The 57,376-nt window shown below is 60.2% G+C and carries 48 protein-coding genes and 2 pseudogenes (1 of these 50 cut by a window edge); 20 read left to right on the forward strand and 30 right to left on the reverse strand.

The genetic code is table 11. The features are described 5' to 3' along the window. Nucleotides 1-76: 76 nt before the first annotated feature. The 5 genes from AC07YV_RS16075 to AC07YV_RS16095 all read right to left on the reverse strand — a co-directional run bounded on the left by AC07YV_RS16075 (nucleotide 77) and on the right by AC07YV_RS16095 (nucleotide 4,842). The gene (locus AC07YV_RS16075; protein ID WP_102700213.1) at nucleotides 77-841 is read right to left on the reverse strand and encodes a hypothetical protein; all 765 of its coding nucleotides are present in this window, start codon (nucleotides 839-841) and stop codon (nucleotides 77-79) included. A 482-nt stretch (nucleotides 842-1,323) separates the two neighbouring features. Further along, complete coding sequence (gene tcyN, locus AC07YV_RS16080) at nucleotides 1,324-2,079, reverse strand: L-cystine ABC transporter ATP-binding protein TcyN (RefSeq protein ID WP_007972898.1); 756 nt, start codon at nucleotides 2,077-2,079, stop codon at nucleotides 1,324-1,326. A 4-nt stretch (nucleotides 2,080-2,083) separates the two neighbouring features. Further along, on the reverse strand, nucleotides 2,084-2,749 hold the full coding sequence (gene tcyL / locus AC07YV_RS16085) for a cystine ABC transporter permease (protein ID WP_007983131.1): 666 nt from the start codon (nucleotides 2,747-2,749) through the stop codon (nucleotides 2,084-2,086). Next, entirely contained in the window at nucleotides 2,749-3,549 is an 801-nt protein-coding gene (tcyJ, locus tag AC07YV_RS16090) for a cystine ABC transporter substrate-binding protein (RefSeq protein WP_102700214.1), read from the reverse strand. Before tcyJ ends, tcyL begins: the two co-directional genes overlap by 1 nt. Before the next feature lie 300 nt (nucleotides 3,550-3,849). Next, a complete protein-coding gene (locus AC07YV_RS16095) occupies nucleotides 3,850-4,842 on the reverse strand; it encodes a D-cysteine desulfhydrase (protein ID WP_102700215.1) in 993 nt (330 codons plus the stop codon). Between the two features lie 190 nt (nucleotides 4,843-5,032). Here AC07YV_RS16095 and epsC point away from each other — a divergent pair, with 190 nt between their 5' ends. Continuing rightward, nucleotides 5,033-5,959 (forward strand): serine O-acetyltransferase EpsC, encoded by a 927-nt coding sequence (epsC, locus tag AC07YV_RS16100; protein ID WP_007972891.1) that lies wholly within the window; start codon nucleotides 5,033-5,035, stop codon nucleotides 5,957-5,959. A gap of 403 nt (nucleotides 5,960-6,362) precedes the next feature. Further along, nucleotides 6,363-8,318 carry a choline transporter BetT gene (gene betT, locus AC07YV_RS16105; protein ID WP_162130348.1) on the forward strand — a complete coding sequence of 652 codons (1,956 nt, stop codon included), beginning with the start codon at nucleotides 6,363-6,365 and terminating at the stop codon, nucleotides 8,316-8,318. Nucleotides 8,319-8,342: 24 nt separating this feature from the next. On the opposite strand, the gene AC07YV_RS16110 is transcribed toward betT, so the two are convergent. Continuing rightward, nucleotides 8,343-8,603 (reverse strand): hypothetical protein, encoded by a 261-nt coding sequence (locus tag AC07YV_RS16110; RefSeq protein WP_041474972.1) that lies wholly within the window; start codon nucleotides 8,601-8,603, stop codon nucleotides 8,343-8,345. 237 nt (nucleotides 8,604-8,840) lie between these two features. Between AC07YV_RS16110 and mgrA the strand changes: the two genes are divergently transcribed. Next, nucleotides 8,841-9,878 (forward strand): L-glyceraldehyde 3-phosphate reductase, encoded by a 1,038-nt coding sequence (gene mgrA, locus AC07YV_RS16115; RefSeq protein ID WP_102700217.1) that lies wholly within the window; start codon nucleotides 8,841-8,843, stop codon nucleotides 9,876-9,878. Nucleotides 9,879-10,014: 136 nt separating this feature from the next. On the opposite strand, the gene tauD is transcribed toward mgrA, so the two are convergent. From tauD to AC07YV_RS16150, 7 genes are all read right to left on the reverse strand, one after another. Then, nucleotides 10,015-10,866 carry a taurine dioxygenase gene (gene tauD / locus AC07YV_RS16120; RefSeq protein ID WP_102700218.1) on the reverse strand — a complete coding sequence of 284 codons (852 nt, stop codon included), beginning with the start codon at nucleotides 10,864-10,866 and terminating at the stop codon, nucleotides 10,015-10,017. Between the two features lie 145 nt (nucleotides 10,867-11,011). Beyond that, nucleotides 11,012-11,845, reverse strand: coding sequence for a taurine ABC transporter permease TauC (gene tauC, locus AC07YV_RS16125; protein ID WP_102700219.1), 834 nt, complete (start codon nucleotides 11,843-11,845; stop codon nucleotides 11,012-11,014). Then, the gene (gene tauB / locus AC07YV_RS16130) at nucleotides 11,842-12,636 is read right to left on the reverse strand and encodes a taurine ABC transporter ATP-binding subunit (protein ID WP_102700220.1); all 795 of its coding nucleotides are present in this window, start codon (nucleotides 12,634-12,636) and stop codon (nucleotides 11,842-11,844) included. The genes tauC and tauB overlap by 4 nt, the downstream gene beginning before the upstream one ends. 16 nt (nucleotides 12,637-12,652) lie before the next feature. Beyond that, the gene (tauA, locus tag AC07YV_RS16135) at nucleotides 12,653-13,630 is read right to left on the reverse strand and encodes a taurine ABC transporter substrate-binding protein (RefSeq protein ID WP_102700221.1); all 978 of its coding nucleotides are present in this window, start codon (nucleotides 13,628-13,630) and stop codon (nucleotides 12,653-12,655) included. Between the two features lie 234 nt (nucleotides 13,631-13,864). Further along, the gene (gshA, locus tag AC07YV_RS16140) at nucleotides 13,865-15,448 is read right to left on the reverse strand and encodes a glutamate--cysteine ligase (RefSeq protein WP_102700222.1); all 1,584 of its coding nucleotides are present in this window, start codon (nucleotides 15,446-15,448) and stop codon (nucleotides 13,865-13,867) included. 287 nt (nucleotides 15,449-15,735) lie between these two features. Continuing rightward, nucleotides 15,736-16,119, reverse strand: a complete 384-nt coding sequence (locus AC07YV_RS16145; protein ID WP_007972875.1) for a PaaI family thioesterase — start codon at nucleotides 16,117-16,119, stop codon at nucleotides 15,736-15,738. After that, nucleotides 16,119-18,443, reverse strand: a complete 2,325-nt coding sequence (locus AC07YV_RS16150) for a Tex family protein (protein WP_102700223.1) — start codon at nucleotides 18,441-18,443, stop codon at nucleotides 16,119-16,121. Before AC07YV_RS16150 ends, AC07YV_RS16145 begins: the two co-directional genes overlap by 1 nt. A gap of 361 nt (nucleotides 18,444-18,804) precedes the next feature. Here AC07YV_RS16150 and ompR point away from each other — a divergent pair, with 361 nt between their 5' ends. Beyond that, nucleotides 18,805-19,545 carry an osmolarity response regulator transcription factor OmpR gene (gene ompR / locus AC07YV_RS16155; protein ID WP_007972873.1) on the forward strand — a complete coding sequence of 247 codons (741 nt, stop codon included), beginning with the start codon at nucleotides 18,805-18,807 and terminating at the stop codon, nucleotides 19,543-19,545. Between the two features lie 115 nt (nucleotides 19,546-19,660). Next, nucleotides 19,661-20,968, forward strand: a pseudogene (locus AC07YV_RS16160) (ATP-binding protein); the annotation flags it as partial. 10 nt (nucleotides 20,969-20,978) lie between these two features. On the opposite strand, the gene rimK reads toward AC07YV_RS16160, so the two are convergent. Both rimK and rimB read right to left on the reverse strand, forming a co-directional pair. Beyond that, nucleotides 20,979-21,884, reverse strand: coding sequence for a 30S ribosomal protein S6--L-glutamate ligase (gene rimK / locus AC07YV_RS16165; RefSeq protein ID WP_007972871.1), 906 nt, complete (start codon nucleotides 21,882-21,884; stop codon nucleotides 20,979-20,981). After that, complete coding sequence (gene rimB / locus AC07YV_RS16170; RefSeq protein WP_007972870.1) at nucleotides 21,881-22,360, reverse strand: retropepsin-like aspartic endopeptidase RimB; 480 nt, start codon at nucleotides 22,358-22,360, stop codon at nucleotides 21,881-21,883. The genes rimK and rimB overlap by 4 nt, the downstream gene beginning before the upstream one ends. 216 nt (nucleotides 22,361-22,576) lie before the next feature. On the opposite strand from rimB, the gene AC07YV_RS16175 reads away from it, so the two are divergent. The 4 genes from AC07YV_RS16175 (at nucleotide 22,577) to AC07YV_RS16190 (ending at nucleotide 27,524) form a co-directional block, all read left to right on the forward strand. Next, entirely contained in the window at nucleotides 22,577-22,984 is a 408-nt protein-coding gene (locus AC07YV_RS16175) for an RNA-binding S4 domain-containing protein (protein WP_102700225.1), read from the forward strand. Between the two features lie 368 nt (nucleotides 22,985-23,352). Then, nucleotides 23,353-24,255: an Hsp33 family molecular chaperone HslO gene (gene hslO, locus AC07YV_RS16180; RefSeq protein ID WP_102700226.1), complete on the forward strand. Its 903-nt coding sequence runs from the start codon at nucleotides 23,353-23,355 to the stop codon at nucleotides 24,253-24,255. Nucleotides 24,256-24,435: 180 nt separating this feature from the next. Continuing rightward, nucleotides 24,436-25,977, forward strand: coding sequence for a phosphoenolpyruvate carboxykinase (locus tag AC07YV_RS16185; protein ID WP_102700227.1), 1,542 nt, complete (start codon nucleotides 24,436-24,438; stop codon nucleotides 25,975-25,977). A gap of 257 nt (nucleotides 25,978-26,234) precedes the next feature. Continuing rightward, on the forward strand, nucleotides 26,235-27,524 hold the full coding sequence (locus tag AC07YV_RS16190; RefSeq protein ID WP_102700228.1) for a delta-60 repeat domain-containing protein: 1,290 nt from the start codon (nucleotides 26,235-26,237) through the stop codon (nucleotides 27,522-27,524). A 234-nt stretch (nucleotides 27,525-27,758) separates the two neighbouring features. Here the strand turns inward: AC07YV_RS16190 and AC07YV_RS16195 are convergent. The 5 genes and pseudogenes from AC07YV_RS16195 to AC07YV_RS16215 all read right to left on the reverse strand — a co-directional run. After that, a pseudogene (locus tag AC07YV_RS16195) lies at nucleotides 27,759-27,893 on the reverse strand (EamA family transporter); the annotation flags it as partial. Nucleotides 27,894-27,943: 50 nt separating this feature from the next. After that, entirely contained in the window at nucleotides 27,944-28,297 is a 354-nt protein-coding gene (locus AC07YV_RS16200; protein ID WP_102700279.1) for a DUF1493 family protein, read from the reverse strand. 293 nt (nucleotides 28,298-28,590) lie between these two features. Next, nucleotides 28,591-28,890 carry a hypothetical protein gene (locus AC07YV_RS16205; RefSeq protein ID WP_102700229.1) on the reverse strand — a complete coding sequence of 100 codons (300 nt, stop codon included), beginning with the start codon at nucleotides 28,888-28,890 and terminating at the stop codon, nucleotides 28,591-28,593. Between the two features lie 353 nt (nucleotides 28,891-29,243). Continuing rightward, nucleotides 29,244-29,582, reverse strand: a complete 339-nt coding sequence (locus AC07YV_RS16210; protein ID WP_015093028.1) for a hypothetical protein — start codon at nucleotides 29,580-29,582, stop codon at nucleotides 29,244-29,246. A gap of 395 nt (nucleotides 29,583-29,977) precedes the next feature. Further along, nucleotides 29,978-31,042 carry a S8 family peptidase gene (locus AC07YV_RS16215; RefSeq protein ID WP_102700230.1) on the reverse strand — a complete coding sequence of 355 codons (1,065 nt, stop codon included), beginning with the start codon at nucleotides 31,040-31,042 and terminating at the stop codon, nucleotides 29,978-29,980. 263 nt (nucleotides 31,043-31,305) lie between these two features. On the opposite strand from AC07YV_RS16215, the gene AC07YV_RS16220 reads away from it, so the two are divergent. From AC07YV_RS16220 to AC07YV_RS16230, 3 genes are all read left to right on the forward strand, one after another. Continuing rightward, a complete protein-coding gene (locus AC07YV_RS16220) occupies nucleotides 31,306-33,240 on the forward strand; it encodes a RecQ family ATP-dependent DNA helicase (protein ID WP_102700231.1) in 1,935 nt (644 codons plus the stop codon). Between the two features lie 244 nt (nucleotides 33,241-33,484). Next, complete coding sequence (locus AC07YV_RS16225) at nucleotides 33,485-34,711, forward strand: 3-hydroxyacyl-CoA dehydrogenase (protein ID WP_102700232.1); 1,227 nt, start codon at nucleotides 33,485-33,487, stop codon at nucleotides 34,709-34,711. Nucleotides 34,712-34,887: 176 nt separating this feature from the next. Beyond that, entirely contained in the window at nucleotides 34,888-35,310 is a 423-nt protein-coding gene (locus tag AC07YV_RS16230; protein WP_102700233.1) for an acyl-CoA thioesterase, read from the forward strand. A gap of 66 nt (nucleotides 35,311-35,376) precedes the next feature. On the opposite strand, the gene AC07YV_RS16235 is transcribed toward AC07YV_RS16230, so the two are convergent. From AC07YV_RS16235 to AC07YV_RS16250, 4 genes are all read right to left on the reverse strand, one after another. Next, complete coding sequence (locus AC07YV_RS16235; RefSeq protein ID WP_102700234.1) at nucleotides 35,377-35,868, reverse strand: glycine zipper domain-containing protein; 492 nt, start codon at nucleotides 35,866-35,868, stop codon at nucleotides 35,377-35,379. A 355-nt stretch (nucleotides 35,869-36,223) separates the two neighbouring features. Further along, the gene (locus AC07YV_RS16240) at nucleotides 36,224-38,572 is read right to left on the reverse strand and encodes an FdhF/YdeP family oxidoreductase (protein WP_494990324.1); all 2,349 of its coding nucleotides are present in this window, start codon (nucleotides 38,570-38,572) and stop codon (nucleotides 36,224-36,226) included. Next, nucleotides 38,569-39,408 carry a formate dehydrogenase accessory sulfurtransferase FdhD gene (gene fdhD, locus AC07YV_RS16245; protein WP_102700236.1) on the reverse strand — a complete coding sequence of 280 codons (840 nt, stop codon included), beginning with the start codon at nucleotides 39,406-39,408 and terminating at the stop codon, nucleotides 38,569-38,571. The genes AC07YV_RS16240 and fdhD overlap by 4 nt, the downstream gene beginning before the upstream one ends. A gap of 92 nt (nucleotides 39,409-39,500) precedes the next feature. After that, nucleotides 39,501-40,388, reverse strand: coding sequence for a LysR family transcriptional regulator (locus AC07YV_RS16250; protein WP_007972840.1), 888 nt, complete (start codon nucleotides 40,386-40,388; stop codon nucleotides 39,501-39,503). A 129-nt stretch (nucleotides 40,389-40,517) separates the two neighbouring features. Here AC07YV_RS16250 and lysM point away from each other — a divergent pair, with 129 nt between their 5' ends. Continuing rightward, nucleotides 40,518-40,958 (forward strand): peptidoglycan-binding protein LysM, encoded by a 441-nt coding sequence (gene lysM / locus AC07YV_RS16255; RefSeq protein ID WP_007972838.1) that lies wholly within the window; start codon nucleotides 40,518-40,520, stop codon nucleotides 40,956-40,958. A 129-nt stretch (nucleotides 40,959-41,087) separates the two neighbouring features. Here the strand turns inward: lysM and yrfG are convergent, their stop codons facing one another. Continuing rightward, nucleotides 41,088-41,750 (reverse strand): GMP/IMP nucleotidase, encoded by a 663-nt coding sequence (gene yrfG, locus AC07YV_RS16260; protein WP_015093038.1) that lies wholly within the window; start codon nucleotides 41,748-41,750, stop codon nucleotides 41,088-41,090. An 88-nt stretch (nucleotides 41,751-41,838) separates the two neighbouring features. On the opposite strand from yrfG, the gene nudE reads away from it, so the two are divergent. Beyond that, complete coding sequence (gene nudE, locus AC07YV_RS16265) at nucleotides 41,839-42,405, forward strand: ADP compounds hydrolase NudE (protein WP_007972833.1); 567 nt, start codon at nucleotides 41,839-41,841, stop codon at nucleotides 42,403-42,405. After that, nucleotides 42,402-43,229: a 3'(2'),5'-bisphosphate nucleotidase CysQ gene (gene cysQ, locus AC07YV_RS16270; RefSeq protein ID WP_102700237.1), complete on the forward strand. Its 828-nt coding sequence runs from the start codon at nucleotides 42,402-42,404 to the stop codon at nucleotides 43,227-43,229. The genes nudE and cysQ overlap by 4 nt, the downstream gene beginning before the upstream one ends. A 154-nt stretch (nucleotides 43,230-43,383) precedes the next feature. Here cysQ and AC07YV_RS16275 read toward each other — a convergent pair whose 3' ends face one another. The 4 genes from AC07YV_RS16275 to rfbC all read right to left on the reverse strand — a co-directional run bounded on the left by AC07YV_RS16275 (nucleotide 43,384) and on the right by rfbC (nucleotide 47,719). Further along, on the reverse strand, nucleotides 43,384-43,839 hold the full coding sequence (locus AC07YV_RS16275) for a YiiD C-terminal domain-containing protein (RefSeq protein ID WP_008003181.1): 456 nt from the start codon (nucleotides 43,837-43,839) through the stop codon (nucleotides 43,384-43,386). A 41-nt stretch (nucleotides 43,840-43,880) separates the two neighbouring features. After that, nucleotides 43,881-45,275: a sigma-54-dependent transcriptional regulator gene (locus AC07YV_RS16280; protein ID WP_102700238.1), complete on the reverse strand. Its 1,395-nt coding sequence runs from the start codon at nucleotides 45,273-45,275 to the stop codon at nucleotides 43,881-43,883. Then, the gene (locus tag AC07YV_RS16285; protein ID WP_102700280.1) at nucleotides 45,272-47,080 is read right to left on the reverse strand and encodes a sensor histidine kinase; all 1,809 of its coding nucleotides are present in this window, start codon (nucleotides 47,078-47,080) and stop codon (nucleotides 45,272-45,274) included. Before AC07YV_RS16285 ends, AC07YV_RS16280 begins: the two co-directional genes overlap by 4 nt. Nucleotides 47,081-47,173: 93 nt before the next feature. Further along, the gene (rfbC, locus tag AC07YV_RS16290; protein ID WP_102700239.1) at nucleotides 47,174-47,719 is read right to left on the reverse strand and encodes a dTDP-4-dehydrorhamnose 3,5-epimerase; all 546 of its coding nucleotides are present in this window, start codon (nucleotides 47,717-47,719) and stop codon (nucleotides 47,174-47,176) included. A gap of 258 nt (nucleotides 47,720-47,977) precedes the next feature. Here rfbC and AC07YV_RS16295 point away from each other — a divergent pair, with 258 nt between their 5' ends. The 3 genes from AC07YV_RS16295 to AC07YV_RS16305 all read left to right on the forward strand — a co-directional run bounded on the left by AC07YV_RS16295 (nucleotide 47,978) and on the right by AC07YV_RS16305 (nucleotide 52,730). Next, nucleotides 47,978-50,890, forward strand: a complete 2,913-nt coding sequence (locus AC07YV_RS16295; protein WP_102700240.1) for an aminotransferase — start codon at nucleotides 47,978-47,980, stop codon at nucleotides 50,888-50,890. A gap of 276 nt (nucleotides 50,891-51,166) precedes the next feature. Then, a complete protein-coding gene (gene aguA / locus AC07YV_RS16300) occupies nucleotides 51,167-52,273 on the forward strand; it encodes an agmatine deiminase (protein ID WP_102700241.1) in 1,107 nt (368 codons plus the stop codon). 244 nt (nucleotides 52,274-52,517) lie between these two features. Continuing rightward, entirely contained in the window at nucleotides 52,518-52,730 is a 213-nt protein-coding gene (locus AC07YV_RS16305; protein WP_007972820.1) for a hypothetical protein, read from the forward strand. 176 nt (nucleotides 52,731-52,906) lie between these two features. On the opposite strand, the gene AC07YV_RS16310 is transcribed toward AC07YV_RS16305, so the two are convergent. Further along, nucleotides 52,907-55,000, reverse strand: coding sequence for a TonB-dependent receptor (locus AC07YV_RS16310; RefSeq protein WP_102700242.1), 2,094 nt, complete (start codon nucleotides 54,998-55,000; stop codon nucleotides 52,907-52,909). Between the two features lie 263 nt (nucleotides 55,001-55,263). Here AC07YV_RS16310 and AC07YV_RS16315 point away from each other — a divergent pair, with 263 nt between their 5' ends. Continuing rightward, nucleotides 55,264-55,935, forward strand: coding sequence for a DsbA family protein (locus AC07YV_RS16315; RefSeq protein WP_102700243.1), 672 nt, complete (start codon nucleotides 55,264-55,266; stop codon nucleotides 55,933-55,935). 259 nt (nucleotides 55,936-56,194) lie between these two features. Continuing rightward, nucleotides 56,195-57,376, forward strand: the 5' portion of a protein-coding gene (locus AC07YV_RS16320; RefSeq protein WP_102700244.1) for an OprD family porin. The gene runs 105 nt beyond the window's last position; the window shows 1,182 of its 1,287 coding nt (coding positions 1-1,182); it begins with the start codon at nucleotides 56,195-56,197; the stop codon falls past the right edge of the window.

The raw sequence follows: 57,376 nt of genomic DNA on the forward strand, positions 1-57,376 counted from the left end.
CTCCTACAGGGTTTATGCCTTAACCCTGTAGGAGCTGCCGAAGGCTGCGATCTTTTGATTTTCTACAGTAACGACATCATCCTCTGTGAGTCTCGGCAGCCTTGAGGTGCTGTTTCTTCGGGACTTTCAGATAAGGATTGGCGCAACCGATCTTCAGCGTGCGGGCCGGTGCCCAGCGGGAGTTGTTGCCCACCCTGTCGAGAATGCAGTACGTCACTTCCAGCCGCAGATCTTCGCCCGCTTCGAGGATGATGGCCGGCGGTATCCAGACCTGGATCGGCTGGCCTACATCGGCGGACTTGAGCGGTGGGAGATCCAGGCGCACATCGCCCCAGCGCAGGGTGATTTCGTCGTCGACGGCCATGTTCAGGTACGGCTCGATGGTCAAGGGAACACCGCGTTTGACCTGGCTCGGATTGACCCCCTGACGGCAAATCGCCTCGGGAATGCTCACTGGTGCCAGGCACTGGTTTTCATCGCCGCACAGCGCCGAGGGTTGGCCGCCTGGACAGTCGAGTTTGATCTGCACGTTTTGACTGGCCGATACCGCCGGGCCCCGGCCAATCTGCATGACCCGGTAGTGAATGCGCGAGGTACCGTTGGCGACAAAACTCTCAGGCACCCGCAACTGCACCGGTCGGCCGACATCGCTGGCCGTCAGCACGCGGGAGGCCACGTAGCAGTTGTCCCAGAACAGTTCGATCAGGTCTCCTGCGTCCATGGCGGGGTAGGGCGCCACATCGATCAGCAGGTGCGCCGCGCAGGTGACGTTGATGCCGGCCTTGTTGGATTGCGCCAGGGTCGGGGCTGCAAGCCCGGATTTGTTCGAGGTGCTATTCATGAAGTCTCCTTGAAGTCTTGCAACGAAGTCCGTTTCTGGAATATCAAAAACCAATAATTGAACAGATAAACCATTCATTACTTTGAGCGGGAATGATGATTTAAGTGTGATGGGTGTCGTTGGTTTGAGACTAGATAAGAGTCAGGGAGATCAGGTGTCAATAAGAATTGTTAGTTATGGGTGGTGTGTGGTGCTATTCAGAAAGTTCCTACGGTTCCAAGTAAGTAAACCATGTCTGTGCGTCGAATTTTTCTGCTGAAAGCACGGAAATATGGGCGAATTGGTGCAGGTCGTGGGCGCCGTTTTACGACAGAGGATCTGGTTGAATTGGCATTGCTTAATTATCGTGACGCATATATTTGTACCGAGCATGCGTACAGGATATGCATGTTTAATAGATGAGTTTGGTTTGGTATTAATGAAGCGTATTTCGAGGGGTATCACTTCCATCCATGGAAGTTTACCGTTGTTGCGCAGGGTTGTTAGTTGTGAGCGTTATTCAGGAACTTGCTCAGGAACTGCCGGGTTCGCTCTTCTTTCGGATTGGCAAACAACGCCTTCGCTTCGCCTTGTTCGACGATCACACCCTTGTCGAAAAACACCACGCGGTTGGCCACGTCCCGGGCAAAACCCATTTCGTGGGTGACGATCACCATGGTGCGCTTCTCTTCGGCCAGGCCGCGGATGGTCGCCAGTACCTCGCCCACCAGTTCCGGGTCGAGGGCCGAGGTCGGCTCATCGAACAGGATCACTTCGGGCTCCATCGCCAGCGCCCGGGCAATCGCCACGCGCTGTTGCTGGCCACCGGAGAGGCGACGCGGGTAAGCGTCCTCCTTGCCTGCCAGACCGACCTTGGCCAAGAGTTTTTTACCCAGGGCTACGGCGTCGGCGTGCGGGGTCTTCTTGACCACGATCGGGCCTTCGATGACGTTTTCCAGGGCGGTGCGATGGGGGAACAGGTTGAAGTTCTGGAACACGAAGCCCACGTGCTGGCGCAAACGTCGCACCAGGCTCTGCTGCTGGTTCAGGGGACGGCTGGTATCGATCTCGATATCGCCGACCTTGATCCGGCCGCTGGTGGGTTCTTCCAGAAAATTCAGGCAGCGCAGAAAGGTGGTCTTGCCCGAACCGCTAGGGCCGATGATCGCGACCACCTCGCCTTCCTTGACCTCAAGATCGATGCCATTGAGCACGACTTGACCCTTGAACTGCTTTGTCAGTTTTTCCACGACAATCATGGGGTCAGGACTCCTGGTCGTGCCGATTGACCCGCGCTTCCAACTGGTTCTGCAGGTGCGACAGCACCGTGGCCAGGACCCAGTAGATCAGTGCGGCGGCAAGATACATGGTGAAGATTTCGAAGGTACGGGCGGTGATCAGCTGTGCCTGACGGAACAGCTCCGGCACCTGGATGGTAGCGGCCAGCGCCGTGTCCTTGACCAGCGAGATGAAGCTGTTGCCCAGCGGCGGCAAGGCGGTGCGCATGGCCTGCGGCAGGATGGCCCGGCGCAGGGTTTGTGCGCGGGTCATGCCGATACTGGCAGCGGCTTCCCACTGGCCACGCTCGATGGAGCTGATCGCGGCACGCAGGATTTCGCAGGCGTAGGCGGCCATGTTCAGCGAGAAGCCGATCAGGGCCGCCGGCAGCGGATCAAGTTCCAGACCCAATTGCGGCAAGCCGTAATAGATCACGAACAGTTGCACCAGCAACGGCGTGCCGCGAAAGAACGACACGTAGATGCGGGCGATCCAGCTCACCAGTTTGAAGCGCGACAGGCGCATCAGCGCCAGGCCGAACCCCATCACCAGGCCGAAGAACATCCCGCCCAGGCTGAGGATGACCGTGTAGTACGCGCCCTTGAGCAGAAAGGGCGCGGAGTCCAGTGCGAGTTGGAAAGCTTCTTCCATTATTGAGTGACGTCAGCGTTGAAGTATTTTTCCGAGAGCTTTTTCAGGGTGCCATCGGCGCGCAGCTTGTCGATTGCCTTGTTCACCGCGGCCAGCAGTTCAGGCTCGCCTTTGCGCAGGGCAATGCCGGCTTCCTGACGGGAGAACGCGTCACCGGCGGCGGTGGTGTCCTTGGCTTTCTTGGCGTATTCCAGCGCGGCCAGGCGGTCGATCAGAATGGCGTCGATACGGCCGACACGCAGGTCCTGGAACTTGGTCGGATCATCTTCGTAGGTGCGGACGTCAGCGGTCGGCACATTGGTTTTCACCCACTCTTCGTAGTTGGTGCCCAGGCCTACGCCGACTTTCTTGCCACCCAGGTCGGCAGCGGTCTTGATGTTCAGCTCGGGGGCCTTCTTGGTCAGCACCAGCGCCTGGATACCGGAAACGGTGTACGGCTCGGAGAAGTCATACTTCTTCTTGCGCTCTTCAGAGATGGTCACCTGGTTGATCACTGCGTCCAGGCGCTTGGACTCCAGGGCCGCGAGGATGCCGTCCCATTTGGTCGGTTGCAGTTTGACCTTGACGCCCAGCTCTTTGGCCAGGGCTTCGGAGAACTCGACTTCGAAGCCGGTCAGTTTGCCGTCGGCATCGACGAAACTGAATGGTGGGTAAGTGCCTTCCAGGCCAACGTTGATCACGCCGGCGTCTTTGATTTTTTGCAGTTGCTCACCGGCAACGGCTTGGCCAATCAGGCCTGCGCTCAGTGCCAGGCCCAGCGAGCCCACCAGCAGATTGCGACGTAGTGCGGAAAAATTCATGACAAGCCCCTGTGTTTTCTTATGGAAGACGCTTTAGGAAAGTTGGCAAATTCGGGAATTCAGCGACAGCGCTATCCTGCCTTAAAGCAGCGTATGCGTCTCTCGGGAAATTCGCCTGTAGCATGACTATATGATGGCGTTTTTAGATTGGAAAATAATAATTCTTCTTCTGGTTATTCCATTTTTGAATAGCTTGCGTTTTTACTGTAGGAGCGAGCTTGCTCGCGATGGTCGTCAACGATAACGCGGGCAACCTGACACCCCGCGGTGCCCTGTCGTCCATCGCGAGCAAGCTCGCTCCTACAGGAAATCCTTATAGGCAAACAACGCCGGCGCCCCGCCAGTGTGCAGGAAGATAATCGGACCTTCGTCGAAACGCTGACGCCCGATCCCGTCCAGCAGGCCTGCCATGGCCTTGCCAGTGTAGACCGGGTCCAGCAGCAAGCCTTCCTGACTCGCCAGCAGCTTCACCGCCGCCAGTGTTCCGGCATTCGGCTCGCCATAACGCGGGGCGAAGTATTCGTCCCACAACTCGACCTTGAAAGCGTCCGGCAGGTCCACGCCCAGCAGCTCGGCAGTGCGTTCGGCCAGGCCTTGTACCTTTGGCCGCTGGTCTTCATCGCTGCGCGAGACCGTCACGCCGATCACTGGCAGATCCGGCAGTGCTTCACTCAAGGCCAGTGCCAGGCCGCTGTGGGTACCGGCACTGCCCGAGGCCAGGACCACGGCGGCGAACGTCAGGCCGGTGTCCTTGATCTGTTCGGCCAGTTCCAGCCCGGCACGTACGTAGCCGAGTGCGCCCAGCGCGTTGGAGCCTCCGATCGGCACCAGGTACGGCTTCTTGCCGTTGTTGCGCAGTCTGTCGGCCAGGGCTTGCAGTTGTTCGTCGGCGTTGTCGAGGTTTTCCACCAGTTCGACCTTGGCATCGAACAGGTCGAGCAGCAGGCGGTTGCCGTTGCCGGTGTAATTGTTGTCATCGGTGCCGAGGGGGTTTTCCAGAAGGGCTACGCAGCCCAGACCCAGTTTCGCCGCAATGGCAGCCGTCTGGCGCACGTGGTTCGATTGCAGCGCGCCGGCGGTGATCAAGGTGTCGGCACCCTGGGCCAGCGCATCGGCGGCCAGGTATTCGAGTTTGCGCAGCTTGTTGCCGCCCATTGCCAGCGGCGTCAGGTCATCGCGTTTGACGTACAGGTCGCGACCCAGCCAGGTCGACAGACGTTCGAGTTTTTCCAGGGCGGTGGGTTGACCGAGCAGGTCGAGGCGGTTAAAGCGGGCGAGCTGTTGTTTGATCATGGGTCCGTACTGGCCGTGGAAGATCTCAGGACTATAGGCACGCGAAAAAGGCTGGGCAACCGTCAACTGCTTATAGCTAATCGTAATGAGCACAGCATTATTGGTTCTTAATTTGCCCCGCTGCCCTTGCCGTAAAGTAATCGCCGTCAGTGCGGCCAGACAGTCCGGTCGCCCGTGAGGAGTTTTTACCGTGAGTGAGCGTTCCAGCCATTGGCAATTGCAGACCATCGTCAGCCAGCTGCGCACCGCGCGTGAGCAGTGGCGAGCGCAAAATGGCCGGGCCAGTACCGAGCAGGGCGGTCGCGAGCTGCCCTCCCGAGCGGCCATGGCAGAGATTCTCGAAGCCTTGTGCGGTGCGCTGTTCCCGATGCGCCTGGGGCCGGTTGACCTGCGCGAAGAGAGTGAAGACTTCTACGTCGGCCACACGCTGGATGTGGCGTTGAATGCGCTGTTGGCCCAGGCGCGACTCGAATTGCGCTATGCCGCGCGCCACAGTGCCCAGGCCGATACCGAAGTCGAAGCCAAGACCATCCAGATCATCCAGGACTTCGCCCTCGCCCTGCCGGGGTTGCGCAGCCTGTTGGACACCGACGTACTGGCGGCCTATCACGGCGACCCGGCGGCACGCAGTGTCGATGAAGTGCTGTTGTGCTACCCGGGGATCCTGGCGGTGATTCACCATCGGTTGGCTCACCATTTGTACCGTGCCGGGCTGCCGTTGCTGGCGCGGATCAGCGCGGAAATCGCCCACTCGGCCACTGGCATCGACATTCACCCCGGCGCGCAGATCGGCCGCAGTTTCTTCATCGACCATGGTACCGGCGTGGTGATCGGCGAAACCGCGATCATCGGCGAGCGCGTGCGGATTTATCAGGCCGTGACCCTGGGCGCCAAGCGCTTCCCGGCGGACGAAGACGGTCAGTTGCAGAAGGGGCAGCCGCGGCATCCGATTGTCGAGGATGACGTGGTGATTTATGCCGGGGCGACGATCCTGGGGCGGATCACCATCGGCCAGGGTTCGACCATTGGCGGCAACGTCTGGCTGACCCGCAGCGTGCCGGCGGGCAGCAACCTGACCCAGGCGAATCTGCAGCATGAAGATGGGGCGCAGAAGTAGCCTCCTGAATCTTCTTTGACTAGTCTGGCCTCATCGCGAGCAAGCTCGCTCCCACAATGTTTTTCGTCGTTCACAACGCTTGCGTCCGGCGCAAATCAACTGTGGGAGCGAGCTTGCTCGCGATTGGATTTCAAGCCGAATCGAGCCAGTGGCCCTGATCCAATCCCGCGTCAACCTCTTGCTTGAGCTAGCGTACAACCACTACCGCCGAGCCCTGCGATTAGTCCTTAGCCCCCTATCCATGTTTAACTTGAACGTTCATTCAAGTTAAACCGGTGGTTCGCCGCCCGCTCACAACAGGAGGCTTGCCTTTGCTGAGTCCGATTTCTACAGCCACGTTTTACCCCTTCGAGGTGCACCGTACATGAGTGCATCGTCCATCCCTCCAAGCGGCCTGGTCCGCATGAATCCGCCGGTGTTCTGGTTCTCGGCGAGTTTCATTCTGTTGTTTGGTGTCGTTGTCATCGCCATGCCCGAGCAGGCCGGTGCCTGGTTGCTGGCGGCGCAAAACTGGGCGGCCAACACGGTCGGCTGGTATTACCTGCTGGCGATGACCCTGTATCTGGTCTTCGTGGTGGTCACCGCCTTGTCCGGCTACGGCAAGATCAAGCTCGGTGCCGACCACGACGAGCCCGAATTCAGCTATTTGTCATGGGCCGGCATGCTGTTCGCCGCGGGGATCAGCATCACCCTGTTTTTCTTCTGTGTGTCCGAACCGTTGACCCACATGCTGCAGCCGCCGCAAGGCGAGGCCGGCACGGCGGACGCGGCGCGTCAGGCGATGCAGATTCTGTTTTTGCACTGGGGTTTGCATGGCTGGGGCGTGTTCGCCTTTGTCGGTATGGCGCTGGCCTATTTCGCCTATCGCCACAACCTGCCGCTGGCCCTGCGCTCGGCGCTGTATCCGCTGATCGGCAAGCGCATCAATGGCCCCATCGGCTACGCAGTGGATGGCTTCGGCATCATCGCCACGGTGTTCGGCCTCGGCGCGGACATGGGCTTTGGTGTGTTGCACCTCAATTCGGGCCTGGATTACCTGTTCGGCATCGCCCACACCCAGTGGGTTCAGGTCGGCCTGATCACCCTGATGATGGGCGCGGCGATCATCGTTGCGGTGTCGGGCGTCGACAAGGGCGTGCGGGTCATGTCCGACATCAACATGCTGCTGGCCTGTGCGCTGTTGCTGTTCGTGTTGTTTGCCGGGCCCACGCAGCACTTGCTCAACACCCTGATCCAGAACCTCGGCGATTACCTCGGCGCCTTGCCGATGAAGAGTTTCGACCTCTATGCCTACGATAAACCCAGCGACTGGCTGGGCGGCTGGACGGTGTTCTATTGGGCCTGGTGGATCGCATGGTCGCCGTTCGTGGGCTTGTTCATCGCGCGGATTTCCCGTGGCCGCACCATCCGCGAATTTGTCTTCGGTGTGCTGCTGATTCCGCTCGGCTTCACCCTGGCGTGGATGTCGATCTTCGGCAACAGCGCCATCGATCAAGTGCTCAACCACGGCATGAGCGCGCTCGGCATGTCGGCTATCGACAATCCGTCGATGACGCTCTACCTGCTGCTGGAAACCTACCCGTGGAGCAAAACCGTCATCGCGGTGACGGTGTTCATCAGCTTTGTGTTCTTCGTCACCTCCGCCGACTCCGGCACCGTGGTGCTGTCGACGCTGTCCGCGAAAGGCGGCAATCCCGATGAAGACGGGCCGAAATGGCTGCGGGTGTTCTGGGGCGCAATGACCGCACTGGTGACCAGCGCGCTGCTGTTTTCCGGCAGCATCGATGCGTTGAAGTCGGCGGTGGTCCTGACTTCGTTGCCGTTCTCGCTGATCTTGCTGTTGATGATGTGGGGGCTGCACAAGGCGTTTTATCTGGAGTCGCAGAAGCAGATTGCGCAGATGCATTCGCTGGCGCCTGTGTCCGGGTCACGACGCGGCGGCTGGCGGCAACGCCTGAGTCAGGCCGTGCATTTCCCGTCGCGAGACGAGGTTTATCGCTTCCTCGATACGACGGTGCGACCGGCCATTGAGGAAGTGTCGGCGGTGTTCCGCGAAAAGGGGCTGCACGTGGTCATGCACCCGGACCCGGCCCATGACAGCGTCAGCCTGGAAATCGGCCACGGCGATCAGCACCCGTTTGTTTATCAGGTGCAGATGCGCGGCTATTTCACGCCTTCGTTTGCCCGTGGCGGCATGGGTTCCAAGCAACTCAACAATCGCCGTTACTACCGGGCCGAAGTGCATCTGAGCGAGGGCAGCCAGGATTACGACCTGGTGGGCTACACCAAGGAACAGATCATCAACGACATCCTCGACCAGTACGAGCGGCACATGCAGTTCCTGCATCTGGTGCGTTGATCGAGGGCAGGGCGCCGGGGCTTTTCAGCTCTCGGCGCTCAGCACCATGAACAACACCAGCGCCGCCACCGGAATGCTGAACACCATCGTGCCGATCCCCAGCTCCGTACTCAACGACTGGCCGGCCGTCACCACGCCGATGGCGCCGTTGATCACCGTCAGCGCCAGCCACAGGATCACGAAACTGTAAGTGAGTGTCTGGCGGCTGAAGCCGAGTTTCTCGCCGATGAACAGCATCATCGCAAGCAGGGCCAGGCCGAAGGTGATGATGATGGTGGTGTGCATGGCTTATTCCATCCTTGCGATCGTTATCGCTTCTTCGTTGCTTTGGCGACTGTGTTCCTGTGGACCCGGATCACGCAAGTCTGTCGCTGTTCTGTTCGATTGTGCGGGCAGAATGAATTTCTGTGAAACGTTTCAGCATTTAGTCGAATCCCGGGTTTTCTGGCGTTGATCCGGGCGTATGCTGGGCGCCTGGCGAAGCAGTCGATACCAGATTCAAGATAGACAAGAGAGGATTCGATGACCTACACCGCTGCCGAAAACCGCTACGACTCCATCCCATACCGCCGCGTGGGCCGCAGCGGGCTGGTGCTGCCTGCGCTGTCGTTGGGCCTGTGGCACAACTTCGGTGACAGCACGCCGATCGATACCCAGCGCGCTTTGCTGCGCACGGCGTTCGACCTGGGGATCAACCATTTCGACCTGGCCAACAACTACGGCCCGCCCTATGGCAGTGCCGAAATCAACTTCGGCCGATTGCTGCGTGAAGACTTCAAGCAGTACCGCGACGAACTGATCATTTCCAGCAAGGCCGGTTGGGACATGTGGCCGGGGCCTTACGGTCAGGGCGGCGGTTCGCGCAAGTACGTGCTGGCCAGCCTCGACCAGAGCCTGCAGCGCCTGGGTGTGGACTATGTCGACATCTTCTATTCCCACCGTTTCGACCCGGACACGCCACTGGAAGAAACTGCCAGTGCGCTGGCCACCGCGGTGCAGCAGGGCAAGGCGTTGTACATCGGCATCTCGTCTTATTCCGGGGTGAAAACCCGCGAAATGGCGGCGCTGCTCAAAGAGTGGAAAGTCCCGCTGCTGATCCACCAGCCGGCCTACAACCTGCTCAATCGCTGGGTGGAAAAAGACCTGCTGGACACCACTGACGAACTCGGCACGGGTGTGATTGCGTTCACGCCGCTGGCGCAGGGATTGCTGACCGACAAGTACCTCAACGGCGTGCCGGCGGATGCGCGGGTCAATCGCCCGGGTGGTGGTTCGTTGCAGGCATCGCACTTGTCCGAGGCCAACATCGCCCAGGTGCGCGCACTCAACGAAATCGCCAGGCGTCGTGGCCAGAGCCTGGCGCAACTGGCGCTGGCGTGGACCCTGCGCGATCCACGGGTTACTTCGGCATTGATTGGCGCGAGCCGGCCGGAGCAGATCATCGAGAACGTCGGGGCGTTGAAGAACCTGAGCTTCAGCGCAGAGGAACTGGCGGAGATTGACCGGTTTGCCCAGGAGGGCGGGATCAATCTTTGGGAGAAGCCTTCGATGGCTGAGTAAGAGTCAGGCGCCGGGTCTTCTGGTGCCTGTCCTGGCCTCATCGCGAGCAAGCTCGCTCCCACAGGTTGGTGGTCGACACAAATCCAATGTGGGAGCGAGCTTGCTCGCGATGAGGCCTGAACAGGCAATGAAAATGTCAGGGATTCACCGAAAAAAACGGCACATCCCCCAACACCGTTGCCCGCTGCATCACCCGCCGCGCGGGCCGGTAATCATCCACCGCGTAATGCTGGGTCACGCGGTTGTCCCAGAACGCAATGTCGTCCTGCTGCCAGCGCCAGCGGATGGTGAATTCAGGTCGCGTGGCGTGGGCAAACAGAAACTTCAGAATCGCCTCGCTTTCGGTTTCCGACAATTCGTTGATCTTCGAGGTGAAGCCTTCGTTGACGAACAGCGAGCGGCGACCGCTCACCGGGTGTGTGCGAATCACCGGGTGTGACAGCGGCGGATTCTTGCGCCGTGCTTCTTCCCACTGGGCCAGCGCTTCCGGCGTGTTGCCATAGCGCTCCAGCGGGAACGAACGGGTGAAATCGTGGGTGGCGGTCAGGCCTTCGAGCAAGGTTTTCACCGGTGCCGACAGCGCCTCATACGCGGCAATTCCGCTGGCCCACAGGGTGTCGCCGCCAAACTCCGGCAGCAGCTTGGCGCTGAGCACCGCGCCCATGGCCGGGGTCGGCAGGAAGGTCACGTCGGTGTGCCAGATCGCGTTATCGCGTACGTCGGTGACGGCGGTGTCGAGGATCAGCACTTCCGGTTGTTCCGGCACATTGGGGTAGATCGGGTGAATGTGCAGGTCGCCGAAATTCGCGGCGAATCGCGCCTGTTGCTGTGGCGTGATCGGCTGGTCGCGGAAGAACAGGACCTGATGCTTGAGCAGCGCCTGCTCGATGGCGTCGCGATGTTCCGCGCTCAGCGGCTGGCTGATGTCGACGCCGCTGATTTGTGCGCCGAGGGCAGAACTCAAAGGGACGATGGTCAACTGGCTCATGGTGGTTCTCATTGATCCGGGGTGTCGAGCTTTTGTGGGAGCGAGCTTGCTCGCGATAGCGGACTGTCAGGCGACACAAGTGTTGAACGTGCAACCGCCATCGCGAGCAAGCTCGCTCCCACAGGGGTACTCACAGGGCAATTATTCAGTGGGCCTGACCATGCCACGGCACCAGTTTGCGTTGCAGGGCGCGCAGGCCCATTTCCATCGCAAAGGCGATCAGTGCGATCACCAGAATCCCCAGCACCACCACATCGGTGACCAGGAACTGTGCGGCCGATTGCACCATGAAGCCCAAACCGCTGGTGGCGGCGATCAATTCGGCGGCGACCAGGGTCGACCAGCCGACACCAAGACCAATGCGTACCCCGGTCAGAATGTCCGGCAAGGCACTCGGCAAAATCACGTGACGAATCAACTGCGCGCGAGTGGCCCCCAACGACTGCGCGGCACGCAGTTTGGCCGGGTCGACCGTGCGCACGCCGGTGGCGGTGGCGATGGCAATCGGGGCGAAGATCGCCAGGTAGATCAGCAGCACTTTCGACAGTTCGCCGATGCCGCACCAGATCACGATCAGCGGCAGGTAGGCCAGTGGTGGAATGGGGCGGTAGAACTCGATCAGCGGGTCGAGCACGCCACGGGCGATACGGTTGGCGCCGATGGCGATGCCCACCGGCACGGCGGTGAGAATCGCAAAGCCGAGGCCCAGGCCGATGCGGCTCAGACTCGCGCCGAGGTGCTGCCACAGGGTTGAGTCCATGTAACCCGAGGTCGCCAGCAGCCAGCCTTTTTGCAGCACGGCGGAAGGTGGCGGCAGGAACAGCGGCTCGATCAAACCGGTCGCCGTCACGGCCCACCAAATGACAATGAGCGCGGCCAGTGTCAGCACGCTGATCCAGCGAGTGCTCAAGCGGCGTCGTGCCGCAGGCACAGGCGTGCCTGGCTTGATCGCGGCGACGGGAATTTCGTAACTGCTCATGCGCGCTCCTGCCGCTGGGCGGCGCTGCGTTGGGAGAACACTTTGGCGAGTACGTGTTCGCGGGTTTCGATAAAACGCGGATCGGATTTGATTGAGCGGGCCGACTCGCCAGCGGCATAACGCTGACCGAAATCGAGGCTCAGGCGCTCGACGATTTGCCCGGGGTTCGGCGCCAACAGAATCAGGTCGGTGGCGAGGAACACGGCTTCTTCGATGTCGTGGGTAATCAGGAACACCGGTTTGGCGGTGCGTTGCCAGACTTGCAGCAACAGCTCCTGCATCTGCTCGCGGGTGAAGGCATCCAGGGCGCCGAAAGGTTCGTCCATCAGCAACACGCGCGGGTCGGCAGCGAGCGCGCGGGCCAAGCCCACACGCTGCTTCTGGCCGCCCGAAAGCTGCCAGATGCGACGTTGTTCAAAACCAGAAAGGTCGACCAGGGCGAGCATTTCCCGGGCACGCGCTTCGCGTTTGTCCCGGGCAATACCGGCCAGCTCCAGGCCGAAGCCGACGTTGGCCAGCACGTCCTGCCATGGCAGCAGCGCGTCGTCCTGGAACACCACGCCGCGCTCGGCGCTCGGGCCTTTGACCGGCACGCCGTCGAGGGTGATGCGCCCGGCGCTGGGTTCGACGAAACCGGCAATCAGGTTCAACAGCGAAGTCTTGCCACTGCCGGACGGGCCGAGGGCGACCAGCAATTGCCGGGGCCCCAGGCTCAGGGAGATATCCGCCAACACCGGTTCCGGGTTGCCGGGGTACTGTGCGCTGATACGCTCCAGCTGTAGCAAAGCCATCGCAGTCAACTCCCGATCAATTGGTGATGAACTTGGCGCTGACGTACGGCGCGTAGTCCGGCAGGACGGCCTCGACCTTGCCTTGTTCCTTGAGGAACGTCGCGGTGTCGGTGATGGCTTTGGTCGTCGGCGCGCCGAGGGTGAGCACCTGGTCAGCCGCCAGCGGGTAGACGTTGCCTTGCAGCAGCAGCGGAATATCGCTGGCCTTGGCGCCGGACAGTTTTACCAGCTTGTCGACGTTGCCCTGGTTGGCGAGCCAGGCTTGTGGGTCTTTGCGGTAGTCGGCGTAGGCGTCGAGGGTGACTTTGGCGAACGCGGTGACGATCTCCGGATGCTTCTCGGCGAAATCCTTGCGCACGATCCAGGCATCGAAGGTCGGAGCACCGAACTTGGCCAGCTCGCCAGAGGTGATCAGGACCTTGCCATTTTCCTTGGCCACGCCGAGAGCTGGATCCCAGACGTAGGTGGCGTCGATGTCACCGCGTTTCCAGGCGGCGATGATCGCCGGTGGCGCCAGGTTGAGAACGGTGACTTTCGAGGGATCGATGTTCCAGTGCTTCAGTGCCGCGAGCAGGCTGTAGTGGCCGGTGGATACAAACGGCACGGCGATTTTTTTGCCGATCAGGTCTTGCGGGGTCTTGATCCCGGAGCCGTCGCGGGCGACCAAGGCTTCGGCGGCGCCGATCTGGGTGGCGATGAGGAAAGTTTCCACCGGGACTTTGCGAGTGATTGCAGCGGTCAGGGGGCTGGAACCGAGGTAGCCGATCTGCACGTCGCCGGAGGCGATGGCGGCGATGATATCGGCACCGTTGTCGAATTTGCGCCAGCTGATATCGGCCTTCGTGGCCTTTTCGTATGCGCCGTCGGCCTGGGCGACTTTCGCCGGGTCAACGGTGGTCTGGTAGGCGACGGTGACGTCGGCCGCCTGGGCAAAGAAAGTCGCGGTAGCCAGGGTTGCGGCCGCCAGCAAGCGTAGAGGGAAAGTCAGTTTCATCAGAAAGCTCCTTGTCAGGCGACCGAATGTCGGCGTGAGAAAGAGACTAAATGATCTAAGAATTCGAAAATAAATAACTTTTTCGAATTAGCTTATGAGCGGGCAATGTTAAAGGATCAAAAGATCGCAGCCTTCGGCAGCTCCTACAGAGGCAGCGTACGGCCAAAAAAAATCGCAACCTGCGAGACTCCGTGTAGGAGCTGCCGAAGGCTGCGATCTTTTCGGGGCTACGAATTAATTACTGATCGCCAGAATGCTCGCCTGGTAAGCCCCGACAAACACATCGAAATCACCGACTTCGTTCTGTTCCAGCTCAGCCTGCTCAGCCAGCGACGAACGCGCCCGATCTTCAAACTGCGCTTGTTCCTCAGCCGCCAACGGCTCGCTGCGGAAGAACTCGGCGTGCACCTGGCTTTGGCGCAGGGAGAACTGGGCAAAGCTCTCCTTGTGCTCGGCCATGGCCGCCAACACCTGGGCCGACGGCGTCAGGGACGGGTCCCGGACCTTGGCCATCTGGGCGTCCAGCGCCTTGCTGTGGGCATCGCCGCCGTGGCTCTGGTCGAGCATCGCCGCCAGCGGAGCGATTTTTTCCAGCAGCTCACCGGCCCATTCCTTCAGATCAACCGGCTGACCGTCGCGTTGCAGTTGCAGGCCTGGACGACGACCTTCCTTGACCACGCTGAGGAAGTTCGAGGTCGCGTTGCCGCAGCTGGTGTTGGTCAGCAGCGGGCTTTCGTTGAGCGCGCAGTACAGCAGGAACGCATCGAGGAAGCGCGACTCGGTAAGGTCGATGCCCATCGGCAGGAACGGGTTGATGTCCAGGCATCGCACTTCGACGTACTGGATGCCCCGGGCCATCAGCGCCTGGATAGGGCGTTCACCGGTGTAGGTCACGCGTTTCGGACGGATGTTGGAGTAGTACTCGTTTTCGATCTGCAGGATGTTGGTGTTGAGCTGTACCCACTCGCCATCCTGGTGGGTGCCGACTTCGACGTAGGGTGCGTACGGCGTGGCCACCGCTTTGCGCAGGCTGTCGGTGTAGCTGTTCAGATCGTTGTAGCACGGCGTCAGGCCGGCCTGGGCGTTGCTCTGGTAACCCAGGTCGCTCATGCGCAGGCTGGTGGCGTAGGGCAGGTACAGGGTGTGCGGGTCCAGCTGTTCCAACTGGTGCGAACGACCGCGCAGGAAGCCGGCATCCAGCGCTGGCGACGCACCGAACAGGTACATCAGCAGCCAGCTGTAGCGGCGGAAGTTGCGGATCAGCGCGATATAGGACGACGACTGGAAATCGCGGTCGCTGCCGACAAAGCCTTCGGCCTGCCTGAGCAGCGGCCAGAGTTTTTCCGGCAGGGAAAAGTTGTAGTGGATGCCGGCAATGCATTGCATGGTCTTGCCGTAACGCAGGGCCAGGCCCTTGCGGTACACGTACTTGAGCTGCCCGATGTTGGACGTGCCGTAATAGGCGATCGGGATGTCTTCCTCGGCCGGCAACGGGCACGGCATCGATGGGCTCCACAGGTACTCGTTGCCGAGCTTGCTGTAGGCAAAACGGTGAATGCTGTCCAGGCTCGCCAAGGTGTCCGCCGGGTCGGGCAGGGCCGGCGTGATGAACTCCAGCAGCGACTCGGAGTAGTCGGTGGTGATCTGTTCGTTGGTCAGCGCGGAACCCAATTCTTCCGGGTGCGGCGTTTGCGCCAGGCGACCTTCGCCGGTCACGCGCAGGCATTCACGTTCGATGCCGTGAAGGCACTGTTCGAGCAGAGAGAGGTTAGCGCGCTCGCCGAGCAGGGCCAGGCGGCGGTTGAGAAGTTCGCTCAAGTTGGATTCCTTCACGCGTCAGTCGCCCCAATATGGGGGTGGGCAAGACGGTCTACAAGGGTGAAGTTAAAACTGGCGTTTTCGCCTCGTTTTGGCGCCGCACAGGCCTCATGCCGATCGGTCAGGAATTGCACAATCCCTGTGGGAGCGAGCCTGCTCGCGAAGAGGGAGTATCAGTCAGCATCGACTTCGACTGACACATCGCCTTCGCGAGCAGGCTCGCTCCCACAGGAAACTCCGACGCTGCGGTCACAACGCCGAAATTAACTCAAATTGATGACGACTAGCTACAGGACAGCGAACGTGCCTTGTGCTTTTGCGACCAGTTTGTCGCCCTGCATCACATCAGCCTCGACCACCAAGGTGCGGCGACCCGGGTGGATCACCCGCGCCGTGCACATCACCTCGCCGTCAGAGACGGCGCGGATGTAGTTGATCTTGCACTCGATGGTCGCGCTCTGCTGGTCAAAGCCGTGGGTGCTGGAGCAGGCCAGCCCCATGGCAATGTCCACCAGGCTGAACAAGGCCCCGCCGTGGAGCTTGCCACCGCGATTGCGCAGCTCGGGTTCCAGCGCCAGGGCGACTTGCGCCACCCCGGTTTCCAGGCTGTGCAAGCGGCAGCCCAACAGCTTGAAAAACGCGCTTTCGGTCAGCCCGGCGGGAATGTCCATCAGCGTTTCTTCAACTGCTTGGCGTTGGCGAACAGCGAAGCCATGGCGTTGTTGCTCGGTGCTGCTGCCGTGGTTTCCTTGCGCGGTGCAGTGTTCTGGGATTGGCGTGGCGCCGACCCCGGACGCGCGCCGCGAGCGCCGTCGATTTTCTCGCCCGGGGTGTCGCTCATGCGCATCGACAGGCCCACGCGTTTGCGCGGGATGTCGACTTCCATGACCTTGACTTTCACCACGTCACCGGCCTTCACCGCTTCCCGTGGATCCTTGATGAACTTCTCCGAAAGCGCGGAGATATGCACCAAACCGTCCTGATGCACGCCGATATCGACGAAAGCACCGAAGTTGGTCACGTTGGTCACCACGCCTTCGAGGATCATGCCCAGTTGCAGGTCCTTGAGGTCTTCGACGCCTTCCTGGAACTCGGCGGTCTTGAACTCTGGGCGCGGGTCACGGCCGGGCTTATCCAGTTCCTGAAGGATGTCGGTGACCGTTGGCAAACCGAAGGTTTCGTCGGTGAATTTTTTCGGGTCCAGGCGCTTGAGGAAACCACTGTCGCCAATCAGCGAACGAATATCGCGATCGGTCTCGGCGGCGATACGCTGCACGAGTGGATAGGCTTCCGGGTGCACCGCGGAGGCGTCCAGGGGATTGTCTCCGTTCATCACGCGCAGGAATCCGGCGGCCTGTTCGAAGGTTTTTTCACCGAGGCGCGCGACTTTCTTCAGCGCAGCGCGGGTCTTGAACGCGCCATGCTCGTCGCGGTGGCTGACGATGTTCTGCGCCAGGGTCGCGTTGAGTCCGGAAATCCGTGCCAGCAACGCCACGGAAGCCGTGTTCACGTCGACGCCGACGGCGTTCACGCAGTCCTCGACCACAGCATCCAGGCCACGGGCCAGTTTCAGCTGCGACACGTCATGCTGGTACTGGCCGACACCGATGGATTTCGGATCGATCTTCACCAGTTCGGCCAACGGATCTTGCAGGCGACGGGCAATCGATACGGCGCCACGGATCGACACGTCGAGGTCCGGGAATTCCTTGGAGGCCAGTTCCGACGCCGAGTAAACCGATGCACCGGCCTCGGAGACCATGACCTTGGTCATCTTCATCGCTGGATATTTTTTGATCAGCTCGGCGGCGAGCTTGTCGGTCTCGCGGCTGGCGGTACCGTTGCCGATGGCGATCAGGTCCACCGAATGCTTGGCGCACAGGGCGGCGAGTACGGCGATGGTCTGGTCCCACTTGTTGTGCGGCACGTGCGGGTAAACCGTGGCGTGATCCAGCAGCTTGCCAGTGGAATCAACCACCGCCACCTTGCAGCCGGTGCGCAGGCCAGGGTCGAGACCCAGCGTGGCGCGCGGGCCGGCCGGGGCCGACAGCAGCAGGTCGTGCAGGTTGTGGGCGAACACGTTGATCGCTTCGGTTTCCGCGCCATCGCGCAGTTCGCCCAGCAGGTCGGTTTCCAGATGGGTGTAGAGCTTGACCTTCCAGGTCCAGCGCACCACTTCGCCCAGCCATTTGTCGGCGGCGCGGTTCTGGTTCTGGATGCCGAATTGCTGGCCGATCATGCCTTCGCACGGGTGCATGGTGCCCGGCAGTTCGTCGCCGACTTTCAGCGCGGAACTGAGGATGCCTTCGTTGCGGCCACGGAAAATCGCCAGCGCGCGGTGCGACGGCATGCTTTTCAGTGGTTCGTCGTGTTCGAAGTAGTCGCGGAACTTGGCGCCTTCCTCCTCCTTGCCGGCAATCACGCGGGCACTGAGGGTGGCTTCCTGCTTGAGGTAGTTGCGCAGCTTGTCCAGCAGGCCGGCGTCTTCGGCGAAGCGCTCCATGAGGATGTACTTGGCGCCTTCGAGGGCGGCCTTCACATCGGCCACGCCTTTTTCGGCGTCGATGAAACGTGCGGCTTCGGTTTCCGGGCTCAGGGACGGGTCGTTGAACAAGCCGTCGGCCAGTTCGCCGAGGCCGGCTTCCAGGGCGATCTGGCCCTTGGTGCGGCGCTTCTGTTTGTACGGCAGGTACAAGTCTTCGAGGCGGGTCTTGGTGTCGGCGAGCTTGATGTCGCGTTCAAGTTGCGGCGTCAGCTTGCCTTGCTCTTCGATGCTGGCGAGGATGCTGATGCGCCGTTCGTCGAGTTCTCGCAGGTAGCGCAGGCGCTCTTCCAGATGACGCAATTGCGTATCGTCGAGGCTGCCGGTCACTTCTTTCCGGTAACGGGCGATGAAGGGAACGGTAGAGCCTTCATCGAGTAGCGCGACGGCCGCTTCGACCTGTTGTGGGCGTACACCGAGTTCCTCGGCGATGCGGCTGTTGATGCTGTCCATAAAACCACCTGACAAATTGTGAAAGCAGGCTCGCAGGCGCAAGGATAAGGGCTCGGCGAGTCTGGTTGAGCGGCCTGGCCTGCGCCGCTACCTGGATCAAAAGGTATCCCGTTGACCCGTGAAATCGAACAATTACTGCCGACGCCATGAAAATAAATGGCGTCTGTCTGTAGTACCTGTCTGATGTTGCCTGACACAAAAGGCCGCGCATTATAACCAGCGTTCTGTCGTTCGGGGGCATCACGGGTTGCCGGTGCAATGGCCGGTTTTCTGGCACTAAAGGAAAAATCTGCTAACAATGCACACGGTGCGTATAACGGCAGCTACGCCATAATGCGCGCCGAGATCAAAGGAGCATCCAATGAGCAGCACTGCACAAACTGCTGAAGGCGAGAAAATTCTTATCGTTGACGACGATCCGGGGCTGAGCAGCCTGCTGGAACGTTTTTTCGTCAGCAAGGGCTACCGCGCCCGCGCCGTACCGAACACCGAGCAAATGGATCGCCTGCTGGCGCGCGAAGTGTTCAACCTGGTCGTCCTCGACCTGATGTTGCCCGGCGAAGACGGCCTGACCGCCTGCCGCCGCCTGCGCAACGCGAACAACCAGATTCCAATCATCATGCTCACCGCCAAGGGCGACGAGCTGAGCCGCATCAAGGGCCTGGAACTGGGCGCCGACGATTACCTGGCCAAGCCGTTCAACCCGGATGAGCTGATGGCTCGCGTCAAGGCGGTACTGCGTCGCCAGTCGGCGCCGGTGCCAGGCGCCCCGGGCAGCGAAGACGAAAGCGTGACCTTCGGTGACTACGAGCTGTCCCTGGCCACCCGCGAGCTCAAGCGCGGCGAAGAAGTGCACATGCTCACCACCGGTGAGTTCGCGGTACTCAAGGCCCTGGTGATGAACGCGCGTCAGCCGCTGACCCGCGACAAACTGATGAACCTGGCCCGTGGCCGCGAGTGGGATGCCCTGGAGCGCTCCATTGACGTGCAGATCTCCCGCCTGCGCCGGATGATCGAGCCCGATCCGTCCAAACCGCGTTACATCCAGACTGTCTGGGGCGTGGGTTATGTGTTTGTTCCGGATGGTACCGCCACCAAGTGATTGGCGATGTGTAGGAGCGGGTCATGCGGACACCGGATCAATCGATCCTGTCCGCAGACTCGCAAACCGCAATATGCGAGCATCGCTCTTTCCTGCAAGTGTTTAACGGTTATCCATGAAAACCCCCGTTTGGTTCCCCCAGAGCTTCTTCTCCCGCACCCTTTGGCTGGTGCTCATCGTCGTTCTCTTCTCCAAGGCGCTGACCCTGGTTTATCTGCTGATGAACGAAGACGTGCTGGTGGACCGCCAGTACAGCCACGGTGTCGCCCTGACGTTGCGCGCCTATTGGGCTGCCGATGAAGAAAACCGCGACAAGATCGCCGAGGCCGCGACCCTGATCCGGGTGGTGGGTGCCGGTGTGCCCGAAGGCGAACAACACTGGCCTTACAGCGAGATCTACCAGCGGCAGATGCAGGCGGAGCTGGGTGCCGACACTGAAGTCCGGCTGCGCATGCATTCGCCACCGGCGCTGTGGGTTCGGGCGCCAAGTCTGGGCGATGGTTGGCTGAAAGTACCGCTGTATCCCCATCCGTTGCGCGGCCAGAAAATCTGGAACGTACTGGGCTGGTTCCTCGCTATTGGTCTGCTTTCCACTGCTTCGGCCTGGATTTTCGTCAGCCAGCTGAATCAACCATTGAAACGTCTGGTGTATGCCGCGCGGCAACTGGGCCAGGGGCGCAGCGTGCGCCTGCCGATCAGCGATACGCCCAGTGAGATGACCGAGGTTTACCGCGCCTTCAACCAGATGGCCGAGGACGTCGAACAGGCCGGTCGCGAGCGTGAGCTGATGCTGGCCGGGGTTTCCCATGATTTGCGCACGCCGTTGACCCGCTTGCGTCTGTCCCTGGAGTTGATGGGCGATCGCACCGACCTGACCGACGACATGGTGCGCGATATCGAAGACATGGACGCGATTCTCGATCAGTTCCTGGCGTTCATTCGTGACGGGCGCGACGAGTCGGTGGAAGAAGTTGACCTGAGCGACCTGGTCCGCGAAGTCGCGGCGCCCTACAACCAGAATGAAGAGAAAGTGCGGCTGCGCCTGGAGCCGATTCAGCCGTTTCCATTGCGTCGTGTGTCGATGAAGCGACTGTTGAACAACCTGATCGGCAATGCGTTGCATCATGCCGGCAGCGGCGTGGAGGTGGCGGCGTACGTGTCTGGGGATGTGAGCGCACCGTACGTGGTGCTGAGTGTCATGGACCGTGGTGCCGGGATCGATCCGTCGGAACTGGAAGCGATCTTCAACCCGTTCACCCGTGGCGATCGTGCCCGGGGTGGCAAGGGCACCGGGTTGGGGCTGGCAATCGTCAAGCGTATTGCTTCGATGCATGGCGGTAACGTTGAGCTGCGTAACCGCTCGGGCGGTGGACTGGAAGCGCGGGTGCGCTTGCCGTTGGGGTTGATGTTGCCGCAGGCTGCGATCTTTTGCTTTAACCCTTGCCTTTGGTCCGCGTCATATTCGGCCCGCCATTCTTCTCCAGATGCTCAATGATGATCCCCGCCACATTCTTGCCAGTGGTGGTCTCGATCCCTTCCAGCCCTGGCGACGAGTTCACTTCCATCACCAGCGGCCCGTGATTGGAGCGCAGGATGTCCACGCCCGCCACCGCCAGCCCCATGACCTTGGCTGCGCGCAACGCCGTCATGCGCTCTTCCGGCGTGATCTTGATCAGGCTCGCGCTGCCGCCACGATGCAGGTTGGAGCGAAACTCGCCGGGTTTGGCCTGGCGCTTCATCGCCGCAATCACCTTGTCCCCGACGACAAAGCAGCGAATGTCCGCACCACCGGCTTCCTTGATGTACTCCTGGACCATGATGTTCTGCTTGAGGCCCATGAACGCCTCGATCACCGACTCAGCGGCGGTCGCGGTTTCGCACAGCACCACGCCGATGCCTTGGGTGCCTTCCAGCACCTTGATCACCAGCGGCGCGCCGTTGACCATTTCGATCAGGTCGGGAATGTCATCGGGGGAGTGGGCAAACCCGGTCACCGGCAAGCCGATCCCGCGACGGGACAGCAATTGCAGCGAACGCAGCTTGTCCCGCGAGCGGGCAATGGCCACCGATTCGTTGAGCGGGAACACCCCCATCATTTCGAACTGGCGCAGCACGGCGCAGCCATAAAAGGTCACGGACGCACCGATCCGTGGAATCACCGCATCGAAACCTTCCAGCGGCTTGCCGCGGTAGTGGATCTGCGGCTTGTGGCTGGCGATGTTCATGTAGGCGCGCAGGGTATCGACCACCACCATTTCATGGCCGCGTTCAGTACCGGCTTCAACCAGGCGGCGGGTGGAATACAGACGCGGGTTCCGCGACAGCACAGCGATCTTCATGCAACACCTGTGGAGGAGGTAGATACCGGGAACACCGGCTTGTCTTGTACATACTTGATGCCCGGATTGACCACCAACTGGCCGTGGATCAGGGCTTTGGAGCCGAGCAGCAGGCGATAACGCATGGACTTGCGGCAGGCGAGCGTGAACTCGACCCGCCAGACCCGATCACCGAGGGCCAGGGTGGTGCTGATCACGTATCGCACCTGCGCGTGACCGTTTGAGCTTTTAATGGTTTTCATCGTCACCAACGGTGCTTCGCAGCGCCGGTGGCGTAGTTGTACGACGGAACCCAGGTGGGCGGTAAAACGCACCCACTGCTCACCATCGCGCTCGAACAGCTCGATGTCGGTGGCGTGGAGGCTTGAGGTGCTGGCACCGGTGTCGATTTTTGCCCGAAGGCCGGCGACTCCCAAATCCGGGAGCGCCACCCACTCGCGCAGACCGACAACGGTCAAATGGTCAAATGTCTTCAAAAGTGCTCAACCGGTAGAAACCGCTCGGGCCGCATACGGCCGGATTCGCGGTATTCACGCAGAATAATGATTAAAAGGCGACAGATATCTACGGCCCGGATTTCCAGCCTCGCAAGGAGGTTATGGAATGTCAGTATTGTAATCCGAGCCGGTGAAATTCTTGGTACGTCAGAAACGGTAGTACAGTTCACCAATATTTCAGAATGAGGAAATTCCATGGCACAAAAAAACGAAGAGGACGACAAAGTCCGCCTCGATAAATGGTTGTGGGCTGCACGATTCTACAAGACCCGCGCCCTGGCCAAGGCGGCGATTGAAAGCGGCAAAGTGCATTGCCGGGGCGAACGCTGCAAGCCGGGTAAAGAACCACGGGTCGGCGACGAGTTTGTGATCCGTACCGGCTTCGAGGAGCGCACGGTGGTGGTCCAGGCGTTGTCGATCGTTCGCCGTGGCGCACCGGAGGCGCAGATGCTGTACGCCGAAACGGAAGCCAGCGTCGCCAAGCGCGAAAGCGCCGCCGCCGAGCGCAAGGCAGGCGCCCTGGGCGTGAGCACCGATGGCAAACCGAGCAAGAAACAGCGACGGGACCTGTTCAAGTTTCGTGGCAGCAGCAACGATGGCTAAAAGATCGCAGCCTGCGGCAGCTCCTACAGAGATCCGCGCAACCCCATGTAGGAGCTGCCGAAGGCTGCGATCTTTCAAAGGCACTTGCAATTGCCCTGGTCAGCATCCATATCGAGGGATTCGCCAGCGGCGCATCGAGCGGTTAAACAGCCACTCGTCGAAAATCACCACAGCCTCTGATCCATAGGCCATAACCAAAAGGCCGGTAGCATCTGAGGACAAGGCTTGCGCTTCGCCCCCTTGTTTGGAGCAAACCGCGGATTGCTCCTAAAATGCCGGACATGGCTGAGCTTGCGCACCCACCAGCGCTGCCAACGCGCGATTTTCACCGTTGTAACCCATTGTTACCCATTCAGATACCCAGACTTATGACTGACCTACCGGATAACGACTTCACCCAACGCTTCATCTTCGATGACAGCGACACCCGTGGCGAGCTGGTCTCGTTGGAGCTCAGCTACGCCGAAGTCCTGGCCAAACACGCCTACCCGCAGCCGGTCGCGCAACTGCTCGGCGAGCTGATGGCGGCCGCATCGTTGCTGGTCGGCGCGATGAAGTTCGATGGCTTGCTGATTCTGCAAGCCCGCTCCGAAGGCCCGATCCCGCTGCTGATGATCGAGTGCTCCAGCGAGCGCGACATCCGTGGCCTGGCCCGTTACGACGCGGACCGTATCGCACCTGACGCGACCCTGGCCGACCTGATGCCGGACGGCGTGCTGGCGTTGACCATCGACCCGACTCAGGGCCAGCGTTACCAGGGCATCGTCGATCTCGACGGCGCCACCCTGTCGGAATGCTTCACCAACTATTTCGTCATGTCCCAGCAAATCGGCACGCGTTTCTGGCTGTACGCCGACGGCCGTCGCGCCCGTGGCCTGTTGCTGCAACAACTGCCTGCCGACCGTTTGAAGGACGAAGACGAGCGCGCCGCCAGCTGGCAGCACCTCACCACCCTGGGCGGCACGCTGACCGCCGATGAACTGCTGGGCCTGGACAACGAAACCGTACTGCATCGCCTGTACCACGACGAGCAGGTGCGCCTGTTCGATGTGCAGAAGTTGCGCTTCCGCTGCAGCTGCTCGCGCGAACGTTCGGCTAATGCGCTGGTCAGTCTGGGTGTGGAAGATGCGCAGCAATTGGTGGTCGAACACGGTGGCAACATCGAAATCGATTGCCAGTTCTGTAACCAGCGCTACCTGTTCGATGCCGCCGATGTCACCCAATTGTTCGCCGGCGCGGGTATCGAGACGCCGTCAGATACCCGTCACTAAAACGGTTCAGCGCAGGTAAATTCACTGGCTACCGCCGGATTAACGCCGTTACGACAGGAGGGGCCTACTTTTTTTGGGCTTTTCTGGCATAATCCGGCCCACTTTTTTCGCGGTAGTAGTGCACGACTTTCTACTACAAAAACGTTTGGAGCACTCGGCCACTGGCCGACGGGGAACCTCATGACGCAAGCCAACAATGCCGTGTACACCGATCTGAGTGTTGATGATCTGGTTAAAGAAGCCCTCAATCGCGGTGAAGGCGAGCTTGCCGATACCGGCGCACTGGTTGTTCGTACCGGTCACCGTACCGGCCGTTCGCCAGTCGATCGTTTCATCGTTGATGAGCCGAGCACCACAGGCGCCATCGCCTGGGGCCCGATCAACCGCAAGTTCCCGGCCGACAAGTTCGACGCCCTGTGGGACCGTGTTGAAGCTTTCAACAACGCGCAAGAGCATTTCGTTTCCCACGTGCATGTAGGTGCGGCTTCCGAGCACTACCTGGCCGTGAAGATGACCACCCAGACTGCCTGGCAGAACCTGTTCGGCCGTTGCCTGTTCATCAACCCGGCTCAGTACAACCCGGCGGGTCGTGACGAGTGGCAAGTCCTCAACGTTGCCAACTTCGAATGCGTGCCAGAGCGTGACGGCACCAACTCCGACGGCTGCGTGATCATCAACTTCGCACAGAAGAAAGTGCTGATCGCCGGCATGCGTTACGCCGGTGAGATGAAGAAAGCCATGTTCTCGGTGCAGAACTTCCTGCTGCCGGCTGCCGACGTACTGCCAATGCACTGCGCCGCCAACATCGGCGAAGAAGGCGACGTGACCCTGTTCTTCGGTCTGTCCGGCACTGGCAAGACCACCCTGTCCGCCGACGAAAGCCGTTACCTGATCGGTGACGACGAACACGGCTGGGGCGAAGGCGTGGTGTTCAACATCGAAGGCGGTTGCTATGCCAAGTGCATCGACCTGTCCGAGAAGAACGAGCCGGTTATCTGGAAAGCCATCAAGCACGGCGCGGTATTGGAAAACGTCGTTATCGACGATGCCAAGCACGCCGACTACGCCGATGTCAGCCTGACCCAGAACAGCCGCGCCGCCTACCCGCTGGAGCACGTTGCCAAGCGTTCCGAGAAGAACCTCGGTGGCGAGCCGAACGCTGTGATCTTCCTGACCTGCGACCTGACCGGCGTGCTGCCGCCAGTGTCGATCCTCAACGAAGAACAAGCGGCCTACCACTTCCTGTCCGGCTACACCGCACTGGTGGGCTCGACTGAAATGGGTTCGGGCAGCGGCATCAAGTCGACCTTCTCCACCTGCTTCGGCGCACCGTTCTTCCCGCGTCCGGCCGGCGAATACGCTGAACTGCTGATCAAGCGCATCCGCGGCTTCGGCTCCAAGGTCTACCTGGTCAACACCGGCTGGACCGGCGGTGGCTACGGCGTCGGCAAACGCTTCAACATCCCGACCACCCGTGCAGTGATCGCAGCGATCCAGAGCGGCGCGCTGATCGGTACCGCGACCGAGCACCTGGACACCATCAACCTCGACGTGCCACTGGCCGTACCGGGCGTTGAGACTGGCCTGCTGAACCCACGCAACACCTGGGCCGACAAGCCATCCTACGACGAAGCCGCCAAAGCACTGGCCGGCCTGTTCATCGAGAACTTCAAGAAGTTCGAAGTGAGCGACGCGATCAAGGCGGCGGGTCCAAAGATTTAACTTGGCTGTCTAGTATTGCTCCGCAAAGGGGCAAACAATTAAAAAAACGCTCAATGCATCATTGAGCGTTTTTTTTATGTCTGAATTATTAATGTCTTATTCGCTCTCTGGTAGGGCGCTTATTACATTTTGAACCTTCCATAATCGCCATCTGATCTTGTTTGCTGTTAGAACTTACAGTAGACGCTGATCTGTGTTTACGTCTCTAATTTTATGGTCACCCATTTTCTGGGTGGCGTAAAAATGGAGATATCATAATGACGGATTTAATGAAGCACCCAGGTGAACTTGATCAAAGTTATGGTGAAAAGGGTATTTGCAATCTTCAGATAGATGGATATTTAAACGCTATGGCGGAAGGGGGGGACGGGTATCAACATTTTGTTTATGTCGCCGGCACGACTCGAGTAAGGGCTGGGGAGTTGAAGAAGTACTTTTTAGCACGCCTTACAGAGGGTGGTAAGCTTGATGCATCTTTTGGGGGTGGTGTAATTACCGGTGAATTCTCACCTGGTTTTGATTCGCAAGTATTCAGTGTAGCAGTGCAAAAGAATGGAAAAATTGTAATCTCGGGAGATTTTGATTATCGGTTTGCAGCGTTAGCAAGATTCAATATGGACGGAAGTCTTGATAAAGACTTTGGGGGAAATGGAGTAAAAATTCTTGATCCTTCTAAAGATCATGAAGTTGGTAAGGAAGTATCCGTACCTGAAAGTAGTGTCAGGTCATCAGGCGCCTTCGGTCAATCGAACATGGTTTTGTTGGCGGATGGCAAGATTTTGCTGGTCCATACTAATCGAATGGGGAATCGGCATCAGCTTATTCGCCTTAAAGCCAATGGAGATCTCGACCTCAGTTTTCAAGGGAAAGGTTTCATAGATATTACTGCGCCTGAACCTTGGCGAATGATGCGAGTTACGGGGTTAGGTATCCAGGAAACGAGGGGGAGTGAAAAACTTGTTGTGTCTGGTTATTGCACCAAGGTGGCAGAAGAAGGCCAAGAAAAGATTTCAGCTGGAATTTTTGCACGTTACGATATGAGTGGCTTCAAGGACGAGAGCTTTAAAGAAAAAGGTTTTTTTGTACTTGAGCACATCAAAGAGTTAGAAATTTTGGGGGTCACTATTCTTCCAACTGGGAAAATTTATGGCTTTGGAAGAACGCCTCCACCTCATCTCGGCGGTGGTACTCCATCGGATGCAGTAATAGTAAGGCTTGGAGAGGATGGCAGTCCTGAAATCTATGAAGTTATTGTAAAAAAATATGAGCTTGAATTTTATTCAGGTGCCGTGCAAATAAAAGATAATAAAATAGTTGTGGTTGGAACTTGGTATAGCCCGAGCGGGGAGCTGGGGGTTGTGGGTCGCTATCATGAAGATGGCACGCCGGATGTCGAATTTGGTCATGAATTAGACGGAATAATCTCGTTCCCCGATGTCGGTCATGGGCGGTGTACCAGGATCCAAGAGGATGGATTAATTCTCGTTAGCGGCGCTGTTAATTATCAAGGTCATTCTAGTGCGGCAGTCCTACGTTACATGAGTTGATGATTCATGATGTTTAACTCTTGGTCATTACACGTCGAATGAAGTATCGATAAGTAGTGAGGGCAATACTCTTTGCTTTTCGCCAAAGTTGTTCGACCTTTGCACTGATGATACGGGTTGATTTGGTATCCCGCAGTTGTGCTCCATCTCATCGGCGCGACACATTTTTATTGTGGCGCCATGCCGCCCCTCGGGGCGGCCTTTTTCGTGCGCGTCGTTTCAGGTTTTCAGATTCAGGACAAACGCCCCGACCAACACCAGCACAAGCCCCAGCGCCTGACCGAAATAAACGGCGCGTTTGAACCCCACCGCGCGGGCATTGAGCCCCACCAGAAAATCCGTGCCGCCCCACAGCAAGGCGGCCAACAACCCCCATCAACACGTCCCCGCGATTTCCTTATCGTTATGCGCCGTGGACGTTACAAGCTTTCCAGCGCCTGCGTGTCCCAGTGTTGGGCCTTGATGGCCCGGTAGAGCATGCCAATGGTCAATGGCACTTTGTCGCCGCGACCCTTGGCTTTGCGCTTGAGAAATACATCGTAGCCGTCGGGCTGGAAATAGCGAAAGCTGTCGAAATCCACGAAGTCGATGGTGAAGTGGTTTTCCAGGGTTTCGATCAAATGTTGCGCATCGGCACCGTTGCAGCCCAGGTCGAAGTTGATCGAGGTGCTGAGGCTGATGGTTTTGCGTTCGGGCAGACCGAGTTCTTCGTGCAGCAACTGCATGAGCAGTTGCATGACGTGGTCGTCCGGGAAGTTGGGGGCGAGGTTCATTGCGGGGTGTCCGGTTGGGCTTGGGCGGATCTTATGGGTTGCCGAGCGCGAGAGGAAGGCGCGACTGACTTGATCGTTCCTGGGCGCAATGTTTTCAGGTCGCGGGGACGGCTGACGTTCATCCCGCAGGATCTCGTTCATCTGTTGCACGCTTTCCATTAGTTCATTAAAAAACTTGCTCTTGGTTATCTCCTGCGCTCGATGACGGCTTTCCATGCTTTTTGTCCGTTGGATCAGATTTTGTTGTTTTGATCGTTCCCATGCAGAACATGGGAACTGATCTTCACGCAACGTCAAACCGGGGCTTTCCAGTTGAGCATTCGTTGCTGGGCGACTTTGAGCAGGTCGCAGCCGTCCTGGGTCAGCAGGTAGAGCGCATGGGTGATGTGCGGGATGTCTTCGAGGTCGCCTTGGTCGAAGCTTTGGCAGTGCAGGGTTCGGAGCAGATCGCTGGAAGCCCGGATGCGCTGGAGGGCGGCTTCGAGGATGTCTTGGGGGTTGGCTTCTGTGTCGATGATCAGGGGCGGGGAATCGGTGAGGTTGGTGTGGAGTGGGAGATAGCGTTCGTTGGTGAACGGGTTCCATTTGTTCATAGGGATTTTCTCTTTTAGTAGCCGATGAACCGCCGCTATCGTGACCAAGCGATGGGAGGCGGACTGTGTTCAGGTTGGTCAAACCAGGGAGAGATAACCCGGGTACGCCGAAGCGTCCCAAACACAGCCGCCATAAAGCGTGCCGACAAAAAGATGTCGGCAGCATACAAGCGCATGCATTAGTTTTCTCTCATTTTCAGGTGACCAAACCCGAGTCGCTGATTTGGCAGCGACAGCCCGGACTATAGGATTGAGTGACTGGTCATCGATAGCCGACAAGGTGTCTTGTTTTGTAGGACCTTGCCGAAGCTTTTATAGGTTGTTGCTGACGGCATTATCCACAGTGGACCGCGTTATCGTTTTTCGCGAGCAAGCCCGCTCCCACAGGGAGTTGTGGTGGGACTAGCAACGTGTTTCGGCAAGCGCTGGCGGGCGATGTCGAGCAGGTCGTTGCCGTCCTGGGTCAGCAAGTACAGGGCGCTGACGATATTGGGGATGTCGCTCGCTTCGGCCTGTTTGAAGCAGGTGCAATAAAGGGTTTCGAGCAGGTCGCTGGCGGCGCGGATGCGTTGTCGGGCGGCGTCGAGGATCTCGTAGGGATCGGCCTCGGTATCGATGACCAGCACCGGGGTTTCGCTGTAGCGGGTCTTTAGTGGGTGGTAGCGGGCTGTCAGTGAGTCGGGGTTTTTCATTGAGTGCGTCCTTTGCGAAATCGGCAAGTGTTCCCGGCAGGCCGAGACACTGTTTTCAGCCGCGCAGGAAACTATAGGAGCGGATGGTGTTGGGGGACAAGACGGCTGAGGTCGACAGGCTTTGTAAGGGTTTTGTCATATTTGGAGGAAGGGGACTACAGGTTGTTGGTGGGTTTTCAACGTGAAATGGCGAAAAGTAAAAATGCTTACAGCGTTCTCAGTCGCTTCGCAGTAAATCTCGGTAGAAGGTGCCTCGGACAATGTCGGGTGTTTCGAGTTTTACAGTGGCTGTGCTGGCCTCTTTCCAAGCAAGCCGCTTCCACAAGGAACCTGAGTCGTGTGGGTGGTTCAGACTGGCGAGGTTGTCTCGACGCTGCCGAACGACCCATACAGACTTACTCGGCCATGACCTTTGGCGCTTGGCGCGAGGCTGCCTCCAGATCCATCAAGCCTCTACCGTACGCTTCACTGTTGGCATAGAGGCCAGTCCGGTTCGCCGTCGCCAGCAGACGCTCGCGCACTTGCTGCGCAGTGATCTCGGGGTAACGACTTTGCAGTGCCGCCAATGCGCCGCTGACCAGCGCGGCAGCAGGCGAGGTGCCAGCCGTCTGGGTGTAGGTGCCATCCTTGTTGGTGGTCAGCAGGCCTTGCCCTGCACCGGAGTCGCCACCCGGTACAGCAATGCACCAGGCTGCCGCCACGCCACAATAGTTGGATTTGGCATTGATGGCGCTGCCGTCGTTTTTCAACGCAACCACCGCGATCCAGCCTTTTTCCAGTTCGGGTATGGCGACAGGCAAGCCGGGTTCAGCCAAGGGTTCTCGTTTCAGTTCATTGCCGGTAGGGAAAACAAAGACGGCGCCGTCCTCCACCAGTTTGCGCGCGGTCACCAGTGATTGCGGCATGACTTGCTTGTAACGCGCCTCGTTGATTTCGGTCGCAGGAATGGCGTTGGCCCACGAGTTGTTGAGGATGCGCGCGCCCTTGTCGAAACCTGCTTGCCAGGACTGGGCTATTTCACCGTCGAAGAAAAAGGGTTCGTTATCGTCGCCGAAGCGATAGGGGATCAGCTGTGCGTTGAACGCGACGCCGTGCATGCCCTGGTCATCCTTGTTGGCTGCGAGGATGCCGGCCATCTGGGTGCCGTGGCCGACCCGATCAAAAGTGCCGACCTGATTCTCGACATGGTCAAAACCCGGATCACGGAGCCTTCCTCGAAACGCCGGCAGGCCGCTGTTCAGACCCGAATCGATCAGTGCGACAGCCACACCCTGGCCGGTGCCGCCGCGGGCATAAAGACTTGATGCGTTGACAATCGCCAGGCCTTTTTGGGCCTGATACTCCGGCGTTTCAAAGGCTGCCGTGTCCAGGGAAGGCTGTTGCGGGACGGTCAGGCATCCGTTCAAAAGAAGGGGAAGTGCGAGCGTGCAGGCCAGCGGAAAAAAGTGTTTTTGGGGCATGGTCGTTCCTTGATAAGGATCCGCGTATCTCACGCTTCCTGCATGATGGACACCTGGCGGAAGTTGATGGCGGTAAACCATACCGGCTGACGGAAGGCCGAGATCAGTGGGCAAAGTGCCTTCTGTGTTTCAACCTATGGCCAGGGATCGCTGGGTCGGGACGCTGTATCATCCCGTATCGTTTTTGCCCCCGACCTTTTCTCGACTCGCTGCAATCGCCGGCTAGGCTTTTGACTCCGCAGCGGTCAATGGAGTGACAGCTTATGCACAACACCCTGGAACAGGTTTTCGGTTATCCACAGTTTCGACCCGGTCAGGAGGCGGCCGTCAGTGCCGTGTTGGCCGGGCGTTCGGCGGCGGCGATTTTCCCCACCGGTTCCGGCAAGTCCCTTTGCTACCAATTGCCGGCGCTGTTGCTGCCGCACCTGACGCTGGTGGTCTCGCCGTTGCTGGCGTTGATGCAGGATCAACTGGCGTTCCTGCAACGCCACGGCATCTCGGCGGGCAGTATCGATTCGGCCCAGAGCCGCGAAGACGCCAGCGACGTCATGGCTCGGGCAAAATCCGGCGAACTGAAGATTCTGATGATCTCGGTGGAACGCCTGAAGAACGAACGCTTCCGACATTTTCTGCAGCAAGTACCGATCTCGCTGCTGGTGGTGGACGAGGCGCATTGCATCTCCGAATGGGGGCACAACTTTCGCCCGGACTACCTCAAGCTTCCCGACTATCAACGCCAGTTCAATATCCCTCAGGTGCTGCTGCTGACCGCAACGGCGACCCCCAGGGTCATCGCCGACATGCAGGCGAAATTCGCCATCGCCGCCGACGATGTGGTGACCACCGGTTTCTATCGCCCGAACCTCAATTTGCTGGTGGAACCGGTTCGTGGAGTGGACAAGCGCCGACGCCTCGTCGAGTGGATGAGCCAGCGTGCGGACCAGCCGAGCATCGTCTACGTCACCCTGCAGAAAACGGCGGAACACATCGCCGAACACCTGAACCGCAACGGCATTCAGGCCGAGGCCTATCACGCCGGCTTGCCCCATGAACAACGGGAGGCGATCCAGCGTCGCTTCATGGGCGGGCAGTCCAATTGCATCGTCGCCACCATCGCCTTTGGCATGGGCATCGACAAAAGCGACATCCGCAATGTGGTGCATTTCGACCTGCCTAAATCCATCGAAAACTACAGCCAGGAAATCGGTCGCGCCGGGCGTGACGGGCAGCCGTCGGACTGCCTGGTGTTGGCCAACCGCGACAGCCTCAACGTGCTGGAGAACTTCGTCTACGGCGACACCCCCGAGCTCGATGGCATCCGTTGCGTGCTGGACGAGATGCTTGCTGCGGCACCCGAAGGGCAGTGGGAGTTTCTGCTGGGGCCGTTGGCGGATCAGAGCAATATTCGCCAATTGCCGCTCAAGACCTTGCTGGTGCAACTTGAATTGCGCGGGTTGATCGCCCCACGTTACGCCTACTACGCCGAGTATCGATTCAAGTATCTGGAGGAGCCCGAGGCGCTGTTGGCGCGTTTTGAAGGCGAGCGCAGGGATTTTGTCGCTGCGATCATCCAGACCTCCAGCCGCGCCCGGACCTGGGCTACGGTGAATTTCGAGACGTTGCACGAGCAACATCAGGCCGAGCGCAGTCGGGTGGTCAAGGCGCTGGACTACTTCCAGGAGAAGGGTTGGGTGGAGCTCGAAAGCAAGCAGATGACCGAGGTCTACAGCGTGCTGCAAAGCGGGTTCGACAGCGCCGCGTTGAGCGAAGAGCTGCACCGTTATTTCACTCGGCATGAACACACCGAGATCGCGCGGATTCACGCGATGCTGGATCTGTTCGCCACCGACCGTTGCCTGGGCTATCGCCTGGCCGAGTATTTCGGCGACCACAATGCTCCGCAGCAATGTGGTCATTGTTCGGTGTGTCATGGGCAGATCGCGCGGCTACCGGCACCACCGGAGTTGCCGGCGCTTGTGGATAAAAATTTCGAGGCGTTGTGTGGCGACTTTATCCACAGGCACGAGCAGCACACGGGCAACGTGCCTTCGGCTGAACGCGTGACGCGGTTTCTGTGCGGAATCAGCGTGCCGCTGTTCACCAAACTCAAGGCGCGGGCGATTCCCGGGTTTGCGGCGCTGGAGGATTATCCGTATGCCGGGGTACGCGGGTGGGCCGAGCGGCATCTGGCAGGCTGAACCACAACCCTTGTGGGAGCGAGCTTGCTCGCGATGAGGCCGGCACATTCAACAGTGATGGTGACTGACAAATCGCTATCGTCGGAACGCCGCCCGGAGCAAGCTCGCTCCCACAGTGATTTGCGGTGTTATCAGGGGCTCATCCATCCGCTGAATGTTGCTCATCACAGGAATAAATTTCAAAAAAACGCGGTGGCTGACTATGGTGATGGCTGTCTTCGGATCGCCAACAAGAGAACAAAACATGAGCCAGACACCGTCGAATATTCAGCGCGCCGCCGTCATCGGCGCGGGCACCATGGGCCGTGGCATTGTCATGTGCCTGGCCAACGCCGGGGTGGCCGTGCAGTGGGTCGACAACAATCCGCAAATGCTGGAACAGGCAATGGCAACCGTGGCGGACACCTATGCCCACAGTGTGCGTCAGGGGCGCATTGATCAGGCAGAAGCCGACGCCCGTATCGCGCGCGTAACGGCGGCCGATGGTTATGTGGCCATCCGCGATGTCGACCTGGTCATCGAAGCGGTGTACGAAAACCTTGAGCTCAAGCAGAAAATCTTCCGTGAGCTCAATGGCCTGCTCAAACCTGAGGCGATTCTGGCGAGCAATACTTCGGCGCTGGACATCGACGCTATCGCGGCCGTTACACGCCGGCCACAGCAAGTGCTGGGCCTGCATTTCTTCAGCCCGGCGCACATCATGAAACTGCTGGAAATCGTCCGTGGCGCACAGACTGCTCCAGCAGTCCTCGACGCGGCGCTGGCGCTCGGCCAGCGCATGGGCAAGGTCAGTGTGGTGGCGGGCAATTGCGACGGTTTCATCGGCAACCGCATGCTCAATACCTATGTGCTTGAGGCGCGGAAAATGCTGCTGGAAGGGGCTTATCCCTACCAGGTGGACGCAGCGCTGCAAGGGTTCGGTTTCGCCATGGGGCCGTTCCGCATGTTCGACGTGGTGGGCGTCGACCTGCAGTGGCGAGCGCGGCAACTGTCCGGTGTCGGGCAGGACGCGCCTGAAGTTCAGGTGGATAACCGACTGTGCGAGATGGAACGTTTCGGCCAAAAGAATGGCAACGGTTTTTACCACTATGAACCGGGCAGCCGTCAGGCCGAGCACGATCCGCAGGTCGATGCTCTGGTGCTTCAAGTCAGTGAAGAGCTGGGGTTTCAGCGTCGCGAGATCGGCCCGGAGGAAATTCTCGAGCGCTGCTTGCTGGCATTGGTCAACGAAGGCGCGAAGATCCTGCAGGAAGGCATTGCCGGATCGGCTCGGGATATCGATCTGGTGTACCTCAATGGTTACGGTTTCCCGGCGGACAAGGGTGGGCCGATGGCCTGGGCGGATCAACAAGGGCTGGCGGATATCCATCGGCGCCTGATCGACCTTGAGACGCGTCAGGGCGATCACTGGAACCCGGCGCGGTTGATTGGCGAGTTGGCGGCGGCGGGCAAGGGGTTTGCTGACAAGTGATTGATGTGGCGCCTGCAAGGGCGCCTTCGCGAGCAAGCCCGCTCCCACACTGGATATCGGTCGTACACAAAATTTGTGTTCACCGAAGATCAATTGTGGGAGCGGGCTTGCTCGCGAAGAACGATAACGCGGTTTTCACCTTAGACTTGGTGAACCCATTCCAGGATGCAACGCTGATGCCCCAACGCACCGATTACCCCCACTTCCAGCCCATCACCACCCGTTGGCACGACAACGATGCCTACGGTCACGTCAACAACGTCACCTATTACAGCTTCTTCGATACGGCGGTGAACACTTACCTGATTGAAGTCGGCGGCCTGAATATCCATGACGGTGAGGTGGTGGGGTTCGTGGTGAGCTCCTCCTGTGATTACTTTGCTTCCATCGCGTTCCCGGACCGTATCGAGATCGGTCTACGCGTGGGCAAGTTGGGCAACAGTTCGGTGCAATACGAACTGGCCGTGTTCAAGCAAGGCGAGGATGAAGCCTGTGCGGCTGGGCGCTTCGTGCATGTGTTTGTCGATCGTGCGTCGAATCAACCCGTGGCGATTCCTGCCGGGTTACGCGGGGCGCTGGAGCGTCTGGTGGTTCAGTAAGGCAAAAGAAATCGCAGCCCTTGGGCTGCGATTTTTGTTGTACTGATCAGCGAGGCGCTCGCGGCCTTAGTCGCGGTAATGCTTGTGGTGGTGCTTGCGATGGCCATAGGCATGGCCGCGGCCCGGATGGCCGTCACGGTAGTAACGACGATCACCATGGCCGCGATACGAACGACGATCGTCGTCGTCATCATTATCGTACTCTTTGCCCATGTAGTTACCCAGCGCGCCACCGGCACCGCCACCTGCTGCGGCGCCGATCAGGCTGCCGGTGGTGCCGCCCACGCTGCGGCCGACCACGTTACCGCCCGCTGCACCCAACGCACCGCCAATGGCCGCTTCGCCACGGCTGTGTTTGTTTGCGCCGACGGCACTACCACCCGCGCCACCCAGGGCCGCGCCGATGGTGGAACCTGTGCTGCCGCCTAACGACTGACCGACGACCGAGCCTAGAACCCCGCCCAATGCGCCGCCTACACCGGCTTCGGTGGTGCCGCCAGCAGACGCGAAACCGCTGACCAGGCCAAGGGACAACAAGAGAATCGAGGAGAACTTCATGGAGGAACCTCAAGGGGATGACGGCGCGATCCTGAGGCTCTGGAATGGGCGTGACAATCGAAATCCGACGAATAACACGACTTGTATACAATATTGCAAGTTACTGTTTTTTGGGCGGAACTTAACGTTTTTTTGCCGGTCTTTTACTACTTCGCAAAGGCCGTTTCCATGAGGGAACGGCCTTTTTTGTGGGCGATTGAAAAGTGCTGGATCCGAAAAAATTGTTGCTTGATCTACCGTCTTCGCGAGCAAGCCCGCTCCCACATTGGATCTTCAGCGAACACAAATTTTGTGTATGGCAGAGATTCAATGTGGGAGCGGGCTTGCTCGCGAAGAGGCCGGCTCAGGCGACGCGTTAAGCAGACCTGGCCATGATCAACCCGGTCTCGCTCGCCGCTTCCAACCGGATCGCCACGAACTTCGATGTCGGGGTATGGCTGCCATCGCCGGTACTTTCCAGCGGCACCAGCGGATTCACTTCCGGGTAGTACGCCGCCGCTTGCCCGGCCGGGATGTCGAATGCCAGCAGGGTGAAGCCTTTCACCCGACGTTCAACACCATCGTCCCAGAGTGAAACGATGTCAGCTTTCTGCCCCGGTTTGAAGCCCAGGCGAATGATGTCGGCCTCGTTGACGAACAACACGTCGCGTTGTCCCTTCACCCCGCGATAGCGGTCATTCAGGCCGTAGATCGTGGTGTTGTACTGATCGTGGGAGCGCATCGATTGCATGATCAGGTCCGGCAGCACACCGGTGGCGCGGGTGCGTTCGTGCACCAGGTCTTTGGGCAGTGCGTTGGGGCGGAAATTGGCCCGGCCCGAGGCGGTGTTCCACTTGCGTGCGCCGGCACTGTTGCCCAGGTAGAAACCGCCGGGATTCTTGACCTTCTCGTTGAAGTCGCTGAAACCGGGAATGGTCTCGGCGATGAGGTCGCGGATGCGGCTGTAGTCGGCCACCAGCCAGTTCCAGTCCACCGGGTGGCTGCCCAGGGTCGCGGCAGCGATGCCGGCCAGGATCGCCGGTTCCGAGCGCATCTGGTTCGACAGTGGCTGCAACTGGCCATTGGAGGCGTGGACCATGCTGAACGAGTCTTCGACGGTGATCGCTTGCGGGCCTTCGTTCTGGATATCGATGTCGGTGCGGCCCAGGCACGGCAGGATCAACGCGTCCTTGCCGTGGGTCAAATGGCTGCGGTTGAGCTTGGTGCTGATCTGCACGGTCAGGTCACAGTTTTGCAACGCCTGGAATGTGCGCGGGCTGTCCGGCGTGGCCTGGGCGAAGTTGCCGCCCAGGCCGATGAAGACTTTCGCCCGGCCTTCGGCCATGGCATGAATCGCCTCGACCACGTTGTGGCCGTTGTGGCGTGGCACCTTGAACTGGAAGCGGCGTTCCAGGGCATCGAGAAAGGTTGCCGGCGGACGCTCGTTGATGCCCATGGTCCGGTCGCCCTGCACGTTGCTGTGACCCCGCACCGGGCACAGGCCGGCACCCGGGCGGCCAACGTTGCCGCGCAGCAGCATCAGGTTGGCGATCTCCTGGATGGTCGCCACCGAATGGCGATGCTGGGTGATACCCATGGCCCAGCACATGATGACGTTCTTGCCCTTGGCGTACATGCGCGCCGCTTGCTCGATCTCGACCAGGGTCAGGCCGGACTGCTCGACGATCTGCTCCCAGGGGGTGTCGTCGATGGCCGCCAGGTACTCCAGCACATTGGCGCTGTGCTCATTGAGGAAGTCATGGTCGAACACCGCGGGTGCGCCGGTTTTCTGTGCGTCGCGTTCCCACAGCAAGAGAAATTTCGCCATGCCGCGCATGATCGCCATGTCACCGCCAAGGGCCGGGCGGAAGAACGCGGTGTTGGTCGGCTTGTCGCCGTTGGTGAGCATTTCGATCGGGTGCTGCGGGTGCTGGAAACGTTCCAGGCCGCGTTCCTTGAGCGGGTTGATGCACACCACTTGCGCACCGCGTTTCACCGCTTCACGCAGCGGTTCGAGCATGCGTGGGTGGTTGGTGCCGGGGTTCTGGCCCCAGACGAAAATCGCATCGGCGTGTTCGAAATCGTCGAACGTCACGGTGCCTTTGCCGACGCCGACACTTTGCGACAGCGCCACACCGCTGGCCTCGTGGCACATGTTCGAACAGTCAGGGAAGTTGTTGGTGCCGTAGGCGCGCACGAACAGCTGATACAAATAAGCCGCTTCGTTGCTGGCACGGCCCGAGGTGTAGAACTCGGCCTGGTCCGGGCTGGACAAGCCGTTCAGGTGTTTGGCGATCAGCGCGAAGGCGTCGTCCCAACTGATCGGTTTATAGCGGTCCGTTTCGGCGTCGTAGCTCATCGGCTCGGTCAGGCGACCCTGGTATTCGAGCCAGTAGTCGCTCTGCTCCAGCAACGAAGTGACGCTGTGTCTGGCGAAGAATTTGGCGTCGACACGGCGCTTGGTCGCTTCCCAGTTCACCGCCTTGGCGCCGTTCTCGCAGAACATCACCATGCCCTTTTCCGGAGAATCGCCCCAGGCGCAACCCGGGCAGTCGAAGCCACCGTTCTGGTTGGTCTTGAGCATGATGCGCAGGTTTTTCAGTGCGTTGTCGCTGGTCAACCAGGCCTGGGCCACACTGATCAGAGCGCCCCAGCCACCGGCAGGACCTTTGTAGGGCTTGTAGCGAGGGACGGGGGTCTGGTCGGCTTGACGGTGTTGACTCACGCTTGATTCTCCAACGTTGGGCTGTAGACCCGCGGCGCATTCTTCTGTGGCAAATGGATGAGGTTGAGGTTGTGGCGCCGAGCCCATTGCACGGCAAGGCCCGTGGGCGACGACAGGCTGACCAGGGTCTGGATGCCGGCGCGCAGGACTTTCTGGATCAACTCGAGACTGCAGCGGCTGGTGACAATCGCCAGCCCGCCGGCGGTCGGAATGTTCTGGCGGACAAGGGCACCGATCAGCTTGTCGAGGGCGTTGTGTCGGCCTATGTCTTCGCGGCCCATCAGCAACTCACCCTGATCGTTCATGAACACCGCAGCGTGCACCGCACCGCAATGCTGGCCCAAAGGCTGGAAGGCGCCGATGCGCTGGCGCAGGCCATCGAGCCATTCAACGGGTGGCAGCGGGGCACCGGGCAATACCTGAAGGTCCGGCAAGGCCTGCTCGACCGCTTCCACGCCGCACAGCCCGCAACCGCTGGTGCCGGCCAGTTGCCGACGCTGCTGCTTGAGGTTCCAGAAGGCGCGATTGGCGATGGTCACTTGCGCGTATTGCGCCGAGCCCGAGCCGGTCAGTTGCAGGTCGTAGATGTCCGCGGCGTCCTGGATGATGCCGCTGCCCAGGCTGAAGCCGACAATGAAGTCTTCCAGATCCGTCGGCGTTACCAGCATGACCGCCTGGCTGATGCCGTTGTAGGCAATCGCCAGCGCGACTTCCTCGGCCAGCGCGGTGCTGTCCGATTCCAAGTATTCAAAGTTGCTGTAGCTGTACGTCTGGCTGGCGGCGGGCGCGGGCGTTTCGAGGGCAGGCGCCGCGCAGGCAGGGCGCTTGGTGTTCATGGCATCACCCACGGTTTGATCAGCTTTAAGACTAGGCGCGGCAAACTGTCGCGTCTAATCGCTAATACTGATCTACCGATAGATGCCGTCGATCAAGCGCTCGCCAGTGATTGCTGATAGATCGCGAAACAGGCTTCCGCCAGGGCCGAGCGGGGCGCGCTGCGACGCATGATCAGCCCCAGGCGGCCAAGGGTCTGGGCGTTCTCGATCGGTTGCAGGCGCAAGTGGTCGGTCAGCCCTTCGAGGCCACCGTCCAAGGGCATCACGGCGCAACACAGGCCGCCGTGCACGGCTTGAAGCAGTTGATGGACGGCGTCGGTCTGCAGCAAGGGTTGCGGGGTGAGGCCGCGGCTATGGAAGTTATGGTCGATGGACTGGCGAAAGTGCATGCCGCTGGTGAGCATGCCCAGTGGCAATTCGATCAATGATTCCCAGCTCAGCGGCGCCTCGCCAAAGGTGAAGAAGCGTTGGTCGTAGAGCAGGCCCATTCGGGTTTCGCTGAAGGCCAGGGAGTCGAAATGTTCGGCGTCCAGGCGTTCCAGGTAGGAAACACCGAGATCCAGGCGATTGTTCGCCAGTTGTTCGAGGATCTGTTCCGAACTCAAGGCTGAAAGCTCGAAGCGCAGGTTCGGGTGTTCGGCGTGCAGGCGTTGCAGCAGCGGCAGCGGATCGAAGCTCGACAACGGCACCATGCCCAGGCGCAACGTGCCGACCAGATTGCCGCGACAGGCGGCGGCCTCGGCATACAAGCCGTCATAGGCCGCCAACACCGTGCGCGCCCAGGCCAGCACCCGCTCGCCCGGCGCGGTGAAGCCTTCGAAGCGCTGGCCGCGATTGACCAGCGGCAGGTCGAGTTCTTCTTCGAGGCTGCGCAGGCGCATGGACAGGGTCGGCTGGGTGATGTGGCAGCGTGCGGCGGCCTGGCCGAAATGGCGGGTTTCGTCGAGCGCGATGAGGAATTTCAGCTGCTTGATGTCCATCTTCGCTCCTGGGCGCGGGAAGGGTGCGGATTCTATCGCAAGCGGGGTCATTGGTCGGGTTGGATTCGCAAGTGGCGGCCGTGGTCTAGGCTTTTGCGTCTGGAACCCCAAACCCAAGGAGAGTGCACCATGAGTCTTTTGAGCTTTGTGAAGGAAGCAGGCGAAAAACTGCTGGATCTGCTGACGCCAGGCAACGCCAATGCCAGTGAGCAGTTGAAGGAACACATCAGCAAGGTCGGCCTGGGCAACCCGAATGTGCAAGCGACGGTCGATGGTGACAAGGTGACCGTGACCGGCGAAGTGGCAAGCCAGGAAGAGAAGGAAAAAATTCTGTTGGCCGTGGGCAATATTGCCGGGGTTGGCAGCGTGGATGATCAGATCACTGTGACCGGGCCGGTGGTGAAGGCCGCGGTGTTTGTCACCGTCGTGAAGGGCGACACCCTCAGCGCGATTTCCAAGCGCGTGTACGGCGATGCCAACAAGTACAACAAGATTTTCGAAGCCAACAAGCCGATGCTGTCGCACCCGGACAAAATCTACCCGGGTCAGTCGTTGCGAATTCCCGAGTAAGTCGTCAAACCGTGTGATGGCCATCGCGGGCAAGCCACGCTCCCACAGAATCTGAGCCGTTTCACAAAGGACGCGAACGACGCAGATCCTGTGGGAGCGTGGCTTGCCCGCGAAGCAGGCGCCTCGGTATCAAAGTCCTGCGATCAAATCCCGATAATCCCCGACCGCCGCAAACTCCGCCGTGTCCTTCGGACCCTTGCGACTATCCGGTTCACGCACGGCCAGCAAATGCGCCACACCAAAATCCCGCGCACTGCGCAGGATCGGCAAGGTGTCGTCGATGAACAGGCTGCGCGCCGGGTCGAAATCGATATCGGCTTGCAGCGCATCCCAGAACTGCGGGTTTTCCTTGGGGAAACCATAGTCATGGGAACTGATCAGGCGTTCGAAGTAGGGCGCCAGTTCGATTTTTTCCAGCTTCAACGACAGCGCATCCCGATGGGCGTTGGTGATCAGCACCACGCGCTTTCCGGCCCGTTTGATGGCCGTCAGAAAGGTGTCGGCATCCGGGCGCAGGGCGATCAGGTGCGCGGTTTCCAGTTTCAGGTCGCGCACCGACAGCTTCAGTTCGGCACTCCAGAAGTCCAGGCAATACCACTGCAACTGGCCGGCATTGCGCTCGAACAACGGCTGCAATTCCATCTCGGCCATGGCCCGGCTGACCCCGTGCAATTCGGCGTAACGCTGGGGCAGGTGCTCCATCCAGAAGTGGTTGTCGAAATGCAGGTCCAGCAACGTGCCGTCCATGTCCAGCAGAACGGTATCGATGTCGGACCAGGGTAATGAAGGCATGGCAACGTCTCGGGCAGTAGAAAGATTTCTGGCGTAAACAAACGGGAAAGCCGCGTTATAGTAGCGCGTTCACGCCAAGGAGCTTTGCATGCGCCAGAAACCCACCATACTCGCCCGCGAAATTGTCGCCACCAGTCGATTGTTCTGCGTGGAGGAGCTGAAGCTGCGCTTTTCCAATGGCGTGGAGCGTACGTATGAGCGCCTGGTTGGCAAAGGGGCCGGGTACGGCGCGGTCATGATCGTGGCGATGCTCGATGCCGAGCATGCGGTGCTGGTCGAGGAGTATTGCGGCGGCACCGATGAATACGAAATGTCTTTGCCCAAGGGTTTGATCGAGCCGGGCGAAGACGTGTTGGCGGCGGCCGAGCGTGAGCTCAAGGAAGAGGCCGGGTTCGGCGCGCGACAGCTGGAGCACCTGACCGAGCTGTCGCTGTCCCCCGGTTACATGAGCCAGAAAATTCAGGTGGTGCTGGCCACCGACCTCTACGAAGCGCGCCTGGAAGGCGACGAGCCCGAGCCGATGCGGGTGGACAAGGTCAATCTGCGTGAACTCTCGGCGCTGGCGCAAAACCCGCAATTTACCGAAGGCCGTGCCTTGGCGGCGCTGTACCTGGCCCGAGACCTGTTGACTCAGCGCGGAGCGTTCCAGTCATGAATTTCCCGCATCCGTTGATGGCTCCGGTCATTGAGCTGGCCCTGCAGGCCGGTGATGCGATCCTGCCGTTCTGGCGCACAGGCACGGCCGTCACGGCGAAGGCTGATGATTCGCCGGTGACCGCTGCTGACCTGGCCGCCCACCACCTGATTCTGGCCGGGCTGACGGCGCTGGATCCGGGCATCCCGGTGCTCTCCGAAGAGGACGCCAACATTGCGCAAAGCGTGCGGGCCGGATGGCAGCGCTGGTGGCTGGTCGATCCGCTGGATGGCACCAAGGAGTTCATCAGCGGCAGCGAAGAGTTCACCGTCAACATCGCCCTGATCGAAAACGGTCGGGTGGTGTTCGGCGTGGTGTCGATGCCGACCAATGGTCGTTTCTATGTCGGCGGCGCCGGCCTCGGCGCGTGGCGTGGGGATAAAGGTGGTACGCCAGTGGCGATCAAGGTGCGTGATGCGCTAGCGCCCGGCGAGTCGTTCACCGTGGTGGCCAGCCGTCGCCATTCGAGCCCGGAGCAGGAGCGTTTGCTGGCCGGGTTGAGCGCCAGTCTTGGCGAGCTGCAACTGGCCAACATCGGCAGTTCGCTGAAGTTCTGTTTGCTGGCTGAAGGGGCGGCGGACTGCTATCCGCGCCTGGCACCGACTTCGCAGTGGGACACGGCGGCCGCCCAAGGTGTGCTGGAAGGTGCGGGCGGTGAGGTGCTGGAGTTGAGTGGTGAGCCGTTCAGCTATCCGGCGCGGAAGTCGCTGCTGAATACGTTCTTTCTGGCGTTGCCGGCGAAGGCGGCTTGGCGGGAGAAGCTGCTGGAACTGGCACGCGCATAAGATCGTTCCCGCGCGCTGATGCAAAATCCTTGTGGGAGCGAGCTTGCTCGCGATGGCGGTGGGTCAGGCAACTACAATGTGGGCCTGGACCACCCCATCGTCGGAACGCCGCCCGGAGCAAGCTCGCTCCCACAGGTTTTGTGGTGGTCCCGATTTAGCGGTGCAACACGTACTGCCCGACAAACCTCACCGCATCCTCATCACGGCCTTCATTGACGACCCGCGTATGCAGCGTCAACCGCGCTCGGCTGTACCGCTGGAACGTGGTCAAGAATTTCTTCCAGATCACCGGATCCGGTGCCTGGCAAATGGCGTTGGCATCGCCCGTCACCGGCAGCGGATAGCTGATCTGCCCTTCCTGAATCACGATGTGCCCGTCCGTGATGCCTTCTTCCTTGAGGCGCAGATGCAGCCAGCCCCAACCGGCCAGGACCGCGCCGCAATACAGGCTGCCGCCGAACATGGTGCTCTTGTGGTTGACGTTGGCTTCCAGCGGCAAGTGCAGGCGCAGTTGCTGGTCATGCCAGTCGAGCACTTTGAGGCCCATGTCCCGGGTGAGGGGAATGTCGTGATGGAGGACTGATTCCAGTTGTCGACTGTCGCGGCTCATTCAGGGGGCCTCTTGTTTGAAGTGGATGATTGCACGGTAGCTCAGTCGAGGTCGTCAGGGTGGGCCGAAGCGCCACTGTCCGAGAAGCTCAAACCGTGTTTGCGCAGTTTGTCGTGCAGGGTCTTGCGCGGAATGCCGAGGGCTTCGGCGACGCTGCGCACGGAGCTGTGCGAGCGCGCCAGTTCGGCAGCGATGAGGGTTTTTTCGAAGTTCTCCACTTGCTCGCTCAAACCGCCGCTGACCACTTCAACGCTATTGCCAGCGCCGCCTTCCGGCGTGCTGTTGTCGAGGGCCAGTTCCAGCCCGAGGGCAAAACGCTCGGCCGCATTTTGCAACTCGCGCACGTTGCCGGGCCAGGTGTGGCGCAGCAGCAAGGCACGTTGTCCCGGTTGCAGTTCATGGGGCGGCAAGCCGTGGCGGGCACTGGCTTCGTCGGCGAAATGCTGGAACAGCATCAGCGCATCTTCGCCCCGTTCGCGCAGGGGTGGAATCCGCAGCGGCGCGACGTTCAGGCGGTAATACAAGTCGGCACGGAAGCGCCCTTGGTCCGCTGCCTGGCGCAGGTCTTCCTTGGTCGCGGCGATGATGCGGATGTCTAGCGGAATCAGTTGATTGCCGCCCAGGCGCTCGACCACACGCTCCTGCAGCAAGCGCAGCAATTTGACCTGCACATCCAGGCTCATGCTTTCGATTTCATCGAGGAACAAGGTGCCGCCATTGGCGAATTCGAACTTGCCGATGCGGCGTTTCTGCGCGCCAGTGAAGGCGCCGGGCTCGTGGCCGAACAGCTCGCTTTCGACCACTGATTCGGCCAGGGCACCGGCATTGATCGCCACGAACGGACCGTTGCGACGGCCCGATAGATCGTGCAGCGCCCGGGCCACGACTTCTTTGCCGGCGCCGGTTTCGCCGAGGATCAGCACGTCGGCCCTGGTCGCGGCCAGGGCGCCGATCTGCTCGCGCAGGCGCAGCATCGAAGGTGAGTGGCCCACCAGGCGGGCGCTCAACTCATTGCGGTCGCTCAAGGCCAACCGCAGGCTGCGGTTGTCCAGCACCAGTCGGCGCAGGGCCAACGCGCGGCGCACGCTGTCGAGCAAGGCGTCGCTGGCGAACGGCTTCTCGAGAAAGTCATAGGCCCCGGCGCGCATGGCCTGCACCGCGAGTGGCACGTCGCCGTGGCCGGTGATCAGCAGCACTGGCAATTCAGGGTCCTGGGCGTGCAGCTCTGTCAGCAGTTCCAGACCGTCCATGCCGGGCATGCGGATGTCGCTGACCACCACACCCGGCCAGTCGCGCTCCAGTTGCCCGGCCAGGCCCTTGGCTTCGGCCAGCGGCAGGATCTTCAAGCCGGCCAGATCCAGCGTCTGGCTCAAGGCCTGGCGCAAGTGGGGATCGTCGTCGATCAACACGACCTGAATGCGGTTGTCGATGGTCATGCACTTCGGTCCTCGGACGGTTGCAGGCTCACGCCTGGTGCGCCTGCGCGCAGCTTCAGGGTAATCAGGGCGCCGCCTTCCTTGTGGTTGGCGAACGACAGTTCACCGCCGAAGGCGCGCATCAGCGTTTCGCAAATCGCCAGCCCCAAGCCCAGGCCCTGGGTTCGGGTCTTGGTGGTGTAGAACGGCTCGCTGGCGCGTCCAAGGGCCTCCATGCAAAAGCCCGGGCCGTTGTCGCGAATGTACAGGTTGACGCCTTCGGCCGTGGATTGGGCACTCAACCAGAGTTTACGTGGCGGGCCTTTTTCCGTCAGGGCGTCCAGGGCGTTGGCCAGCAGGTTGCCGAGCACCTGGCGCAGGCGGGTTTCCCCGGCCTCGACCCACAGGGTGGCGGCGGGCAGATCACGGATCAGCTCGACGTCCATGCTGCGTCGGCGCTTGGCCAGCAAGGCCAGGGCATCATCCAGCGCCGGTTGCAGGGCCACGCTTTCCGGGGCATGCCGGTCGCGCCGGGCAAAGGCGCGCAGGTGGGCGATGATCGAGGCCATGCGACCGGTCAATTCGCTGATCAGCTTGAGATTGCCGCGGGCGTCGTCGGTGCGCTGGTGGTCGAGCAATATCTCAGCGTTTTCCGCGTAGCTGCGAATCGCTGCCAGCGGCTGATTGAGTTCATGGCTGATGCTCGCCGACATGGTGCCCAGGGCCGACAGTTTGCCGGCCTGGACCAGATCGTCCTGGGCGCGGACCAGTTCCTGCTGGGCCTGTTCGCGTTCCAGTACTTCCTGTTTCAGGCGCCGGTTCAGGCCTTCGAGATCGCTGGTGCGCTCGGCGACCCGGCCTTCCAGTTCGCGGCGGGCCTTGGCTTCGAAAGCAATGCGTTCGAGGTAATGGCGGCGGCGCTGCATCATCAGGCCAAGCAACAGCATCAACACCAGCAGCGTTGCACCGCCGATGGCGACCACCGTGCGCACCGGCCGGTCGATCAAGGTGCGCGGGGCGAGGATACTGACATTCCAGCCGGTTTCGGCGATCTGCTGGGTCTGGGTCAGCCAGGCATTGGGGTTGAGCTCCAGCGGTTTGGGCTCGCGGGTTGGATAGGGCTGGATCGCGGTGATGGCCTTGCTTTCGGCCTCGCTCAACGGACGGGTCGAGCGGAATCTCCACTCCGGTCGCGAGGTGAGAATGACCACGCCGTTGTGGTCGGTCAGCAGCAGTTGTTCCGGGGTTTTGCCCCAGAGGCTTTCGGTGTGGTCGAGGTCGACCTTGACCACCAGCACACCGACGATTTTTTCGCCGTCGCGCACGCCGGCGGCGAAGAAGTAGCCGCGCTTGGCGGAGGTGGTACCCAAGCCAAAGAAGCGCCCGAGCCGCCCGGCCATGGCTTCACTGAAATACGGCCGGAAGGAAAAATTGCGCCCGACGAAACTGTCGTGCTTGTCCCAGTTGGAGGCGGCCAGCGTCTTGCCCGTGGCGTCCATCAGGTACATGACTTCGGCACCGGTCTGGGTGGCGATATTTTTCAGCAGGCGGTTGGCATTGCCCTGGGTGACGCCATCGTCCGGGGTGCCGACAACGGCGCCCAGGGCCGGCAGGTCACCAAGGATTTGCGGCAACACTTCATAGCGGTGCAGGGTGCCCAACAGGTTGGCGACGTAGAGGTCGAGGGTCTGACGATTCTGGCTGGCCAGTTCGCTGCGGTAATAGCGCTCGGCCAGGTGCTCCAGCGGCCACAGCAACGGCGCCAGGCACAGTGCCAGCAGGGCCAGGCTGCGCCAACGGGGTCTGGGGGGGAGAGTCGGTTTCATGAGCAGCATGCGCCTGTGGGTACAGGCGCATTATGCCTAGGCTTGCCCGCCTTGGGTCAGCGGCATCTTGAAAGGCGAGCTTGCGCCGGCCTTTCAGGCAAAGACGTCGGCGTCCTTGAAAAACACGCCGGCCTGATCTTTGGCCGACAGTTGCGGCGTGCCTTCGAGTTGCCAGTCGATGGCCAGGTCCGGGTCGTCCCAGCGAATGCTGCGTTCGGCCGATGGCGTGTAGTAGTCGGTGGTTTTGTACAGGAACTCGGCAAATTCGCTCAGTACAACGAACCCGTGGGCAAAACCTTCCGGGACCCAGAGCTGCCGATGATTGGCGGAGGATAGCCGCACGGCGACCCATTTGCCGAAATGCGGCGAACTGCGACGGATGTCCACGGCGACGTCCAGCACTTCACCGACTGTGACGCGGACCAGTTTGCCCTGGGTATTTTCCAGCTGGTAATGCAGGCCGCGCAGCACACCCTTCTGCGAACGGGAGTGATTGTCTTGAACGAATTCAGTGTCCAGCCCGGTGGCCTCTTTGAAGGCCCTGGCGTTGAAACTCTCGTAGAAGAAACCACGCTCGTCACCAAAGACCTTGGGTTCGAGGATCAGAACACCGGGCAGGTCGGTGGTCACTACGTTCATGGTGGGCTCTCCAGTTGCATGCGTTTAATGGTCGCCATTCTTGCGCAAAGTGCGATGCGAGGCGAGTGCCAGAACCAAAACCTGTGGGAGCGGGCTTGCTCGCGAAGAGGGCGTGTCAGTCACATTCAGGCTGCCTGTCACCCCGCCTTCGCGAGCAAGCCCGCTCCCACAATTGCCCTCCTACCGGCTTGCGGGGGGTTGCGTATCGCCCGAAGCAGTGGCGATATAGGCGCCTAATAAAATTTCAGGGGTTGTTGTATGCCGCTCGCCACGTTGATTCATCGCGCCAGTTTGCCCAGCCCGCAGGTATCTGCGGAGCAAGCGCTAGAGCTGCTGGAGGAACATTACGGGTTCAGCGGCAGACTGCAGGCCCTCGGCAGCCAGCAAGACCTGAACTACCGCGTCGACAGCGAGCGGGGACGTTTCGTCCTGAAAATCTGCCGTGGCGACTACTCGGTCGTTGAGCTTCAGGCGCAGCATGCCGGGCTCAAGCACTTGGGCGCGCACCCCGATGTCCATGTGCCGCGTGTTATCGCGGCGAAAAACGGTGCAGAGCTGCTGTCTCTGGACGTGGGCGGCCAGGCAGTGCACGTTCGCCTGCTCGACTACATCGAAGGCCAGCCGCTGACGAGCCTTGGCCATTTCAACCCGACGGTGGTGTCCGGTTTCGGTCGCCTGTGCGGTGAAATGGACCTGGCCCTGGCGGACTTCGACCATCCGGGCCTGATACGAACCCTGCAATGGGACGCCCGCCACGCTCACGCCCTGATCGCGCACTTGCTGCCGGTGATCAAGGATGAAGCCCAGCGCAAACTGATCGTCGAAGCATCCGCACAAGCCGAGCGGCATTTGCAGCCACTGGAAGCCAAACTGCCGGTGCAGGCCATTCACATGGACATCACTGACGACAACGTGGTGTGGCAGCGCGATGCGCAACGCCATTGGCAACTGCAAGGCGTGATCGATTTCGGTGATCTGGTGCGTACCTGGCGCATTACCGATCTGTCGGTCACCTGCGCCGCGCTGCTGCATCATGGCGAGGGCGATCCGTTCTGCATTTTGCCGGCAATCCAGGCGTACCACGCGGTCAACCCCTTGCAACACGAAGAGCTGCTGGCGCTGTGGCCGCTGATCGTCGCCCGTGCGGCGGTGCTGGTGCTCAGTGGCGAACAGCAGGTCAGCATCGATCCGGGCAATGCCTACAGTCGCGATAACCTGGTCCATGAATGGGAAATCTTCCGGGTGGCCACGTCGGTGCCGTTGGCATTGATGGAAGCGGCGATCCTCACTGCCGTCGGCCAGAACCTGCCGACCATTGGCAGTGAAGGCTTTGCACCGCTGTTGCCAAGCCTGGTGGGGCGAGAGTTCGCCTTGATCGACCTGGGGGTGCTCAGCCCGCATTTCGAGGCCGGGAACTGGGAGCAAGAGGGAGTCGATCAGCGCCTGCTGGATGAGGCGGCTGCGGCGCATGGCCTGGCGGCCAGTCGCTATGGACAGTACCGCCTGTCCCACACCCGCCCGGACAGCGCCACTGAACCGGACACTTGCCCCTTGCACGTCGAGTTGCGTGTGCCTCAGGGCACGACGGTCGAAGCACCGTTTGCCGGTGTGGTGCACCAGCCGTTGGCGGGCGTGCTGCAACTGGACGGCCCGCAATTGAGTGTGCGGCTTTGGGGTGTCACGCCGTCGCTGCACAGTGGCGCGGCGCTGGTCAAAGGCCAGGTGCTGGGTTCGGTCAGCGGGCCGTTGATCGTGCAGTTGAGCCGTGGTGCGTCGATCGATGCGCCGTTGTTCTGCACACCATCGCGCGCCGCTGCCTGGCAGGCACTGTGCCCATCTCCTGCGGCACTGCTGGGGCTGGCCTGTGATGCCGAAGCAGAACTCGACGGCGCGACCTTGCTGGCCCGGCGTGACGCCAGTTTCGCCCGTACGCAAAAACATTATTACGTCGACCCGCCGCGCATCGAGCGTGGCTGGCGCAACCATTTGATCGACATGCAGGGGCGCTCCTACCTCGACATGCTCAACAACGTCGCGGTATTGGGCCACGGTCATCCGCGCATGGCGGCGGTCGCCAGTCGCCAGTGGTCGTTGCTCAACACCAACTCGCGTTTCAACTACGCGGCCGTGGCCGAGTTCTCCGAACGCTTGCTGAAACTGTCCCCTGACGGCATGGACCGCGTGTTCCTGGTCAACAGCGGCAGCGAAGCCAACGACCTGGCGATTCGCCTGGCGTGGGCCTACAGCGGCGGCCGCGACATGCTCAGCGTGCTGGAGGCTTATCACGGCTGGACGGTAGGTGCCGACTCGGTGTCGACCTCGATCGCCGACAACCCCAAGGCCTTGAGCAGCCGCCCGGACTGGGTACATCCGGTGACCGCGCCAAACACCTATCGCGGTGAATTCCGTGGCCCCGACAGTGCGCCGGATTATGTGCGCAGCGTCGAGCACAACCTGGCGAAAATCGCCGAGCAGAAACGCCAACTGGCCGGTTTCATCTGCGAACCGGTGTACGGCAATGCCGGTGGTATCTCGCTGCCACCGGGCTATTTGAAGCAAGTCTATGGCATGGTCCGGGCCCAGGGTGGCGTGTGCATCGCCGACGAAGTGCAGGTCGGCTACGGACGCATGGGCGATTTCTTCTGGGGCTTCGAAGAGCAAGGCGTGGTGCCGGACATCATCACCATGGCCAAAGGCATGGGCAACGGCCAGCCACTGGGCGCGGTCATCACCCGCCGGGAAATCGCCGAGGCACTGGAGGCCGAGGGTTATTTCTTCTCGTCCGCCGGTGGCAGCCCGGTCAGCTGCCAGGTCGGCATGGCCGTGCTGGACGTGATGGAAGAGGAAAAACTCTGGGAGAACGCCCAGATCGTTGGCGGCCACTTCAAACAGCGCCTCGAAGCGTTGATCGATATTCATCCGTTAGTGGGCGCGGTGCACGGTTCCGGTTTCTACCTGGGCGTCGAGTTGATCCGCAACCGCGAAACCCTGGAGCCGGCCACCGAGGAAACCACCGCACTGTGCGATCGCTTGCGCGAGCTGGGGATCTTCATGCAGCCGACCGGCGATTATCTGAACATCCTCAAGATCAAGCCGCCGATGGTTACTTCGCGCCAAAGCGTGGATTTCTTCGTGGACATGCTGTCGAAGGTGCTGGCGGAAGGCCTGTAAACACATTCCCCCCTGTGGGAGCGAGCTTGCTCGCGATAGCGGTCTTTCAGTCGAAAAATCTGTGACTGACACGGCCCCATCGCGAGCAAGCTCGCTCCCACAGAGGTGGTGATGTTAATTCGATTGATATCGGCTTTCTGTCGGTTATTTTTGTAGTTGTGGATTGAAGGTGCTTTAAAAGCCGATATTTATCGGATATAAAGTGACCAGTCCACGGCGTGTACCCATGCGCTTTCTTTTCTGTCAGGCATCAACGCCACTCCGGAGTCCTGAGTCATGACCACGTTGAACAGCACCCCTCGCGCCGACGGCTTCTACATGCCAGCCGAATGGGCACCCCAAACCCAGACCTGGATGATCTGGCCCGAGCGCCCGGACAACTGGCGCCTGGGTGGCAAGCCGGCACAGGCCGCCCACGTGGCCGTGGCCAAGGCCATCGCCCGTTTCGAACCGGTCACGGTGGCGGTCTCCGCCGGCCAGTACGAAAACGCCCGTGCCCGTCTGGATGTGCCGAATATTCGCGTAGTGGAAATGTCCAGTGACGACGCCTGGGTCCGCGACTCCGGTCCGACTTTCGTCATCAATAACAGTGGCGAAGTCCGTGGCGTGAACTGGGACTTCAATGCCTGGGGCGGTTTTGACGGCGGCCTGTATTCGCCGTGGAACCGTGACTCGCAGGTCGGCGGCAAGATCCTCGAGATCGAGCGCAGCCCGCGTTACCGCACCGAAGGCTTCGTACTTGAAGGCGGTTCGATTCACGTCGACGGCGAAGGCTCGCTGATCACCACCGAAGAATGCCTGCTCAACCGCAATCGCAACCCGCACCTGAACCGCGAAGAAATCGAAGCGGTCCTGAGTGCGAACCTGGCTGTGGATAAAATCATCTGGCTGCCGGATGGCTTGTTCAACGACGAAACCGACGGCCATGTGGATAACTTCTGCTGCTACGTGCGTCCGGGTGAAGTGCTGCTGGCCTGGACCGATGATCCGCAGGACCCGAACTACCCGCGCTGCCAGGCGGCGATGAACGTGCTGCAAAGCAGCACCGACGCCAAGGGTCGCCCGTTCACGGTGCACAAAATGCCGATCCCGGGCCCGCTGTTTGCGACCGAGGAAGAATGTGCCGGCGTCGATCCGGTGGACGGTACTCAGGAACGTAACCCGACTGTGCGTCTGGCCGGTTCCTATGTGAACTTCCTGATCGTCAACGGCGGCATCATTGCGCCGTGCTTTGACGACCCGCAGGATGGCCCGGCAAAGGAAATCCTGCAGAACCTGTTCCCACAGCATGAAGTGGTGATGGTGCCTGGTCGCGAACTGTTACTGGGGGGCGGCAATATTCACTGCCTTACCCAGCAGCAACCCGCGCCGCACAAGGAGTGAGTGAGGTTGTAACATCTTGAGTTGACTGCGAAATTTCTCAAGCTGTAAATCAGCCTCCCGCCATGCACAGAGCCCGCAGCCCTTCAGGGTTGCGGGCTTTTTTGTATCTGCCAGGCCACACTTCAGACACCTTGGCACAGCTCTTGTATCTCTGCGGTTGTAACTCGGGGAGGGGGAGGACTTCGATGTTCTGTCATAAACCTTGGATAAGTTAGCCGCTCACAAACCGGGAGAGAGCGCTGAAATGAACGCCGAAGTGAACGTAGTGAGCGACAAGGCGTTGCATCCCCTGGCCGTAAACAGCGAATCGCTCCAGATTCTGGCGCACTGGTTCAAGTCCAATGGAATGCGTCAGATCAGTGAAACTGATCCGCGCCGGACGATGATCGAGCGTTACCCTGCTGGTTTATTCAGCGAGGCGGAACTGGATGCGTTGTGGGATGTAATGGAAGGATAAGAAGAACAACAACGGATTGATCAAGAAAAAGCGCTGCCAGGATGGCAGCGCTTTTTTTTCAGCACACTGAACCCTGTGGGAGCGGGCTTGCTCGCGAAAGCGGTGTGTCAGCATCGTTGCCATTGGCTGACACCACGCCTTCGCGAGCAAGCCCGCTCCCACAGGTTTTTTGGTGTCTAGAAGCTGTAGGTGCCCGTCACCACCAAACTACGCGGTGCCCCCGGCTGGATCTGGAATGCACTGGTCGCCGACGAGTAATACGTCTTGTCGCTGATATTGTTCAGCGCTGCGCGCAAATCCCAATCCTTTTGACGGAAGCCTGCCAAGGCGTCCCAGCGGCCATAACCTGGCAACACGACGGTGTTGAGGTTGTCGGCATAGCGGTCGCCAACCAGGGTCAGGCCGGTTTCGGCGTACCAGCCCATTTCCGGTTTCCAGGTCAGGAACAGGCTGCCGTTGTGCTTGGCCACGTTGTTGATGCGCTTGCCTTCCAGGCCGTTGTTGTCCTTTTCGATGGTTGCGTCCTGCAGACCCACGCCACCGCGCACATACCAGTTGCCGGTAATCCTGCCGGCGGCTGTCAGCTCGATGCCGCGTGAACGTTGCAGCCCGGAAAGCAGGGTAATGGTCGGGTTGTTCGGATCGCTGGTGCGGCGGTTGTAGAGCTCCAGCTCGTAGATGGCCAGCGTGGTACTCAAGCGATCGTCGAGCCAGTCACTCTTGACCCCGATTTCCTTCTGTTTGGTCAGCTCCGGGCTCAGGTCATTGCTGTTGCCCGCAGCGCCTGGAGTGATGCCGATCAAGCCTCCACCGACCGGCGAGAACGTCTTGCTCCAGGACGCGTAGAAGGAGTGATTTTGCAGCGGCGTCCAGACCACGCCAACGCGAGGGCTGGTGCTATGGCTGTCACGGTCTTCGGAAATGTTGCGCACCTTGTTGGTCGACTCGATATCGAACGTGTCGTAACGCAGGCCGGCGAGCAACTGCCATTGATCGTTCAGGCGCAGTTGATCCTGCACATACACCGCCCGGCTTTCGACCTCGGTATGGGTGTTGCTCGACACCACCATGCGCCCGGTATGACGCAAATTGCGGTCGGGGGCGTACAGGTCCAGCGCCGGCACCGGGGAGCTGCCCGGCCCGGAAGTGGCGGCGGTGTACAGCAGCGGGTCGCGTCGCTGGCTGCCGATCTCGATGCCGGTGAGCAAGCGGTGCTCCAGGCCGAAAGTATCGAAGCCACCTTCCAGCTCGACGTTGTTGTAGACGTTGCGGGTATTCAGGTCCTGCTGCCAGTGCTGGCGCGTGACCTTGTTGGTGGCCGGGACATAGCCGCTCAAGTAAGTATTGTCGAAATCGCTGTCGAGCTTGAACACACCCAGGGTCTGGCGCAGTTGCCAGTTGTCGCTCAGTTCATAGGTGAGTTTCGAACGCAGGGATTGCGCCTTGTCGTCGATGAAATCGTTTTCACTGCCGTAGGTGGTATCGCGTCCTACGTCGGCCGGGCGACCGTCTACACCGGGGATGCCACGATCTGGCGTGCGGTTGTAGCGGCTGTATTCGTACTGCACCAACCAGTTCAGGTCGGGTGTCAGCTGCCAGCTCATCGAGGGTGCGAACAGCTGGCGATTGCCACTCACTCCATCGCGGAAGCTGTTCTCGTCCATGTTGCCCATGTTCAGGCGCAGGCTGATGTTCTCGGAAGGATCGGTACTGAGGTCGGCATACAGGCTGCGCAAGTCCTCGCTACCGCCTTGGGCCTCAAGGGTCGAGCGGCGACCGAACTCGGGCAGTTTGCTCACCCGGTTGACGATCCCGCCCTGGCTGCCACGGCCATACAACACGGCGGCAGGGCCTTTCAGGACGTCGATGCGTTCGATGTTGTGCAAGTCGCGCACGTACTGGCTGTCGTCGCGGATGCCATCGAGATAGAAATCGTTGCTGGCGTCGAAACCGCGGATGCGCAGGCTGTCGAAGCGTGTGTCGGCGCCGCTGCTGACGTTGGGGATGCCACTGAGCGCCGTGCCCAGATCGTTGGTGCCGTAATCCATCACGTTCGAGGTTTTGATCGAGTCGATGGTTTGTGGCACGTAGCGCAACGGCGTGGCGGTCCGGGTCGCTGTGTTGGTTTCTGTCACGCGCGGGTCGTCGGCTTCAGCTTCGGCGCTGATCGATGTCGCAGGCAAGGTGGTCGGTGCAGCATAGGAAAAACCGGCAGACAACAAGGCAGAGAGCCCAAGGCTGTAGGGCGCAAGGCGAAAAGGGGCAGGCATTGAAGAGCGCATCCGTAGGATTTTTAGGTTGAAGCATGTGGAGGGCGCGAATAGTAATGCTTGTCATTTGCTGTCGTTAGTAGTTATTGAGAACTGGTCTCATTTGATTGTTTCGAATTGTTTCTGGGTTGATACAAAGGGTTTACGCAGTCATTCGACCGATTCAAGCAACAGACTGAAAGCTGATACGGCGTTTTTCCGGGGTTGCTACGGCACTAATCTGTCGACATCGAATTTTCCTGAATTTCTCTCGGAGCTTTCCCATGATCCTGCACTACATCTATGACCCGTTGTGCGGTTGGTGCTACGGCGCCAAACCGCTGGTGCAAGCCGCCCAGGCTGTGCTGCCCGTGCTTGCCCACGGCGGCGGCATGATGACGGGGGCCAATCGGCAAAGGGTTTCGCCACAACTGCGCAGTTACGTCATGCCCCATGACCGGCGCATTGCCGAATACAGCGGGCAGCCGTTCGGTGAAGCTTATTTCGAAGGTTTGCTGCGAGATCACAGCGCCGTGTTCGACTCGGCTCCACCCATCGCTGCGGTGCTGGCTGCCGAGCAAATGGCAGGTCGCGGGCTGGAGTTGCTGGGGCGTTTGCAAAGTGCTCACTACGTGGAAGGGCGCCGCATCGCCGACGATTCGGTACTGTTTGAACTGGCCAATGATATGGGGTTGGACCCTCAAGCCTTCGAAAGAGCCTTCGGGGCAGCCGACACGGAAGGCCATATCAAGGACAGCCGGGCTTTGCTGGCCAAGCTGGGCGGCCAGGGGTTTCCGACCCTGGCGCTTGAACACAATGGCCAATTCACCCTGATCGATATCGGGCCCTGGCTGGGCAAACCCCAGGCATTTGCACAGTGGCTGGGTCAGTCGCTGCCGGAGCAGCACTCATCCCATTCCGTAGCAGCCTGTGGTCTCGAAGGTTGCGCCGATTGAATATTCCTGCCGCGTAAAGCAATTTCTTAGACGTTTTTCGCCTATTTCTAGAAGATTCATGAAATTGACACGTCGTTAAGGGCGCCGCTACGATTCGGCCCAACGCCTGTGGCCGACCGCCACGACTCAAAAACAATAAAAGGCCCGCCGCGAGACATCGTGGGCGGGCCTTTTTGTTTTCGCCTCGAAATAAGAGCGCAATAGCGCCGTTTCGGCCATTCGACACAGCGCGTATCAACCGCATCAAGGAAAAAACAAAATGTTGAACAAGAGAATCAGCCTGATTGCTCTGGGGATGTTGAGCGCTACACAGGCCATGGCGAACGACCAGGCCGAATCCAAGGGTTTCGTTGAAGACAGCAGCCTCAAAGTGCTGCTGCGCAACGCCTACATCAACCGTGACTACAAAGACGGCAACCCGGATAAATCCGAGTGGGGCCAAGCGGCCATCGGCACGTTCTCGTCTGGCTTCACCCAAGGCACCGTGGGCGTGGGTGTGGACGCTTTCGGCCTGTACGCATTGAACCTGGAGCGCAGTGAAGACCGTAGCGGCGCGCAAGGCATCGACTTCTTCAAAAAGGGCGACAGCGGCCAGCCGGCGGACGACCTGTCCAAGGGCGGCGCAGCGATCAAGTTCCGCCTGTCCAGCACCACCCTGACCTACGGCGACCAGATGCCGGCCTTGCCGGTGCTGAGCTACGACAACTCGCGCCTGCTGCCGGAAAGCTACACCGGTACCCTGATCACCTCCAGGGAGATCAAAGGCCTGCAACTGGACGCCGGTCGCTTCACCGCCGAATCGCGTAAAAGCGCCGAAGGCCGTGACAGCGGTGGCTTGAAGTCGATCAACGTATTGGGTGGTAGCTACCAGTTCACCGAACAATTCAAGGCGGCGCTGTACGCTTCCGACGTCGAAGACGTGCTGAAGAAGCAATACGTGAACGCCAACTACGTGTTCCCGATCGACAAGGCTCAGTCCCTGACCCTGGACTTCAACGGCTACCGCACCAAGCTGGACGACTCCTATGTCCGCGAAAACGGTATCACCGGCGACGACAACAAAATCTGGAGCCTGGCGGCTACCTTCATCACCGGTCCGCACTCGTTCACCCTCGCGCACCAGCGCAGCACCGGTGACAGCAACCTGGGCTACGCCTACGGCGGCTACCAGAAAGATCAAGGCCGCATCGGCGACGGTGGCAACACCATCTACCTGGCGAACTCCTACTGGTCCGACTTCAACGCCGAGGACGAACGCAGCTGGCAACTCGGCTACGGCCTGGACTTCAGCACCTTCGGTGTACCGGGCCTGAGCTACAACTTCGCCTACGTACGCGGTGACAACATCACCACGTCCACCAGCGAAGGCGGCACCGAGCGCGAGATCTTCAACCAGATCAAATACGTCGTCCAAAGCGGCCCGGCCAAAGACCTCAGCGTG

The sequence above is a fragment of the Pseudomonas sp. GW456-E7 genome (assembly GCF_059424105.1).

Coding starts and splice junctions, on each gene's coding strand:
- AC07YV_RS16190 (WP_102700228.1), top strand. CDS start 26,235: ATGACGGATTTAATGAAGCACCCAGGTGAACTTGATCAAAGTTATGGT.
- AC07YV_RS16075 (WP_102700213.1), bottom strand. CDS start 841: ATGAATAGCACCTCGAACAAATCCGGGCTTGCAGCCCCGACCCTGGCG.
- AC07YV_RS16150 (WP_102700223.1), bottom strand. CDS start 18,443: ATGGACAGCATCAACAGCCGCATCGCCGAGGAACTCGGTGTACGCCCA.
- lysM (WP_007972838.1), top strand. CDS start 40,518: ATGAGTCTTTTGAGCTTTGTGAAGGAAGCAGGCGAAAAACTGCTGGAT.
- AC07YV_RS16145 (WP_007972875.1), bottom strand. CDS start 16,119: ATGGACATTCCCGCCGGGCTGACCGAAAGCGCGTTTTTCAAGCTGTTG.
- AC07YV_RS16220 (WP_102700231.1), top strand. CDS start 31,306: ATGCACAACACCCTGGAACAGGTTTTCGGTTATCCACAGTTTCGACCC.
- mgrA (WP_102700217.1), top strand. CDS start 8,841: ATGACCTACACCGCTGCCGAAAACCGCTACGACTCCATCCCATACCGC.
- AC07YV_RS16185 (WP_102700227.1), top strand. CDS start 24,436: ATGACGCAAGCCAACAATGCCGTGTACACCGATCTGAGTGTTGATGAT.
- cysQ (WP_102700237.1), top strand. CDS start 42,402: ATGAATTTCCCGCATCCGTTGATGGCTCCGGTCATTGAGCTGGCCCTG.
- rfbC (WP_102700239.1), bottom strand. CDS start 47,719: ATGAACGTAGTGACCACCGACCTGCCCGGTGTTCTGATCCTCGAACCC.
- AC07YV_RS16200 (WP_102700279.1), bottom strand. CDS start 28,297: ATGAACCTCGCCCCCAACTTCCCGGACGACCACGTCATGCAACTGCTC.
- hslO (WP_102700226.1), top strand. CDS start 23,353: ATGACTGACCTACCGGATAACGACTTCACCCAACGCTTCATCTTCGAT.
- tcyL (WP_007983131.1), bottom strand. CDS start 2,749: ATGGAAGAAGCTTTCCAACTCGCACTGGACTCCGCGCCCTTTCTGCTC.
- fdhD (WP_102700236.1), bottom strand. CDS start 39,408: ATGAACACCAAGCGCCCTGCCTGCGCGGCGCCTGCCCTCGAAACGCCC.
- AC07YV_RS16275 (WP_008003181.1), bottom strand. CDS start 43,839: ATGAGCCGCGACAGTCGACAACTGGAATCAGTCCTCCATCACGACATT.
- tauA (WP_102700221.1), bottom strand. CDS start 13,630: ATGAAACTGACTTTCCCTCTACGCTTGCTGGCGGCCGCAACCCTGGCT.
- nudE (WP_007972833.1), top strand. CDS start 41,839: ATGCGCCAGAAACCCACCATACTCGCCCGCGAAATTGTCGCCACCAGT.
- AC07YV_RS16205 (WP_102700229.1), bottom strand. CDS start 28,890: ATGAACAAATGGAACCCGTTCACCAACGAACGCTATCTCCCACTCCAC.
- AC07YV_RS16305 (WP_007972820.1), top strand. CDS start 52,518: ATGAACGCCGAAGTGAACGTAGTGAGCGACAAGGCGTTGCATCCCCTG.
- AC07YV_RS16225 (WP_102700232.1), top strand. CDS start 33,485: ATGAGCCAGACACCGTCGAATATTCAGCGCGCCGCCGTCATCGGCGCG.
- AC07YV_RS16250 (WP_007972840.1), bottom strand. CDS start 40,388: ATGGACATCAAGCAGCTGAAATTCCTCATCGCGCTCGACGAAACCCGC.
- AC07YV_RS16110 (WP_041474972.1), bottom strand. CDS start 8,603: ATGCACACCACCATCATCATCACCTTCGGCCTGGCCCTGCTTGCGATG.
- ompR (WP_007972873.1), top strand. CDS start 18,805: ATGAGCAGCACTGCACAAACTGCTGAAGGCGAGAAAATTCTTATCGTT.
- tauB (WP_102700220.1), bottom strand. CDS start 12,636: ATGGCTTTGCTACAGCTGGAGCGTATCAGCGCACAGTACCCCGGCAAC.
- betT (WP_162130348.1), top strand. CDS start 6,363: ATGAATCCGCCGGTGTTCTGGTTCTCGGCGAGTTTCATTCTGTTGTTT.
- tauD (WP_102700218.1), bottom strand. CDS start 10,866: ATGAGCCAGTTGACCATCGTCCCTTTGAGTTCTGCCCTCGGCGCACAA.
- AC07YV_RS16310 (WP_102700242.1), bottom strand. CDS start 55,000: ATGCCTGCCCCTTTTCGCCTTGCGCCCTACAGCCTTGGGCTCTCTGCC.
- AC07YV_RS16295 (WP_102700240.1), top strand. CDS start 47,978: ATGCCGCTCGCCACGTTGATTCATCGCGCCAGTTTGCCCAGCCCGCAG.
- AC07YV_RS16285 (WP_102700280.1), bottom strand. CDS start 47,080: ATGAAACCGACTCTCCCCCCCAGACCCCGTTGGCGCAGCCTGGCCCTG.
- tcyJ (WP_102700214.1), bottom strand. CDS start 3,549: ATGAATTTTTCCGCACTACGTCGCAATCTGCTGGTGGGCTCGCTGGGC.
- AC07YV_RS16175 (WP_102700225.1), top strand. CDS start 22,577: ATGGCACAAAAAAACGAAGAGGACGACAAAGTCCGCCTCGATAAATGG.
- rimK (WP_007972871.1), bottom strand. CDS start 21,884: ATGAAGATCGCTGTGCTGTCGCGGAACCCGCGTCTGTATTCCACCCGC.
- AC07YV_RS16210 (WP_015093028.1), bottom strand. CDS start 29,582: ATGAAAAACCCCGACTCACTGACAGCCCGCTACCACCCACTAAAGACC.
- aguA (WP_102700241.1), top strand. CDS start 51,167: ATGACCACGTTGAACAGCACCCCTCGCGCCGACGGCTTCTACATGCCA.
- AC07YV_RS16280 (WP_102700238.1), bottom strand. CDS start 45,275: ATGACCATCGACAACCGCATTCAGGTCGTGTTGATCGACGACGATCCC.
- AC07YV_RS16230 (WP_102700233.1), top strand. CDS start 34,888: ATGCCCCAACGCACCGATTACCCCCACTTCCAGCCCATCACCACCCGT.
- tauC (WP_102700219.1), bottom strand. CDS start 11,845: ATGAGCAGTTACGAAATTCCCGTCGCCGCGATCAAGCCAGGCACGCCT.
- AC07YV_RS16235 (WP_102700234.1), bottom strand. CDS start 35,868: ATGAAGTTCTCCTCGATTCTCTTGTTGTCCCTTGGCCTGGTCAGCGGT.
- yrfG (WP_015093038.1), bottom strand. CDS start 41,750: ATGCCTTCATTACCCTGGTCCGACATCGATACCGTTCTGCTGGACATG.
- AC07YV_RS16215 (WP_102700230.1), bottom strand. CDS start 31,042: ATGCCCCAAAAACACTTTTTTCCGCTGGCCTGCACGCTCGCACTTCCC.
- tcyN (WP_007972898.1), bottom strand. CDS start 2,079: ATGATTGTCGTGGAAAAACTGACAAAGCAGTTCAAGGGTCAAGTCGTG.
- AC07YV_RS16315 (WP_102700243.1), top strand. CDS start 55,264: ATGATCCTGCACTACATCTATGACCCGTTGTGCGGTTGGTGCTACGGC.
- AC07YV_RS16095 (WP_102700215.1), bottom strand. CDS start 4,842: ATGATCAAACAACAGCTCGCCCGCTTTAACCGCCTCGACCTGCTCGGT.